This window comes from Tannerella forsythia, from assembly GCF_003860135.1.
Classification (GTDB): domain Bacteria; phylum Bacteroidota; class Bacteroidia; order Bacteroidales; family Tannerellaceae; genus Tannerella; species Tannerella forsythia_A.
In genome coordinates this window covers 1-42483 of the sequence record NZ_RQYN01000027.1, presented here as the reverse complement: position 1 = coordinate 42483, position 42483 = coordinate 1, and the positions used below count along the sequence as shown (strand labels likewise).

Annotated in this window: 34 protein-coding genes and 1 pseudogene; 22 read left to right on the top strand and 13 right to left on the bottom strand. The window is 45.2% G+C overall.

Annotated elements, in window-relative coordinates; all coding sequences use genetic code 11:
* The first annotated feature begins 519 nt into the window (after positions 1-519).
* The 3 genes from EII41_RS08090 to EII41_RS08080 all read left to right on the top strand — a co-directional run bounded on the left by EII41_RS08090 (position 520) and on the right by EII41_RS08080 (position 2514).
* Complete coding sequence (locus EII41_RS08090; RefSeq protein WP_124790173.1) at positions 520-921, top strand: hypothetical protein; 402 nt, start codon at positions 520-522, stop codon at positions 919-921.
* A 39-nt stretch (positions 922-960) separates the two neighbouring features.
* Complete coding sequence (locus tag EII41_RS08085) at positions 961-1290, top strand: hypothetical protein (protein WP_124790172.1); 330 nt, start codon at positions 961-963, stop codon at positions 1288-1290.
* A gap of 276 nt (positions 1291-1566) precedes the next feature.
* Entirely contained in the window at positions 1567-2514 is a 948-nt protein-coding gene (locus EII41_RS08080; RefSeq protein WP_124790171.1) for a fibronectin type III domain-containing protein, read from the top strand.
* 560 nt (positions 2515-3074) lie between these two features.
* Here EII41_RS08080 and EII41_RS08075 read toward each other — a convergent pair.
* Both EII41_RS08075 and EII41_RS08070 read right to left on the bottom strand, forming a co-directional pair.
* Positions 3075-3716: a response regulator gene (locus EII41_RS08075; RefSeq protein WP_221620708.1), complete on the bottom strand. Its 642-nt coding sequence runs from the start codon at positions 3714-3716 to the stop codon at positions 3075-3077.
* 210 nt (positions 3717-3926) lie between these two features.
* On the bottom strand, positions 3927-7088 hold the full coding sequence (locus tag EII41_RS08070; RefSeq protein ID WP_124790170.1) for a two-component regulator propeller domain-containing protein: 3162 nt from the start codon (positions 7086-7088) through the stop codon (positions 3927-3929).
* A 266-nt stretch (positions 7089-7354) separates the two neighbouring features.
* On the opposite strand from EII41_RS08070, the gene EII41_RS08065 reads away from it, so the two are divergent.
* The 9 genes and pseudogenes from EII41_RS08065 (at position 7355) to EII41_RS08025 (ending at position 18527) form a co-directional block, all read left to right on the top strand.
* Positions 7355-7945 (top strand): hypothetical protein, encoded by a 591-nt coding sequence (locus EII41_RS08065; RefSeq protein WP_124790169.1) that lies wholly within the window; start codon positions 7355-7357, stop codon positions 7943-7945.
* Positions 7945-8814, top strand: a complete 870-nt coding sequence (locus EII41_RS08060) for a DUF2764 family protein (RefSeq protein WP_124790168.1) — start codon at positions 7945-7947, stop codon at positions 8812-8814. The genes EII41_RS08065 and EII41_RS08060 overlap by 1 nt, the downstream gene beginning before the upstream one ends.
* 3 nt (positions 8815-8817) lie before the next feature.
* Positions 8818-10575 (top strand): V-type ATP synthase subunit A, encoded by a 1758-nt coding sequence (locus EII41_RS08055; RefSeq protein WP_124790167.1) that lies wholly within the window; start codon positions 8818-8820, stop codon positions 10573-10575.
* 6 nt (positions 10576-10581) lie between these two features.
* Positions 10582-11907, top strand: a complete 1326-nt coding sequence (locus EII41_RS08050; protein ID WP_124790166.1) for a V-type ATP synthase subunit B — start codon at positions 10582-10584, stop codon at positions 11905-11907.
* Between the two features lie 31 nt (positions 11908-11938).
* Positions 11939-12559, top strand: a complete 621-nt coding sequence (locus tag EII41_RS08045; RefSeq protein ID WP_124790165.1) for a V-type ATP synthase subunit D — start codon at positions 11939-11941, stop codon at positions 12557-12559.
* Entirely contained in the window at positions 12556-14439 is a 1884-nt protein-coding gene (locus tag EII41_RS08040) for a V-type ATP synthase subunit I (protein WP_124790164.1), read from the top strand. The genes EII41_RS08045 and EII41_RS08040 overlap by 4 nt, the downstream gene beginning before the upstream one ends.
* A gap of 42 nt (positions 14440-14481) precedes the next feature.
* The gene (locus tag EII41_RS08035) at positions 14482-14943 is read left to right on the top strand and encodes a V-type ATP synthase subunit K (protein ID WP_097530786.1); all 462 of its coding nucleotides are present in this window, start codon (positions 14482-14484) and stop codon (positions 14941-14943) included.
* Positions 14944-16104: 1161 nt separating this feature from the next.
* Positions 16105-17332, top strand: a pseudogene (locus EII41_RS08030) (tyrosine-type recombinase/integrase).
* Between the two features lie 4 nt (positions 17333-17336).
* A complete protein-coding gene (locus EII41_RS08025; RefSeq protein WP_124790163.1) occupies positions 17337-18527 on the top strand; it encodes a site-specific integrase in 1191 nt (396 codons plus the stop codon).
* On the opposite strand, the gene EII41_RS08020 is transcribed toward EII41_RS08025, so the two are convergent.
* The 5 genes from EII41_RS08020 to EII41_RS08000 all read right to left on the bottom strand — a co-directional run bounded on the left by EII41_RS08020 (position 18524) and on the right by EII41_RS08000 (position 22219).
* Positions 18524-19537: a restriction endonuclease subunit S gene (locus EII41_RS08020; RefSeq protein ID WP_124790162.1), complete on the bottom strand. Its 1014-nt coding sequence runs from the start codon at positions 19535-19537 to the stop codon at positions 18524-18526. The two genes, EII41_RS08025 and EII41_RS08020, sit on opposite strands and share 4 nt — an antisense overlap.
* Positions 19527-21290 (bottom strand): class I SAM-dependent DNA methyltransferase, encoded by a 1764-nt coding sequence (locus EII41_RS08015; RefSeq protein ID WP_124790161.1) that lies wholly within the window; start codon positions 21288-21290, stop codon positions 19527-19529. The genes EII41_RS08020 and EII41_RS08015 overlap by 11 nt, the downstream gene beginning before the upstream one ends.
* Positions 21291-21295: 5 nt before the next feature.
* On the bottom strand, positions 21296-21499 hold the full coding sequence (locus EII41_RS08010) for a helix-turn-helix domain-containing protein (RefSeq protein WP_124790160.1): 204 nt from the start codon (positions 21497-21499) through the stop codon (positions 21296-21298).
* Between the two features lie 132 nt (positions 21500-21631).
* Positions 21632-21934 carry a helix-turn-helix domain-containing protein gene (locus EII41_RS08005; RefSeq protein WP_124790159.1) on the bottom strand — a complete coding sequence of 101 codons (303 nt, stop codon included), beginning with the start codon at positions 21932-21934 and terminating at the stop codon, positions 21632-21634.
* Positions 21935-21940: 6 nt separating this feature from the next.
* Positions 21941-22219 carry a helix-turn-helix domain-containing protein gene (locus tag EII41_RS08000; protein WP_124790158.1) on the bottom strand — a complete coding sequence of 93 codons (279 nt, stop codon included), beginning with the start codon at positions 22217-22219 and terminating at the stop codon, positions 21941-21943.
* 444 nt (positions 22220-22663) lie between these two features.
* Between EII41_RS08000 and EII41_RS07995 the strand changes: the two genes are divergently transcribed.
* The 8 genes from EII41_RS07995 (at position 22664) to EII41_RS07960 (ending at position 33056) form a co-directional block, all read left to right on the top strand.
* Positions 22664-23857 carry a VapE domain-containing protein gene (locus tag EII41_RS07995; protein ID WP_124790157.1) on the top strand — a complete coding sequence of 398 codons (1194 nt, stop codon included), beginning with the start codon at positions 22664-22666 and terminating at the stop codon, positions 23855-23857.
* Positions 23858-24228: 371 nt separating this feature from the next.
* Positions 24229-25170, top strand: a complete 942-nt coding sequence (locus EII41_RS07990; protein WP_124790175.1) for a toprim domain-containing protein — start codon at positions 24229-24231, stop codon at positions 25168-25170.
* Positions 25171-25502: 332 nt separating this feature from the next.
* Positions 25503-26759: a MobV family relaxase gene (gene mobV, locus EII41_RS07985; protein WP_124790156.1), complete on the top strand. Its 1257-nt coding sequence runs from the start codon at positions 25503-25505 to the stop codon at positions 26757-26759.
* 812 nt (positions 26760-27571) lie between these two features.
* Positions 27572-28378, top strand: coding sequence for a polysaccharide biosynthesis/export family protein (locus EII41_RS07980; protein WP_124751937.1), 807 nt, complete (start codon positions 27572-27574; stop codon positions 28376-28378).
* Between the two features lie 8 nt (positions 28379-28386).
* On the top strand, positions 28387-29988 hold the full coding sequence (locus EII41_RS07975; RefSeq protein WP_124790155.1) for a GumC family protein: 1602 nt from the start codon (positions 28387-28389) through the stop codon (positions 29986-29988).
* 11 nt (positions 29989-29999) lie between these two features.
* On the top strand, positions 30000-30827 hold the full coding sequence (locus EII41_RS07970) for a glycerophosphodiester phosphodiesterase (protein ID WP_124790154.1): 828 nt from the start codon (positions 30000-30002) through the stop codon (positions 30825-30827).
* Entirely contained in the window at positions 30824-32230 is a 1407-nt protein-coding gene (locus EII41_RS07965) for a lipopolysaccharide biosynthesis protein (RefSeq protein ID WP_124790153.1), read from the top strand. The genes EII41_RS07970 and EII41_RS07965 overlap by 4 nt, the downstream gene beginning before the upstream one ends.
* Complete coding sequence (locus EII41_RS07960; RefSeq protein WP_124790152.1) at positions 32214-33056, top strand: phosphorylcholine transferase LicD; 843 nt, start codon at positions 32214-32216, stop codon at positions 33054-33056. The genes EII41_RS07965 and EII41_RS07960 overlap by 17 nt, the downstream gene beginning before the upstream one ends.
* Here EII41_RS07960 and EII41_RS07955 read toward each other — a convergent pair.
* The 6 genes from EII41_RS07955 to EII41_RS07930 all read right to left on the bottom strand — a co-directional run bounded on the left by EII41_RS07955 (position 33053) and on the right by EII41_RS07930 (position 40084).
* Positions 33053-34105, bottom strand: coding sequence for a glycosyltransferase family 2 protein (locus EII41_RS07955; RefSeq protein WP_124790151.1), 1053 nt, complete (start codon positions 34103-34105; stop codon positions 33053-33055). The genes EII41_RS07960 and EII41_RS07955 overlap by 4 nt on opposite strands.
* A gap of 45 nt (positions 34106-34150) precedes the next feature.
* Positions 34151-35266 carry a glycosyltransferase family 4 protein gene (locus EII41_RS07950; RefSeq protein ID WP_124790150.1) on the bottom strand — a complete coding sequence of 372 codons (1116 nt, stop codon included), beginning with the start codon at positions 35264-35266 and terminating at the stop codon, positions 34151-34153.
* On the bottom strand, positions 35263-36324 hold the full coding sequence (locus tag EII41_RS07945) for a radical SAM protein (RefSeq protein ID WP_124790149.1): 1062 nt from the start codon (positions 36322-36324) through the stop codon (positions 35263-35265). Before EII41_RS07945 ends, EII41_RS07950 begins: the two co-directional genes overlap by 4 nt.
* Entirely contained in the window at positions 36314-37501 is a 1188-nt protein-coding gene (locus tag EII41_RS07940) for a glycosyltransferase (protein WP_124790148.1), read from the bottom strand. Before EII41_RS07940 ends, EII41_RS07945 begins: the two co-directional genes overlap by 11 nt.
* Position 37502: 1 nt before the next feature.
* Positions 37503-38471, bottom strand: coding sequence for an O-antigen ligase domain-containing protein (locus EII41_RS07935; protein WP_124790147.1), 969 nt, complete (start codon positions 38469-38471; stop codon positions 37503-37505).
* Positions 38472-38722: 251 nt separating this feature from the next.
* Positions 38723-40084 (bottom strand): O-antigen ligase family protein, encoded by a 1362-nt coding sequence (locus EII41_RS07930; protein WP_124790146.1) that lies wholly within the window; start codon positions 40082-40084, stop codon positions 38723-38725.
* Between the two features lie 127 nt (positions 40085-40211).
* Here EII41_RS07930 and EII41_RS07925 point away from each other — a divergent pair, with 127 nt between their 5' ends.
* Both EII41_RS07925 and EII41_RS07920 read left to right on the top strand, forming a co-directional pair.
* The gene (locus EII41_RS07925) at positions 40212-41525 is read left to right on the top strand and encodes a UDP-glucose dehydrogenase family protein (protein ID WP_124751926.1); all 1314 of its coding nucleotides are present in this window, start codon (positions 40212-40214) and stop codon (positions 41523-41525) included.
* Positions 41526-41541: 16 nt separating this feature from the next.
* Positions 41542-42273: a copper homeostasis protein CutC gene (locus tag EII41_RS07920; RefSeq protein ID WP_124790174.1), complete on the top strand. Its 732-nt coding sequence runs from the start codon at positions 41542-41544 to the stop codon at positions 42271-42273.
* Positions 42274-42483: the final 210 nt, after the last annotated feature.

Sequence of the window (42483 nt, the reverse complement as noted above, 5' to 3'; positions counted from 1 at the left end):
ATGATAGAAAAATCCCTAAAATTACTTTTTCTAAAACTAAACAATGAAATAGCTATATATATTTAACAATACCAATTGTTGAGATGGTAGTTGTTGGCTGACTGCTGATTAATTCAGGCTTACAGCCCTCAAACCAAGGTGTGTATGATACCTCACCCTTGCGGGATGGGGCTGAAATAGAGCGGGCTTTCAGCCCTTGTATGCCCTTCGGGCGTTGAGGTGATTAGTTGTTGAGTTGTTGAGGCGTTGAGATGTTTAGTTGGCTGACGGCTGAACACTGAGCACTGAATGAAAAACTTGTGAAACTTGTTCATAGACTTGTGAAACTTGTGGTTATGCCCTTTGGGTGTTGAGATGTTTGTTGTTGAATTGTTGAGTTGTTTGGGCTGACTGCTGAAAGCTGACTGCTAAACAACAAACACCTAAACACCTAAACGTCCGAAGGACTGACCGCTGTAAAAGTCAGGAAAAAGAAACATAATATAAACAGATAAAGAAATAATTTAAAAACAGAAAGACATGAAAACGATGAAAAAAATGATGATTCTATGGGCCGTTGTGCTATGTGGTGTGACTTCACTGTCAGCACAGGAACAATACCCCAATGCCGTAGCCGGCCCGGAGGGGATCTATGTGAATTGCGGCAATCGCGTCCCGCGCGACTTTGCTTATCAGGTGTTTCGTCGCGCCAAAGGCAGTAAAACGTGGGAAGAGATGACCACGATGGCATGCGAAAACCATTTCGACGCCTTCTTTAACAAGGTGACGCTGGCCAATGTGCATAACCCGGTGTATCAACTCCCTACCGACAGCACGAAGGGGTTTATCTGGAGACTCGTACAGCGGGCGACGCTCACGGACTCGATCCCGTATTTCGGCTCCTTGCCGATGTATCGCGAGGCGCTGGGCGTTACGTGGTAAGACGGCACGGCCGAGAAAGGGAAAAAGTACGAATATAAGGTGGTCACGCAACAGGCCGGCCGTAAGCCGGAAGAGAAAATAACGGCCGCCATCTCCTATCCGTTGGCTCCGCGAAGCGATTACGGGATCAAGGTGGGCCAACACGAAGTGAGGCAAAACTACATCAACTTGGACTTCGTGATTGGAAACCAACAGGATTTGTATGCCGTAAAATTGTTGCGCGGCTACTATCTGCAGTCGGACCTCGTCCCGCTGTCGATCGATGTGGGTTACCAGAATTATGGCGATACACTCAAAGCCTTCGCGATCGACACGACAGCCATACACCGCGGTATCATCCTTTACTGCCTCCAACCGTATGATATATAAGGCAATCCGGGACGTCCGTCGGACACGATACGGATCACGAACCTGACCGACCTCGACGAAACAAGCTACGCGGGCCTGAAAGCGCGTCCGGATAAAGAGGGCATCCGCCTGACGTGGAATTTCCCGAAACCGGAGTTCCTGCGCAGTATCGACATCTATAAGGCGGTCGGGTATCGCGACAGCATCGACTATCGCTACCTGATCAGCGTCGCGCCCGACGATACGTCTTATCTGGATAAAGACGTCATTTCGGCCGAGATTTATTCGTACAAAATCGTGATCAACAACGCTTACGGCGAAAGTCCGCTCAGCCTGAGCGCGTTGGGCTGGTACTACGGCGACGATCCGGCGACGGCGCCGCACGACTTGCGTGCCGAAGTGCGCATGGGCGTGGTGGAACTCAAATGGACCCGCCCGGACAACGATACGAAGGCTTACTATATCATGCGTGCCGTAGACAGGGATACGACCCTGCGACAGATTGGCGACGCGTTCTTCTCGGACAGTGTACTCGTGACGTATATCGACTCGGTGAACCACGTCAACGGTACGATGCTGACGTATGCCGTACGCTCCGAAAACGCGAGCCGTAACCTCAGCCCGCTCTCGGAACGGGTGTATGTCAACCCGATGTGCGACATCTGCCTGAGTGTCCCGCTGAACCTGACGACCCGGTACTCGGACAGACGGGTATGGGTGTCGTGGGATACGGTCGAGGAGTTCGATCAGAACGTGATGGGCTACCGGCTGGAACGTCGCGTCGCCCCCGCCAACGAGGCGGATACGACGCAACGTTTCGAGACGGTCCATACCGAGAAAGTGTTGATGAACTATTACGAAGACGCCGATGTGAAAGAAGGTGTCACGTACGAGTACCGGCTGTTCTCGCAGGGAGCTCACGGCCTCGAAAGCTCCCCGTCTCCGGTATCGAGCTGTCTTGTGCCGGCCTTCAAGCCGCTTTCCATCTCTTCGCTGCAAGTGCAGAAAACGACGGGAGGCTATCGTCTGGCGTGGGAAGAGACGGAACAGGAGAACATCGAAAGTTATAAGGTCTATCGGGTGCAGGAAAATCAACCTCCTCAACTGTTGACCACGATGAAGAAGAACGAAACGTCGTACTTCGACCCGGTCAAGGAAGATACGGTGATTTATCTCTACACCGTGACCTGTATGGGAACAAACGGTGTCGAAAGCGAAGTCGTCCAATGGATGGGGGCGAATTGATGGGGAAATTGAAGTAGTCAAGGTAGTTAAAGTAGTTAAGGTAGTCAGGGTAGTTAAGGTAGGGGTGGGGCTGTGTGTCCGCCCTTACCATCGCCGACCGAACAACGCCGGCTATCCGACCGCGAATGCTCGTAAAGTGAATAGTGAATAGTGAAAAGTGAAAAACGAAAAGTGAAGCCCTTCGGGCGTTGAGGCGTTTATTTGTTGAATTGTTTAGTTGTTGGCTGAACGCCTCTGTCATTCCGAACATCGTGAGGAATCCCGCCCGGAAAGAGGAAAGGAGAGATTCATCGCTTGACGCTCTGAATGACAGGGTCGGGGAAAAAAGTAGCAAAGTAGTCAGGGTAGTAGTGAAAAGTGAAAAAAGTAGTCAAGTAGCAAAGTAGTCAAGGTAGTCAGGGTAGTAAAGAATGACAACTAACAATTAACATTAAGTTGGTGCAACTTGTGAAAGACTTGTAAAACTTGTGGTATCTGACCGCTGAAAACTTGAACGCTAAACAACTAAACGTCCGAAGGGCTGATCTCGAAAGCCGCATCTCGCTCGGAGAGAGAAGCGGCTATATCAGTCTTTCTTTAATCGCTTTGATGATCGCTTCCGATTTGGAGTTTACTGCCAGTTTGTGATAGATGTTGTGAATATGTGAACAGACCGTGCCGACGGTGATGTTACAGCTTTTCGCAATCATCTTATAGCTATCTCCCGCAATCAGCTGTTTGAGTACGTCGAGTTCACGTTTGGAAAGATCGTAGGTGTCTCTTTCTTTCTTTATGGGATGCGTAAAGAATTCGAGCACTTTGCGGGCAATCTCGCTCGACATGGGCGATCCGCCGTTGGCTAATTCGATGATCGCTTCGATGATTTGTACGGCCGACATTTTCTTGAGCAGATAGCCGGTCGCTCCCGCGCAAAGCGCATCGAAAATTTTTTTCCGATCTTCGAACACCGTGAGCATCATGACATCGATCTCGGGATAGGCGTCCTTTACCAATCGCGTCGCGTCGATGCCTGAAAGATGAGGCATATCGATATCCATGATGATAATGTCAGGACGTTCGTTTTCACAATGTTTGAGGATATTACGGCAGTCGCCCCATGCTCCTACAAACTGCATCATATCAGCACCTTTTATCAGGTATGTAAGACCTTCACGCAATGCGTCGTTGTCTTCGTATACGGCTACTTTGATCTGCTTTTCCATCGTTTTTTGGGATTATGATATACTTCTGCAATATTACATCATTTTATGTCGTTTGTCAATCATATAAATATATGATTTTTGTTTTTTTAACGGTTTGTGTTCAAATGGCGTAAAATCTTTCTGTTCTCTTCTTTATTTTGTTGATTTGTAGATGTGTTCAGTAAGTCTTTATGATGCTTGATTAGTCAGTCGGGATGGGTTGGGAGAGCGTTACGCTATTTTTACCGTGAGTTTGATGCTCGTTCCTTTTCCCGCTTCGGAGCGGATGCTCAATTTTCCTCCGATTTTCTCGGCGCGGAACTTCATATTGGGCAGACCGCCCCGGTAATATTTTTTTGAGGTGTCGAAGCCTTTGCCGTTGTCGCTGATCACTAAGCGGAGGACGGAACGGGATAAGGCAAATTCGATCGAGGCTTCGGTGCATTCGGAGTACTTGATGAGATTGTTTACGGCTTCTTTGGCGATCAGGAAAATATTTCGCCGTTTGTCCATGACGATCGTCTGTGAATACAGGGCTTCGGGCGCCGTAATGCTGAAACGGATGTCTTTCGACTCGAAGAGCGGGATGGCGTATTCACGGAGACGGACGATGAGGTTGCGAAACTCGTCGTTGGCGGGCAGAACCGACCAGATGATATCGTCCATCGACTCAAGCATGTTTTGTGCGTTCGTCCCGATTTCGTGAAGCATGTCTCTGGTATATGAGTAGCTGCCGTCTTCGGGATGTTGTGCCTGTAACAGCGAACTCATGATGGAGATGCTGCTGAGGGTAGAACCTATGTCGTCGTGCAGATCGGAGGCGATTTTGAGCCGGATTCTTCTTTGTTTCTCCAGATGACGAAGACGGTTCAGGTAGAGGGCTGCTATGACAGCCGCTACAGCGAGCAGCAGCATGGTGATAAACCACGATGTTTCCCAAAAAGCCTGACGTATCTCGAAGCGGACTGTTCGGTTGTATCCGAGCCAGTTGCCTTTGTACGCTACGTCGACGATGAAGCGGTACTTTCCGGGAGGCAGATTGGTGTAGCGCGCTTCGAGACTCTTTGTCGGCGGATTCCACTCCGATTCCATCCCCTCGAGGCGGTAGCGGTAGCGTACTTGCTCGTATTCATTGAAGCAGATGGCGGTATAACGGAAGGTCAGATTGTGCTGGTCCTCCATCGACGAAAGTCGTAGCGGCACATCGTCCTCTATTTTCCGGTCGAACGATTCACCGTTGACCAAAACATGCTCGATCAGCAGATTCACGACGTTCGACCGGGCCAGACTCTGCGCCTCCTTCGTCCATCCAAGTCCGACTTGACTGCCGGCAAAGACGTTGCCATAACTGTCGATGCTAATCCGTACGTCGTCTCCGAGGTTTTCGATCAATCCGTTTCGGGCGTCGGTCAACATAAACGATTCGTCGTAGGGATTGAAATAGATCAACCCGTTGTTTACGATCCACAAGTTGCCTTCCCCGTCTTTGGTCATGTAGCGTACGGAGAGGTCTTTCAGCCCGTCGTCGGTTTGGTACGTTTTGAACCGGAATGTTCCTTTCCGTTCTTCTCGGATTCGAACCAAGCCCTGTCCCACGACGGTCATCCACATCGTGCCGGTGGTGTCTGTTACAATCGAGTACGTCTCACCGGGTTTGATGCCGGTCGCATACAGCTTCCGGGGAAGCTCCCGCGAAAACGTTTCGGTCTCCGGGTCGAACGTGCAAAATCCCAGATGGTTTCCGATCCAGATCCGTCCGTATGAGTCTTCGGCGATAGCCCTGTAGTGCGTGCCGTCTATCACCGAAGTCGAATCGCCGGGCACATGAAGGAAGCTGCGGATGTCGTTACGTTGCGCGTTGATACGGGCTACCCCTTTTCTACCGGTCCCGATCCATAGGTTGTGCCGGCTGTCTTCAAAAATCTTGTATATCGTCCTACTGATGGCTTCGGGTTGCTTGCCGTCGGGTAACAGAAAACGTTTCAGCTGCCGACTTTTCTGATCTACATACCACAACCCCCGCCGATACGTCCCGATCCAGATCACTCCGCGATGGTCCTTAAAAATATCGTAGGTACTTAATTCTTCCCGCCGGTCGGTTTCCGTTTGCAGAAAATGCCACGAACGGGTGCGAGCGCTCCAGTCAGCTATCCCATAGCTGTTATGCACCATTCCGAAATAGTAATTTTCGGTTGTTTCGTCATGCTGTACAGGCATGATCCATGTATGGCTGTAAGGTAGGTTTACACTGCGGAAGCGATTTTTTTTGCGATTCTGCCTCCACAAACCATCGTAGTTGGCTAACCACAGTGTACTGTCGCGTTGCATGAATATACTCATGCGGGGGTTATCGAGAGCCTCGCAATTCGATCTGCCTTTAAGCGGTTTCAGTTGTTGTTCTTTTTTGTCGAAAGTGCAAAGCCCTCGATCCCAGTCGCATATCCAGAGCTCGTTTGCGTTCTTCTCCATAAAATCACTTACCGCCCATACGTTCGAGGTGGTTTCGAGGCGGTCGCCCGGTTTGGGATATGCCAGATTTTCCCATCGATCGGTGGTCATGTCGAAACGGGGCATTCCGGATATCCAGCTCAATACCCACAGGTAATTTCCTTCTTTTACGAACTTGTACACTCCCGGTTGCGAGTGCCGGAATGTAGCTTGTGTATTGGGGTGAAATTGGTGAAAAGCGTTTTTCTTTTTGTCGAAACTGACCAATCCGGCAACGGTAGCCAGCATCAGCCGGTTGCTGTCCATCGTATGAGAAATGATATCGTAAACCCGATTGTCAAAGAGAGATTTTTCTTTCGTCACACGGGGAAGATGGTGGTTGACGATGCCCGACAAATCCGGCTTCATACTGTATAATCCTTCCAATCCTCCAATCCAGAGGATTCCGGCATCGTCCCGATAAAAACGACTGACATAGCCGATCGGATTGCCCTCCGTGTCGTTCGGCAGGTTGGTGATGTGATCTGTCCGGACATCGATCAGCGAGACGCCGTGGGTAGTACCTACGCACAGCAACGTGTCGCCCAGCATGTAAAGCGACCAGAGCTCGGTATCGACGATCGATTTGTCATCGCCCGGCGTATGACGGAATATCTTGAAATCGTGTCCGTCGTACCTGAACAGGCCGTGTTTGCCGGCCAGCCAGATAAAACCTTGCTGATCTTCCTGCAGGGCTATCACGTCGCGAATAGGAGTACCGCCGGGTAATTTTATCTCTTCGAAGAAATATTCTTCGGTTTGGGGATTCAGAGGTAAGGAAACAGGTTGGGCAGAAACCGAGGAAACGAAGAATAAAAAAAAGCATAAAACCGTGTACATGCGAAGAGCGAGACGGAAACGGATTCCGTCGATGACAAACGCGCGGATGTGCAGAAGATTTTGCATGTGCTCAATTCTTGGCTCGCCCGAAAAACAGCGCCTTACCCGATAAATGGAGAGGCTGACAGTTTCTCCGGTGTATTTGTATATCCGTGGCAAAGATAGTTTAATTTTCTGTTTTTTTGTTTTGTTTTGCAGGGATTTATTGAGGAGCGCGTATGTATAAATGTACTTTTTTATGTTTTTCTTTCTCGTAAAGTATCAAGGAATTAAAAGAAAAATGCTATTTTTGTACCCCGAACGTACAATTAAATAAATGAATCACAATATCTATGGATGCTAAAATTCAGGAACTGACCGACAAAATTTATCGGGAAGGCGTGGAAAAAGGAAACGAAGAGGCCGGCCGTATCATAGCGGAAGCGAGGGCAGAAGAACAGAACATGCTGCGCAATGCTCGCAAAGAGGCGGAAGAGATCGTAGCCCAAGCCCGTAAAGAGGCGGCCGAATGGAAGAAAAACACAGAATCGGAGCTGAAAATGTTCGCGTCGCAGGCGGTGGAAGCCTTGAAGAGCGAAGTCACGAATCTGATTACCGGTAAAGTGGTTTCCGATAATGTAAAAGCCGCGTCGGCCGATGCGGAATTTATGAAAAAGATGATGCTCGAAATTGCGCGGGAATGGGCTAAGAACGGGGCGATCTCGATTCAAACCTCCGATGCGAAAGAGCTGACGTCGTACTTCCAAGCCAATGCTTCCGACCTGCTGAATAAAGGCGTCACCATCGAAGAAGTGAACGGACGGAAGGCGTCCTTCTCCATCGCACCGGCCGACGGTTCATATAAGATCAGCTTTGGAGAAGAAGAATTTATCGCCTATTTCAAGGAGTTTTTGCGTCCTCAACTCATTGATGTCCTCTTCTGATGAGCCAATACTACTACTTAATCGCCGGGCTGCCCGATATCGCGCTCGATGATGGGAAGCGTACGTATACGGTCGCTGATTTCAAACACGAAGTCATGCCGATATTGTCGGCAGGCGACCAAAAACTGTTTGCTTATTTTTTTCTCCAATACGATAACCGGAATGTGTTGTCGTTTCTTCAGAAAAAAGACATGCCGTGGGACGAACGGGGAAATATCCCGTACGAAGCCATTGAGCAGCTTTATCAGGCCTTGAGAGAAGATGAGGCGCCTCCGCGGCATACCGCCGTTCCTGCATATATCCGGGATTTTATGAAAGAATATCTGGTGGCGATGGAGAAAGGCGAAACGTCCGATGCGCCTTGGGAAGACAGATTGTCGGCACGTTATTACCGGTATGCCATGGAGGTGAAAAACGATTTTATGGCAGCATGGTTCGAGTTGAACCTGAATATCGGCAATATCTTGGCCGCGATCAACTGCCGTAAATACGATCTGGACAGGAAGCGGTTTCTGGTCGGCGACAATGAAGTAGCCGAGGCGCTACGTACCTCCAATGCCCGCGATTTCGGGTTGAGTGAGACGCTCGACTATCTCCCGGAGTTGCTTCGCATAGCCGAAGAAACGGATTTGCTTATGCGTGAAAAAAAGATCGATCTCTTGAAATGGAATTGGCTCGAAGAACATACATTTTTTAAGACGTTCGATTTCGAGAGCGTCTTTGCTTACCTGCTGCGGATCGAGATGATCGAACGCTGGACGGCACTCGATAAGGTGTCGGGCGAGAAGACCTTCCGCCGGATGGTGGGGACTATGAAACAAGAAAGCGCGGGAGTGCTGGACGAATTTAAAAGAAATAATACAAAATAAGATATGACTACGAAAGGTATTGTAAGGGGAATCGTATCGAACTTAGTGACTGTCGAAGTCGAAGGAGCTGTTTCCCAGAATGAGATCTGTTATATCACCGTCGGAGGTGTGAGACTGATGGCCGAGGTAATTAAGGTAATCGGAAAAAATGCGTATGTGCAGGTGTTTGAAAGCACGCGCGGTATGAAGGTCGGCGATGAGGCCGAGTTTATGGGCCACATGCTCGAGGTAACGCTGGGGCCGGGTATGCTCTCGCGTAACTATGACGGATTGCAGAACGACCTCGACAAGATGACCGGGGTGTTCCTCAAACGAGGCGAATATACGTATCCGCTGAATGACGAGCGGCTTTGGGATTTTAAACCGTTGGCGCGTGCGGGCGATACGGTAGAGGCCGGTTCGTGGCTCGGCGAAGTCGATGAGAACTCACAGCCGCACCGCATCATGGTGCCCTTCACCTTCGAAGGAAAATATAAAGTGAAGTCCGTGGTTGCCGAAGGACAATATCCGGTAACGCATACGATCGCTGTGGTGACCGATGAAGCAGGGCAAGATCATGACGTTACGATGATACAGAAATGGCCGGTGAAGAAACCGATCGTGTGCTATAAAGAAAAGCCGCGCCCCTATAAGCTGCTCGAAACGGGTGTGCGTATCATCGATACGGTGAACCCGATCGTCGAGGGGGGGACAGGCTTTATTCCCGGTCCGTTCGGTACGGGAAAAACCGTGTTGCAGCATGCCATATCGAAGCAGGCCGAAGCCGATATCGTGATTATTGCGGCTTGTGGCGAACGGGCCAACGAAGTAGTCGAAATCTTTGTCGAATTCCCGGAGCTGATCGACCCCCATACAGGGCGTAAGCTGATGGAACGTACGATTATTATCGCCAACACGTCGAACATGCCTGTTGCCGCACGTGAAGCCTCTGTTTACACGGCCATGACGATCGCCGAATATTACCGTTGCATGGGGTTGAAAGTCTTGCTTATGGCTGACTCTACGTCACGATGGGCGCAGGCGTTGCGTGAGATGTCGAACCGGTTGGAAGAGCTTCCCGGACCCGATGCTTTCCCGATGGACTTGTCGGCTATCGTAGCCAACTTCTACGCTCGTGCCGGAATGGTGGTGCTGAATAACAACCAAACCGGTTCCGTAACCTTTATCGGAACGGTGTCGCCGGCGGGTGGAAACCTGAAAGAGCCGGTGACGGAAAATACAAAAAAAGTAGCTCGTTGCTTTTACGCCCTCGAGCAGGCGCGTGCCGACCGTAAACGTTATCCCGCCGTCAATCCGATTGACAGTTACTCGAAGTATCTCGAATATCCGGAGTTCGGCGAATATATCTCGAAGCATATCTCGGACGACTGGATCGGCATGGTCAATGAAGTAAAAACGCGTATGTTGCGCGGGAAAGAAATCTCGGAACAGATCGACATCCTCGGTGATGACGGGGTTCCGGTCGATTATCACGTGACCTTCTGGAAATCGGAGCTGATCGACTTCGTCATCCTGCAACAGGATGCTTTCGATGCGATCGACTCCGTCTGTCCGCTCGAACGGCAGGAATACATGCTGAAAAGAGTCATCAACATCTGTCGCACCGACTTTGCATTTGAGGACTTTCTGCATGTCTCCGAATATTTCAAACGGATGATTAACCTCTTTAAGCAGATGAACTATGCGGAATATAAGAGCGATAAGTTCTTCGAGTATGACAGGCAGATAGAGGCATTGGTCGATGAAAAAAATAAAAAATAATCCATTATGGCAACAAAAGCATTTCAAAAGATATTTACGAAAATCACACAGATAACGAAAGCCACCTGCTCTCTGAAAGCCACAGGCGTAGGATATGACGAACTGGCTACGGTCGACGGGAAATTGGCGCAGGTCGTAAAGATTGTCGGCGACGAGGTGACCCTGCAGGTGTTTTCCGGTACCGAGGGAATCCGTACCAATGCCGAAGTCGTATTTATGGGCAAAGCTCCTTCGCTGAAAGTGGGCGATCAGTTGGCCGGACGCTTTTTTAACGCATACGGCGATCCGGTAGACGGTGGTCCCGTTCCCGAAGGTCGTGAAGTAGAAATCGGTGGCCCTTCGGTGAACCCTGTACGACGTAAACAACCGTCGGAACTGATCGCTACGGGTATTGCCGGTATCGACCTGAACAATACGCTCGTGACCGGACAGAAGATTCCGTTCTTCGCCGATCCCGACCAGCCATTTAATCAGGTGATGGCGATGGTTGCCTTGCGTGCCCAGTCCGACAAAATCGTACTGGGAGGCATGGGAATGACGAACGATGATTACCTGTTCTTTAAAAATACGTTTAGCAATGCCGGAGCGCTCGACCGAATCGTCAGCTTCATCAATACAACGGAAGACCCTTCGGTAGAGCGGATTCTGGTGCCCGATATGGCATTGACGGCGGCCGAATATTTCGCGGTCGAAAAGAACGAAAAAGTATTGGTCTTGCTGACCGACATGACGAACTACGCCGATGCGCTTTCCATCGTATCGAACCGCATGGACCAGATTCCGTCGAAAGACTCCATGCCGGGATCGCTCTACTCCGATCTGGCGAAAATTTACGAAAAAGCGGTGCAGTTCCCCGAAGGCGGATCCATTACGATCATTGCCGTGACGACCCTTTCGGGAGGCGATATCACTCATGCTGTGCCCGACAATACAGGGTATATCACGGAAGGACAGCTTTACTTGCGACGTGACAGCGATGTGGGTAAGGTTATCGTCGATCCGTTCCGTTCCCTGTCGCGTCTGAAACAGCTTGTTACGGGTAAAAAGACGCGCGAGGATCATCCGCAGGTGATGAATGCCGCCGTACGTCTCTATGCCGATGCTGCCGATGCTAAAACGAAGATGGAGAACGGATTCGATCTGACCGATTATGACGAACGTGCGCTGGCTTTCGCCAAGGATTATTCGGAGAGGTTGCTGGCCATCGACGTGAATCTCGATACGACCGAAATGTTGGATGTGGCGTGGGCTCTGTTTGCAAAACATTTTAAACAGAACGAGGTCAACATCAAACAGGAACTGGTAGATAAGTATTGGCGCGATGCCCGTTGAGGCCTTGTGCAGGAGATGAACGGAAGATAATATGGCGATTAAATTTCAATATAATAAAACGTCGCTTCACGCGCTCGATAAGCAACTGAAAATGCGCGAGCGTGCGCTCCCTACCATAAAAAGTAAGGAAAGCGCGTTGCGTATGGAGGTGAAGCGGACGAAAGGAGAAGTCACGGCGCTGGAGGACCGGTTGGAAAAGGAAATCCGAACGTATGACTTTATGATGGCGCTTTGGAACGAGTTCAAGCCGGAACTGATTTCGGTGAAGGACGTCAGACTTTCTTCCAAGAAAATAGCCGGTGTGTTGGTGCCGGTGCTGGACGGGATCGAGTTCGAAACGGCGCGGTACAGTCTGTTTAACATGCCGTCGTGGTTTGCCGACGGGATCGAATTGTTGAAGACGCTGGCCACAACCGGTATCGAGGTGGAATTTACGAACCTCAAACTGAGTATGCTCGAACGTGCCCGCCGTAAGACGACGCAGAAACTCAACTTGTTTGAAAAGGTACAGATCCCCGGCTATAAAGATGCCATCCGGAAGATCAAACGGTTTATGGAAGACGAAGAAAGTCTCTCTAAATCATCGCAGAAAATTATGCGAAACAATCAGGAAAAGCGGAATGCGCAGAAAGAAGAGGAGGTAGAAAGATGATCGTAAAAATGAGTAAATACGCCTTTATGGTGTATCATAAGGAATACGACGATTTTCTTGAGCGATTGCGGGGTATGGGCGTGGTGCATATTCAGGGAAAACGTTCGGAGAAAGAGGATGAAGGTTTGCAACAGTTATTGGCCGAACGAAAACGTTTGCAGAACGAACTGCGTTATCTGGCGCGGGTGCAGGAAGACCGGCTCACGAAACTCAAGGATGAGGCCAAGAGCACGAAGAGCAAACTGAAACCGGAGCTGGAGATCGCACCCGAGCGACCCGTAACCGTGGACGAAGGGCGTACGTTGCTGAACCGTATTGAAGACTTGCGCAACCGTATCGAAAAGGTACAAGCTGCTGAACAAGCGGTGGAAAAGGATATGGCAGCCATGTCGGTCTGGGGCGAGTTTGACTATGCTAATCTCGATCGATTACGCGATGCGGGCTATGAGGTGACCTTCTTTTCATGCCCGGCATCTCGCTACGATGATGCTTGGGCGGAGGTTTATAACGCTATTCCGATCAGCGTGGTGCAGTCGGTCGTGTATTTTATCACGATTACGCCTGTGGGAACAACGTTGGAGATCGACGCTGAGCGAGTGAAGATGCCCGAAAAAGGGCTGAAAGATTTGCAGACCGAACTTTTGGCACAACGGCAGGAAAAGGCGGAGCTGAACGAGGAGATGCTCCGGATCGCGACCAACGACTACAAGACGTTGGAGGCATACGACCGTTTGCTGTCGAACGAATATGCATGGGACAATGCCAAGGTGCAGACGAACCGTGAGGCCGACGATCGGCTGATGCTTCTCGAAGGATGGATACCGGCAGCGCAGGAACAGAACCTTGAGGCCGAGCTGAACCGAAATAACTACTATTTCCGGAAATTGGATATCACTCCTGAGGACAATATTCCGATAGATCTGGAAAATAACTGGTTCAGTCGGTTGTTCGAACCGATCAGCCGACTCTATATGCTGCCTAAATACAGTGAGTTGGATTTGACGCCTTTCTTCGCGCCTTTCTTTATGATCTTTTTCGGCCTCTGCTTGGGAGATTCCGGATACGGCTTATTTCTTCTTGTTATAGCAACAGCCGTGAAGATGATAAAAGGGAAAACATTGAAACCTTCCGTGAAGGGAATCTTATCGTTGGTGCAGTTGTTGGGAATGGCTACATTCCTTTGCGGACTGCTGACAGGTACGTTCTTCGGTGCTAATTTGTACGATTGGGGTATTCCTCTTTTCGATACCTTGAAAGAGAAGATTTATTTTGATAATAATAAAATGTTCTCTTTATCCTTGATATTGGGGGTTGTCCAGATTATTTTCGGGATGTGTCTCAAAGCCGTGAACAAAGCCAAGCAGTTTGGTTTTGTGCACAGTCTGTCAACACTTGGGTGGATTATTTTGCTGGTCAGTATAGGATTTGCATTTTTATTGCCGCAGGTTCTGCCGATGTTCGGAACGATTCACTTGATTGTTATCGGTCTGTCGGGGCTCTTGATTTTCTTTGTCAATTCGCCCGGAAAAAATCTTCTGCTTAACGTGGGGCTGGGATTATGGGATACATATAATATGGCCACCGGCTTGCTCGGAGACGTACTTTCATACGTGCGTCTGTTCGCATTAGGACTTTCCGGAGGAATTCTGGCGGGTGTATTCAATAGCTTGGCTGTCGGGATGAGCCCGGATCATGTTGTGTTCGGCCCGATAGTCATGGTGCTGATCTTTGTTATCGGACATGCCATCAATATGTTCATGAACGTATTGGGCGCTCTTGTTCATCCGATGCGTCTTACCTTTGTGGAGTTTTTCAAAAATTCGGGCTATGAAGGAGGCGGATTGGAATATAAGCCATTCAAAAAAATGATACACGAATAAATAAAAACTAATTCTTTAAAATAACTAATTCTTTAAAATGTAATGGAAGCAAATTTATTATTAGCTTATGTAGGCATCGCAGTAATGCTTATCTTGTCGGGAATCGGAAGTGCCTATGGAGTAACCATTGCCGGAAATGCGGCTGTTGGCGCATTGAAAAAAAATGACGGAGCATTCGGTAACTTTATCGTACTCACAGCTCTTCCCGGTACGCAGGGACTGTACGGCTTTGCCGGTTACTTCATGTTCCAAACTATTTTCGGCGTGTTGACACCTCAGATCACGGCCTTTCAGGCTGCTGCCGTTTTTGGTGCCAGTTTGTCGTTGGGATTTGTCGCTTTATTCTCGGCATTGCGTCAGGGAGGCGTATGCGCCAATGGAATTGCTGCAATCGGACAGGGACATAACGTGTTTACGAATACGCTGATCTTGGCCGTATTCCCCGAGTTATATGCTATTGTGGCATTGGCCGGTGTGTATCTGATGGGTAGTGCAATCGTTTAGCATTGGATAGAAAGGAGAGTGTAAGAGAGAAGAGAAAGTATCTTTCCCGATCTGTTCTCTGCTTCTGATATTCTTTAAACCATAATGAATGAGGTGTGTCATGCCATTTTTGATATGGGACACACCTCATTCTGATTTATTTATTTCTTGTGATATGCTCACTTGTTGCCTTTTCTACGTTTGAAAAAAACGATTGCCGTCCGGTAAAAATAAATTGAAAGTTCTACATCCCCTTATCCATCGTTCTTATAAGCATTTTCTTCTTATGGGGGACGGTTTTGAACGGTAATCACGATAAAAACGCTTGTTTTTATGAGTTGAAAATGACTTATGACTGAATCATTCAAAAAAAAATCATCACAGTAACAGTTTCTTTAAAGCAGCCGGAGGAATCTCTCCCCCTCTCTGAGGAGAGGTTTAAGGGGGGGATGAGATGGGGTCTATCCCTTTATTTAATGCAATAACCCTCTCTATGTAGGGGGTAAAACCCCTCTGTGTAGGGGGCAAAACCCCTCTATGTAGGGGGTAGACCCCCTCTATGTAGGGGGTAAAACCCCTCTGTGTAGGGGGCAAAACCCCTCTATGTAAGGGGTAAAACCCCTCTGTGTAGGGGGTAGACCCCCTCTATGTAAGGGGTAAAACCCCTCTGTGTAGGGGGTAAAACCCCTCTGTATGGGGGGCAAACCCCCTCTATGTAGGGGGTAAAACCCCTCTGTATGGGGGGTAGAACCCCTCTATGAAGGGGAGGGGGCCGTAGCTACAAGAGGACGATTCGATCGAATGAGGGAATGAAATCAAGTGTATCCATACCTCCACTTCCCGAACCATTTTTTTCCGGCTATTTATTTTGAGTTTTACCGGGCAACTGCAAGAAAAAGGTGGATTTATGTAGATTGATGGTAAGTGGTTGAGAATATGAGAGAAACACGGATTTTTACCGTGAACTGCTTTGGCATGGAAAGTGCAGAAAAGGTGGATTTGTGCAGAAGATGCGTTACCAAATCGTTATCCAAATACAAGCAGACAACGATAGGTAACAGAAAGCAACAAGCACAATGGTAACGGCATCTATCATTATGGTGTTTATTCACTGAATCACAATGTTTTGCATGACTGAAAACGCTTCAAAACTGGGTAACTTTGCCCATAAAATAGAAGCGTATGCAGAAAGACAAAATGAAGGTGTTGCTCTACCTCAAAAAGAGCGGTTTGGATAAGTCGGGACAAGCTCCAATTATGGGGCGAATAACCTACAATCGCACGATGACTCAGTTTAGCAGTAAGCTGTCTTGTAATCCCAAGTTGTGGAATACTCGAGAGAGCCGACTAAACGGTAAAAGTCGTGAAGCAGTAGCTACCAATGCGAAATTGGAGCAGTTGCTCCTCTCTGTACAGAGAGCGTATCAAACTCTATGTGATAGAGGAGTAGAGTTCTCTGCCAAAGACATCAAAGAGCAGTTTCAAGGCTCAATGCAGGGGCGAACTACATTTTTGCAGCGATACGACCAAATGGTGGAAGACGAGAAGAAACTTGTCGGTGTGGAGATCTCGAAACGCTGGCACTCGGTCTACTATATGATCAAGAAGCACCTGCAAGTCTTTATCCAAGAGCGATACCACACAAACGACATTACTTTTGGGCAATTAACCGAGGACTTCTTGGACGGCTTGCATCAATATTGTAGGTAGGCATCGTCATTCTCAGAGTTACTATCGCAAGATGACTTTGGCTGTAAAGAAGGTATGCCGTTTGGCTTTTCGTGAAGGGCTGATTGACCGCCCCCTCTTTGATCTGGTCAAAGTAGACCGAGGAGAGAGCAAACTGCCGAGAGCATTAGATAGGTCTTCGTTGGAGAAGATCTTGAATGTTCAATTAGAAGATTATGAGGTAGAATTGACTCTTGCTCGCAATCTCTTCCTCTTTACATGCTACACAGGTACAGCCTTCTGTGATATGATGAACCTGAGCAAAGAGCATCTTGTGCAGGATGATGCAGGAGCAATGTGGCTGAAGTTTAGACGACAGAAGACTGATACCCTCTGTCGGGTAAAACTTCTTCCCCAAGCTATTGCTTTGCTCGACACCTATCATTGGGATGAACGAGATAGATTGTTGCCGACAATCACTTATGAGACCTACCGATTTTTGCTCAAAGCCTTACAGCTGAAGGCTGGAATATCTATTCCCTTGACCGCACATGTCGGAAGGCACACCTTTGCTACCTTAATAACCTTAGAGAATGGAGTGCCGATTGAAACCGTGAGTAAAATGCTTGGGCATAGCAAGATTGAGACTACTGAACGATATGCTCATGTAACACCAACGAAAGTATTCGAGGAGTTTGGTCGCTTTCTCTCTTTCACCGCAGATTTAACCCTTAGCCTTTAAGATTATGCGTAGCACATTCAACATCTTATTCTACATCAATCGTAGCAAACTGAGAACAGATGGCACTACCGTTGTCCTTTGCCGTATCACCATAGACGGCTCAAAAGTGGTAATGTCCACAGGAGAAAGTATCTCTCCCAAAGATTGGAGCGTGAAGCGACAGGAAACAAATGATAAGAAACTGAACCAACGCTTGCAATCGTTTCGAGAGAAGATTGAGCAGGGATATAATACATTGCTCTTACAATTTGGTGCGGTGAGTGCAGAGTTGCTTAAGAATCATCTGCAAGGTGTTGGAGCAAATCCGACCACTTTGCTTGCACTTAGTCGAGAGGAATTGTCTATAGTTCAATCTACAAGAACATTAAACACCTACCAAAGTTGCCGCTGCTATCACAGGCAGCTGGAATTGTTTGTGGAGAGTAAGGGAGAAGCAGATATTCCTCTTACGCCCCTTACAATGGAGTTTTTCGATGATTATCGTATCCATCTCAAGCGAAAAGGCTATGCTTTATCGACAACGAAACAAACACTCTTTTGGCTAAGTCGGCTGATGTATAGGGCGGTAAGTCAGCAAACTATTCGCTACAATCCTTTTGAGGATGCAAAGTATGAGCGAGTAGAGCGGAAAATTCGCTGTTTGGGTAAGACAGATGTTGCTCGTATTTTGGCTATGCCCTTTCAAAACAAGGAAGCAGAGTTTGTGCGGAGGATATTCCTTTTCTCTGTATTCACAGGCTTGGCTTTTGCTGATGTGAGCAAGTTGAGATGCTGCGATATTGAGACAAATAGTGCAGGAATACGCTATATTCGTCAGTACAGAAAGAAAACTGATGTAGAGAGTATTACGCCACTGCACCCGATTGCTGAGCAGTTACTCTCACAATTTCCTCCAAAAGAGAAGAAAGAAGATAGTCTGATTTTTGAAACATCGCTCAGTCGAATACAGATAGGTATGCACCTTAAAGCGATTGGCTTAGCTTGTGGCATTCGGCAACCACTTTCATTTCATGTCGGTCGCCATTCCTTCGGCACACTGACATTGGAAGCAGGTGTACCCATTGAGAGCATCGCTAAGATGATGGGGCATGCCTCCATTGCAAGTACACAAATTTATGCTCAGATTACGGATAGCAAGATTTCAAGGGATATGGATAGGCTGATAGAGAAGAATCTAGCTAACATTCGTCTTTAGACTGTATGAAGCAACTTCTGATTATTTTCCATAGTACTCAATGCTATAGAAATATAATCTTTCATATAACTCCAATCAGGAGCCCCTGATGTATCGACTGGGAGCTTCAACTTAGTCCTATTCATAAGGTCTTTGGTCCACTTTTCATCAAACTTAAAACGCTTGCCTACATTTCGAATGAGGGGAATGAGAAATAGTGCGATTTCTTTAGATAAGTGATGAGTTTTCAAGTGCAAGACATTCACATCATCAGATGCCCAAAAAGGTTTGTCTTGATAAAACGCTTCACCTACTGAACCATTATAATTTACAGTAATTGTATTAGCAGGATGCAAATGAGTTGTATTTGCAATATGTGCAGTAACACCATTGTTGATAGCACTTGCTCCAATAAATCTTATATCACCATCTTTCATATTGGCTTTTGTTAGCCGCTTCCCTTTCTCGATATTGAACAAATCTGAAAATAAAAACTCGCTCCATTGTTTGGTTTTTAACTGTTTTTTACAATAGGGGGGTAGCAATAGATCAAGATGCTTGTTCTGTTTTGCTATCACCTGTTTTATGTAATTCTCCATATATGCCCAATCTGGTTGCCCTTGAGTATCAATTGGTAATGGCAAAAGCGTTCGCATATAACTATTAAGACGAAACTGATCTTTATAGCTGTACATTTCTGACAGATACTGTAATACACCAACAATATAAATGAGTTCAAGTTCTGTCCTATGTTGTCCATTTAAAACGAGAACGTTGTCATCAGCATAGAATGAGTAATTGCGATAAAATACATTTCCGAACATATCAATAGTGATATTTCGACCTGAAAACAACTCTCCTCCTTTGGCTATATACGCTGCTATTCCTTGCCTTTCCATTCCTGCGGTAACTAATGGAATCTCTCCATCAATTCTATCACTTTGTTTAAGGCGAGTACCCCTTGTTGGAGTTCCAAATATCTCTTCCATCGGGAACTTAGTCCACTTAGAAACATCGATCTTATTCTTCATTTTTTGTGTGTAGACTTATGTTTACATCATTTCCGTGTTGTGTAATAGAACTTGAATACATCACTTTACTAATGAGATTTTCTTGGAACACCTTGACATCTATACCTTGCTGAAACATGAGGTAATCCATTACGGTTTTATTGAAATCCTCCTCATATATCTCAAACTCTTTCATTGGCATCTGATACGATAGATGCTCATTGGGTTTTATCCACTGAATAGTATCATTTCCCGACTGCTTTTGTATTACTTCTACCCAATAGTCCTCAATCTCTTGCCATCGGTCTTTGACATCTTGACGGCCCTGATTTTTTACTGTTTCAAGCCCATCGTCTTCAATATAGCAAGCAAAAATTTCTCTATTGCCATGAGGTGTGCCAGACTTGAAAATGAATACAGATGTAGTAACCCCCTCCGAGAAAATATTTTCAGGGAGTTTAATAATTTTGAGAAGAGTGTGGTGCTTCAGTATTCGTTTTGCCTTTTGCACTTTCTCCATTTTCTTGTCTGGCATAATAAAAGCACATACAGCATCCTTAGCAACGCTATCCAAAGTGTTCATGACAATATCGATACATCCATATTTGTTCTCAAAAGGAGGGTTCATCAAGACTTTTGTTATTCCTTTTGACTGTATCCACTTCTTTGCTTCGTCTCGCCTTGCGTCTAATTGTTCAAGGTTGGTCTTTCCATCCTTATGAATCAACATATTAGCACAAGCTAATGCGAAAATTTCTCGATCAAACTCAATCCCGTAGAGTTGTTCTTGTTTAATCTGTTTGGCTTTATGAGTACGGTTACCACCAGCTTCGTCAACCATATTACACATAGCCTTTACTAGGAAAGAGCCTGAGCCACATGCCGCATCCAATACAATGTCATCTTTATTTGTCTCAGTCAATCGATACATCAATGATGTGATATGGTCAGGGGTAAAGACTTGTCCTTGTTCGGATTTTCCCTTGTAGCGATTGAACTCGTTAAAGAAGATTGCCATAACATCTTCTCCCTGCCAAAAGTCAGAATTGATATTGTCCGATATTTCTTCAACACAAGCAATAAAATCATCTATCGCCTCTTGATTGTCGGTAATATTCATTCTGATTTCTGAATACACCTCCAGCAATAGATTTAGCTTAGAATTCTGAGCAATAGCTTCTTCGTAAGACTTCGACAAGGTATCAAAAATAGATTGACGGAAGGTATTGTAGCTCATTCCTTTGGTCAGTACTGCTCCATAACGTTTTGCCACCAAGGCACAAGCAGTAAATATCATTCGGTGGTTTAGATTTTTGATACCAAAGCTAAAGTGAAGCGTGTCATTAATCCTCTTAGTTAATCGAAAAATCTTGGACTTGTCAATCAGATTTTCCGCAAACAGATTGAGGTAATACTCTTTATTGTATAATTCGGTTTCGCCTTGTAATTTCTCTCCATTCTTAAAAACCACTATATCTTCGCCGTTGTAGAGAATACCTACCACTTTGGCATATTGAGAAGAGGCTATCTTGCAATTTTTCAGCAATTCCGCTATTTGTTGTTCTTTCAAAGGCGTAACTACACTCTTCACTTCAAGAATGATGGCGGGGAACATTTTTTCATTAGGTAGGTACCAACCATCTGGGCGGTCACTTACTCCTTTGAAGCCAAGCTGATTAAATGTGGTTAGCTGACCGACACCAGCTTTTGCTGTTTCGGTATCCTCTAACCCTAATTTATGCTTAGCTAAATCTCTAACCTTGTCCTCTGTCATAAACTCTAAAACACTAAATCCTTTGGAGAAACTCCGAGCAAATCCGCAATTTTGAAAATGGTTTTAAGATTGGGCTGTTTGCGATTACAGGCATAAGCATTTGTAATGCTAAAAGACACCCCAAGTTGCTCCGCAAGCCATACTTGCGTATACCCCTTAGCTTTTAACTGCTCTTTGATGAGATTGCCACGTCCTTTATCTTGTGCCATATTGTATCTCGACTTTACTCAATTCACCTGCAAATATATGAACTTATAGTGAGAGAAACGAAGAAAATCAGAACTTTTGCATATAATCCAAGATGTATGTTGTAGCCAGCAGTAAAGAAAAGACTTGCACCGTTACCGATGCAGGTCTCTGTTAATATAGTTCTCTTGTAGTATCCTATTAAGATCGGAGAGACGGTAGAGGATCTTGCCAGCGATTTGGGTATATGGCAGTATCCCTTTGTCCCGATAGTCCTGTAAGGTGCGTGGAGAGAGAAAAAGCCTTTCGCAAACCTCTCGCCCTGTGAGGTAGAGTTCGCCATCAAATAAAGGGCGATGTGTCTGAGCCGTGGTTCGCACACGCTTTGCAAGGTTTCTAATGCCCGAGATGAGTTGCTTCATCTCTGGTGTTTCTTTGTTGATCGTTTCAAACTCCATAGTCGTTTAGCTTTTATGAGGGTTAGACTTCGAGAGGAGAGCTTCCACATCCTCACGTTTGTAGTAGCACTTATGCCCGATCTGAATAAAGGGCAATACCGCAGTGTCTCTGTAATGTTGCAGTGTCCGCTTGCTGATATTCAGTATTCGGCACACATCCCCATTGTGCAATAGGTCGGGCAGCTCGGAAGGTGGTGCGAAGTGCTCGTTGAAGCAGTCTGTCAGCTCCACGATACTCTCTTTCAGTTCCTCCCAAGCGGAGGTGTCAATGGCTGTAAATCTCATCTTTCGTTGTTGTTTTATTTGCGTTATTATTACTTTCTGACGCAAATGTAAGCAGGAGTTTTCGACTTTTTTAAGGCTCGGGATAAGCAGGGAAGTATCGGGAAAACAAAGGAAATCTGCACCCTCAATTTCCTTTGTTTTTCGTTATCAACTCCTCTTGCTCTATCTCAAAAACTGTTTGTGTTTCTCGTAAGGAGCAAACCCTTGCAGTTGAAAGCAAGCCAAACATTTTTATACCGTGCAATCCGCACACCCATTTTGCCTCTTTCCCTCCATTTTGGAGCGATAAGGGGCTTTTTCGTTGTGCTGTAGCAGAGAAAAACAATGTACTCCGATGCAGAAACACCGCAAATGTTGGCTCACCACAAAAGCCTGTCTAACTTGGTTTTAGCAATCAAAAACATGCTAAATATCAAAGTGAAGTAATAGAAAGCAATTCGCACAATGAAAAGAGAAAACAATGACAACACCTCAAAGAACATACTAATAGAGGAGTTCCTCTCGGAGCGATATGAGTTTCGATATAACACCATATTACACCGAGCAGAGTATCGCCCCCGAGGAGCGGAGGACTATGTGGCAATAGACCGCTATTGCATCAATACACTTAAACGAGCCTTGGACAAGGAAGCCGATATACAGACCTCGCCCGAGAACCTATACAGTATTATAGAAAGCGACTTCTCTCCACGGATCAATCCTGTACAAGCCTATTTCCATAGTTTGCCAGCGATGGATGCAGTGGAGCAAGAAGCAATAACTGCCCTTGCTAATTGTGTAATCGTAGCCAATCCCGAGAAATGGAGAGAATACCTTACCAAATGGTTGGTGGCGGTAGTCGCCAATGCTATGGACGACAAGCAGTGTCGCAATCACACCTGCCTTGTGCTGACAGGTGAACAGGGAAAATTCAAGACCACATTCCTTGACCTCCTCTGCCCGCCAGCCCTATCCGACTACCGCTATACGGGAAAGATATACCCACAGGAGAAAGATGTGTTGAGCCTTATCGGTCAAAACCTCATCATCAACATTGACGACCAACTCAAAGCCCTCAACAAGCGAGATGAGAACGAACTGAAGAACCTCATTACCTGTCCACAGGTGAAGTATCGTATGCCTTACGAGAAGCATATCGAGGAGCGACCACACTTGGCGAACTTCGTGGCTTCGGTCAATGGCAACGATTTTCTCACAGACCCGACTGGAAGCAGACGTTTCCTGCCTTTTGAGGTCTTGGCGATAGATATAGACCGAGCCAAGGAAATTCCAATGGATGCCGTGTATAGTGAAGCCAAGGCACTACTAAAAAGCGGATTTCGCTATTGGTTCAATGATGAGGAGATTATTGAACTACACCACAACAGCGAAGCCTTTCAAGTCTATACGGCAGAGATGGAACTGTTGCTTCGCTATTTCACCTTTCCCTCAGAAGCTGAGAAAGCCACCAAGCGTTTTTATATGACCAATTCGGAGATAGTTGGCTACCTCTCGATCTACACCCGACAGCAGCTCTCTCCCAAACGGATGGGTGAAGCCCTGCGAAAGGCAGGCTATACGAGAGAGTGTCGCAGGGTAAACGGCAATCCCGTATATGTGTATGCCGTCCGCAAGATTTACCCCGAGCAACCGCCATAGCACTCTGTTGTTATCCCTCTCCTTTGCAATTCTTCTTTCTCTTTTCTTTCCTATTCTCCTTACTACATTACTACAAAGGATGATAATACGGTGAAAGAGAAAGGATTGCAGGAGGTGTTCATATTGCGACACAGCTTACTACTATCTTGCTACGCTTCTACGGCAGAAGGAATGGCTATACGGTGTAGAAGGAATAAGTAGAAAGATAAAATGGAGGGAAGTGTTACACTTTTCTCTTTCACTGTCAATTACTTATTCGAGTGTCGAAGGGTGGTAAGATAAAAAGAGGAAAACTCTAAAAAGAGAAAACAGAACAAACAATGAAATAACGAACAATGAATATGAATAACCCAAACCCAACAATAACAGCAATGAACAACGAATATTACGACTTACAAAGTATTAAGGGAATATCCATAGCGGATTACCTTCATGCTCGGGGCATACAGCCCGTCAAGCAATACGGAAGTTATGCCCTTTACAATGCACCCTATCGGGAAGACTATAACGCCAGCTTGAAAGTGGACTTTGCACGGAATCTCTGGTATGATTTCGGCTTGGGCAAAGGTGGCAGCATCATAGACCTTGTGATGTTGTTGCAAAGGTGCAATGCTCACGAAGCAATGAGCCATTTGGCAGAGAACGCTCTTTCCTTTCATCGTGCAACTCCTTCAAAGGAAGAAATATCAAAACAATCCCCAAGCACAAGGCGCATTCTAGGCATCAGTGAGGAACTGCCCCCACACCTACAACGCTATTTGCAGGAGGAGCGCAAGATTGACTTTTCGCTTGCCAAGCACTATCTGCGTTCCGTGTGCTACGAGGTGGACGGAAGGACTTACACCGCCATAGGATTTCCCAATCGGACAGGAGGATATGAACTCAGGGACGACAGACATTTCAAAGGGACAATCGCTCCGAAAGATATTTCCGTTATCGGTTGTGTGGATGCGACAAAAGACATCGCACACAACATTTTTGAGGGCTTTATTGATTTTCTGTCCTTTTTCACGATGAAAGGAAAAGAAACCATCTCACCCTCCATCGTGCTGAACTCGGTCAGCAATCTTTCACGAGCTATTGCCTATCTTCACGAGAACGGCATTGACTCCGTTCGAGCTTTCCTTGACAACGACCAAGCAGGACGACAAGCCCTCCAGTCTTTACAATCGGCTGGTATCAAAGTAGAGGATACGAGCCGACATTATGGCAGATATAAAGACCTGAACGAGTATCACGTTTCTCGCCAGAAAGTGATGGAACAAAAACAGAAGGAACCGCAATCGGTCGTCAAGCGTGGATTTCGCAGATAAGGCAAAAGAGTGCAATTAAAACCAAGTATCAACCGGGTATCCTTAGGCACTAAAAGAGAGCAAGAGGCAGACAGATAGCTTTGTTTCAAGAGCAATGGCAGTTTTCCCAACTGCAAGTTTCCTAAAAAGAAACTTAGCAACAAAGCTTCTGTGCATTCAGAGAATGCAAACACCTCAAAGGGGAGTTTTGGATTAGGCGGAGCGGCATTTAGAAGAAATGCCATAGCTCATTAGGGCATTTTCTTCACGCTCCACTCCGTTACCGCTAAAAAAGCCCTCTTGAGCCAAGGGACTTCGCCTCTTTGGATACCCCTTAAACCAATTTTCAAACAATGGGCTATGCCGTATTACATATAGACAAGGCGAGAAGCAACGACTCGGGAAATACCGCTCATATAGCGCGGACATATACCCCGAGTAACGTTGATCCTTCTCGCACACACCTGAACAGGGAATTGGTGCAATTCCCAGCAAATGTAACCAACCGTAGCGAAGCGATAGAGCATCGCATCGCCACAGCCGGTATCTACCGAAAGGTAGCAAAGAACCAAGTCAAAGCCCTGCGCTTTATTCTGTCGAGTTCTCCTGAGGACATGGCTCGTATAGAGCAGGAAGGACGCCTGTACGAGTGGTGTGATGAATCGATGGATTGGCTTCGCTCCACTTTCGGGGCGGACAACGTGGTCGCTGCCACGCTGCACGCAGATGAGGAAACGCCCCATATTCACGCCACGGTCGTCCCCATTGTTACGGGTGAAAGACGGAAAGCCAAGGAGGAAGCCGAGAACGGCAAGCGGAAGTATAAGACGAAGAAGAACAAGGTACGGCTTTGTGCCGATGATGTGCTTACGCCCAAGAAGCTGGAGCAGTATCAGACGGACTATGCCAAGCGAGTGCAGCGTTTCGGGTTGGAACGGGGCGTACACGGCTCGGAAGCCAAGCACCGCACCACGATGGAGTATTACAAGGAAATTCTCAAATCTACGAAAGAGAAGGAAGCTCAAAAGGCGGAACTCACAGCCAAGATAAAGGAGCTGGAGAAGCAGGCAGGCAAGCTCCGAATGAAAGGTACGCTGTACTCCCTCTTTGGCAACTCCGAACTCGACAAGGCAGAGAAGCGTATTGCAGACTTGGAACAGGAAGCCGAACGGCAACAGTATCTTTCGGAAAAGGAGAAAAACGAAATCCGAAAGGAAGTCGTTCTCTTGCAGGACACGGTCAAGGGAAAGGACAGAACTATTGCCGAATTGAAAGAAACCGTGCAGATTTACGAGGAAGAGCGGAATTGGATAAAACGTTTCTTCAGTGGCTTCTACCAGCTTTTGAATATCCGTCTGATGCTCAGAAAGATGAACTTCTCTGATGATAGGATAGCGGAGATGTATCGCACGGAAGCTCCCCAACGAGGAACGGCTAAAGCCTATTCGGGATTATACAAGAGAGAGTTTACGGAAGAGGACAGCGAAATCTGTATCATCAAGGATGAGAAGAAACGACCGCTCCTCACCATCAACGGGCTTCCCATTACCAATTGGTACGAGCAGAAATGGAAACAGCTTATTAATCGTAATCGCTCGCAACGGTTATAATTCAGAAATAATGACTATCTAATAGATACTATAGAAAACCGAAGAACTAGTGTACATTGGCATGCTTCTTGTATATTGCTAACATAGGGGGACTCACCCTTTAATTGAGAGACCAAAGTAAGACTGGTCAGGTGTCTTACCATTATTAACTAAAAATCATTTTTACAATGAGAAAACCGATAGGAACTACTGCAAGGACAGGCGAAAATTGTCCTGAAAGTGGAATTTGGAAAGTTGTGGGCTATCCATCAACAACGGCTCCAATAGCCAAGGGAAATAGGATGCCTCCTTATAATCAGAAAGCGGTTACTTGGCAACTTGTACAATACGCCTGATTATGCAAAAAAGACCTGATAGAGTGACAATCTGTCAGGTCTTTCTCCGTATAACATAAAATGGGATTGAAATAGATCATATCAGCCAAATTGATTGTTGCTTATACAGTATGGAATAAACAAGCAAGACAAAAATATCTAACAAATCCAATATATTCCCCGAAGAAAGGGTTATCTTTGCAAGTGAAATCGTGAGCGTTCTTTGGCTATTCAAAATATTGTGTATCAGTGTACTTCGCTCATTTCTAAATCGTTACCTGTCTATCTATACTAAAACGGTAACGCTCTATTATCCAACGAGATAGTTCGCTAACGAAAAATATATGTGGACAACAATAGAAAAAATATCGGATTAGGGCAATTTTATGGCTCTATATGAGTTCTAATACCAAAAGAAAACGAATGAATAAAGTGTCAAAAACATCTTATGAATGAACTTTATGTTGTATCTTTGCCTCTTTCTTAAGAAGAACAGCTATGAATTATAAACTTTTATCGATTTTGAGCCTGTTGGTGCTGCTGGGGGCATGTAGTACGCCTCGGAATGTCGCATACTTTCAGGGAATAGATGAATTAACGGCTAAGCAGCGGGAGTTAATGACGCAAACGTATAATCCGAAAATCTGTGCGGATGACTTGCTGACCATCAATGTGTCGTCAAAAGACCCTTCGGTCGCCGCTCCTTATAACCCGCCCGCATACAGTTATTATACGCAGGGAGAACAACAGGTAAATGCTGCCACCGTACAAAACGTCTATACGTATTTAGTCGATAAGGAAGGATATATCGTCTTTCCGGAGTTAGGGCGTGTCCATCTGGCCGGTTTGACACTGAACGAAGCAAACGAAAAGTTGCAGGAGATGATCCGGGAAAGTTTGCCGGAAGTGCTCGTTAATGTGCAGATTGTTAATTTTAAGGTGGCTATTATGGGAGAAGTCAGCCGGACTAACGTCTATACGATCAAGAATAACCGGGTATCGATTTTAGACTTGATTGCCATGGCCGGCGATTTAACGATTAACGCTCAACGTGAAAATATCCTTCTGATTCGGGATAATAACGGTGAGAAAGAGATTATACGTCTGGATATTACCGATCCGAATATATTTGCTTCGCCTTATTTCTACCTGCAACAGAATGATGTTGTTTACGTAGAGCCGAATAAGGCAAAGAAACGGAATGCCAATTTTAGCTCGGCACAGCAATATACGTTGACGATGTTTTCTACCATCCTTACCGCCGTGTCGGTTATTACCACCATTGTAGTTGCTCTTAGAAAATAAACGAATTTATGGAAAATAACGATGAAGTAATCGGACTGAAAGGAATTGTTGTACGTTATCTCCGTCATTGGAAATTATTCCTGATCGTCTTTATTCTTTCTTTTATCCCTGCGATCCTGTATTTAATCTTTTATCCGCGTACGTATGAGTTCAAGACCCGCATTCAAATACAGGAAGACCAATCTTTGGGCGGAGCGAGTCTGGCTATGGGAGAAGCGGCCGGACTCATGAAATCGTTCGGTATCGGTGGGGGATCGGCCGGGAGTATCAGCATCGATGATGAAATGTCGATCCTCTCGTCTAATCAGCTCTTCTGTAAGATGATTCTGGACATGGGTCTATATGTGGAATATACGAAACCGTATTCTTTTTATAAGATGTACGGTGACGCACCGCTTGTACTTATCCCCGACTCAGCCACGCTGGCCACTCTGGACGATGAGTATCTTTTTTCCGTATCGGTCAAGCCCGGTAAAATTAAGGTAAAAGCCGCGAGCAACACGGATAGCCGGAAGTTGACGTTCACATCACTACCTGCCGAAATAACGATCGGAAGAAGCCGTTTTGTGCTTGATTACAATGATAGCGCGAAAGAAAAAAATGAGTCTTTCGGTTTGAAAATACGTTGTGTGCCTCCCGGCTGGCTGGCCGAAGAAATGATTGACGGATTCCTTGTGGAAGATTATTCGAAGACTTCGAACATTATCGAAATTACCTGTCAGGATCATGAGAAAGAACGTGGAAAAGACATGTTGAGTACACTGATCCGTGAATACAATCAGGACGCCAGATCATTCAAGCAAACGGAAAACATGAAACTTCTGACGTTTATCGACGGTCGGATTCATAATATCATGGCTGAACTGCAACAGGTCGAAGCTAATATCGAAGGGTATAAGACGAAAAACAGAATGACGCTTCTGGAGTCTGACGTGATGTTTTATGCCGAACAGATGAAGGAATTACAGGTAAAAATCATTGAAGTGGAGGCTGAGTCGCAAGTCATAAAGATGATGGACGATTATATCAAAAATCCGAATAATAAGTATAATGTGATTCCTTCACTGTTGTCTGCCGATGGTGAGAAAGGAGGGGCTATAGCCGTATATAATGAAGCCATTGTAGAACGCAATCGTCTGTTGAAGAATTCGAATGAAAAGAACCCCGCTTTTCGAAGCGTGAGTGATCAGGTAGATAAGCTGCGTGAAGGTGTGTATCAAATGATCGACAACTCGAAAAAAGGCTATCAGATCGTTTTACAGGATTTGAAAGGTAAAGAGAAACAATTGCTTGATAAAATGCGCAGTATACCGGCCTTGGAGCGTGAATATGTAGATTTTAAACGTCAACAGGAAATCCTTCAGGGGGTATATCTGATTCTTTTGCAGAAGCGCGAAGAGATAGAATTGACTATCGGACAACAAACAGAACGTGCCCGGGTAGTGGATAAGGCTTATATGTTGCAGAGGTCGGTAGGCCCCCGCAAGTTGTATGCTGCCATCGCGATGCTCGTCTTGACCTTGATCATCCCTGTAGTATGGATAGAGTGTCGCGACATATATGCTTCCATAAAGGAAGAATATCAGCGTGGTGACAAGAGGGATAAATGATGGTGTGAGCAATGAAGCAAAGAGGTGGGCTCGTAGGGCTTTTATTTGCAGCCTTTCTCCTGAATAGTTGTCATACGACGTATGTCGATATTGAGCAATCGATGGCGCATATTGCCGTGATTTCTCATGCCGGAGGGCCGTATGGTCCACCGAATAGCCTGAAAGCTATTGAGGGTTCGATGGAGGCTGGGGTCGATGCGATAGAAATAGATGTCCGCATGTCGAAAGATGGATTCTTAGTCCTTTTTCATGATGAATCAATCAACCGTTTGACGAATGGTTCGGGTAAGATCAGAGAGATGACGTTAGAGGAGATTCAACGACACTCTTTGAAGAATGTAGATCGTTCTTTGTCAGTGGAAAAGATTCCAACGTTGGAGGCTGTGATTGATCGTGTGAATAAGAGAGTGCCTCTAATCTTGGAGGTTAAAGATTATGACAATGAACGGTTGCCGTATACATTAGTGAATTTTATCCGAGAAAAGGACTTGTATAAACATGTAGTGGTTATCTCATTCGGCTACAACTGTCTTAAAGCGATTCATGAGATTGACTCGACTATTACTTGCCAATATCTGTTGAACAGGAGAGAGCAGTTGAATGATTTGCTGGAAAATAAATTTATTTCGACCATTTTGATCGACTATAATTCGTTTGATGCCGAAATGGTTCGTAAGATACATCAAAAAAGAAAGAAGATTATCACATATACGTTGAACTCACAGAAAACCATTCCGGCTTGCTTATATTCTATTGTGGACGGTATTATTACGGATGATCCCGAACTATGGATGGGCATCCGAATGAGAAATATGTTGTATTATAAGACCTCGGAATGAGTTTGTTAAGAGACTTTTTCAAATCATCAAGTCTTTATTTTTTAGGCAATGTGTTAACAAAGCTGGTCGGTTTCCTTATGTTACCGATCTTTACCGAGTACCTTAGTCCTAACGAATACGGATATTATGATGTGGCGAATACGTATCTCAATTTGGTTATTTCGTTCTTATTTCTCGATATCTACGTGGGTATTATGCGCTTTATCTACGATCAGAAGGAAAAGGAAACTGCCTATAGACCTATATTTAACGGTTTTCTGATTTTTATGGTATCGTTGCTTTTATACACTTTAATTTCTTGGGGGATATGGTTCTTTAATGATATTCCGTATTTTATGTATATCTACGGTTATGGCGTCTGTATGGTATTTAGTAATCTATATGGCTATCTGGCACGTGCTTTTAAGAAGAATCTACTATTTGCCGTGTCTGGTATCGTAGCCACCTTGATTACAGCAATCATTAATTTTATAGGGCTAAAATATTTTCACGCAAATATAGAGATATTGTATATCGCCTCGATGTTAGGGCTGCTTTCTCAGATTATCCTGATAGAGTATTATGTGCCGATACTTCGAAAACTGTCGTTTTCTCTCTATGACCGAAAATTATTCTTCAATCTGTATAAATTTTCGTTGCCGTTATGTCTGAATTCTCTGGCTTTCTGGCTCCTTACCGGATATGGCAACGTGATGATTTCACGATTGCTGGGGTTGGAGCAGAATGGAATTTATTCGATAGCGATCAAATTTGCACTTGTCATTAATTTGGTTGCCATGTGTTTTAATATGGCATGGCAGGAAGTTTCGTTCGAAAGAGGAAATGATGACCGTACTTCTTTGGGCATTTTTTACAGCAAAACGATTAACCTGCTGATTTCTTTTTTATGTATCGGAACACTCTGCCTGATCCATTTTTCTCATATCGTGTTTCCATATATGGTCGATACTCAGTATGCCGATGCTTTTTCGATTATCCCGTTGGCGATCCTTTCGGCTGGCATTGCTGTGGTGAGTAGCTTTATGGGACAAATCTATGCCGCGCTGAAAAAAACGAATGTGATTATGTATTCGACTGTTACGGCAGCCATTGTAAATATGATCTGTATGCCTCTATTTATCTCTCAATGGAGAATTAATGGAGCTGTCTTATCGTTGATATGTAGCTATCTTGTGAATGTGATTATGAGGATTTTATGGATGCGAAGTATGGTACATATACGTCTCAATTATATGTTTCTTCTTATCTTTGCTGTTGCATTAGTCGTTTCGGGATATATCTATTATGAGGGAAAAATGATGATCAACGCCTTGGGGATTATTCTCTTTTTCTGTTTGGGAGTGATCTATCAACGAGATTTTCTGTATACGCTGTATCGCAAGATATATGGCCACACCAAATGAAGAAAAGAACATGGATATTTCAGAGATAAACGCCGAAGGAACGCAGCTTCGAAAGCATCAGCTTAAAATGTTGGAGATGCTGAAATATGTGGATGGACTATGCCGGAAGCATGATATTCCCTATTATTTATCGGGAGGAACTTTGTTGGGAGCCGTGAGGCATCAGGGCTTTATTCCCTGGGATGATGATTTGGATATCATCTTGATGAAAAAAGATTTTCGACGCTTATTAAAAGTATTACGCAATGAGCCATCTGCTGACTATGTGCTCCAATGTCATCAGACTGATCCGTATTATGTATCATCCTATGCTAAATTGCGCATGAAAAAAACTTTTATACATGAAAGAGGTGGTGCGAATGAATCTTATTATCGGTATAGAGGCATATACATAGATATTTTTTATTTGGAACCAGCTCATCCGTTTTTTATTTGGTTGTCAAGTCATTTTCAGAATTTATTGGTGGCTCTTGCCAAGTGGGCTCCGGCTGTGAGAATAAAACGGATGACCGTTCATCTCATTTACTTTTTGTTATATCGAATTCTTTTCCCCATTTTTGCTTTTTTCTCTTATTTGTTCGATAAGGAGAGTCTCGGTTATCCTTTAGGGTTCTTTTTCTATACTCAATTTAAACGTAAGTGGTATGCAGATTCACAGAATTTATCTTTTGAACAAAATTTATTTTCTTGCCCGATAAATCCGGATGCCGTATTGCGTGCACAATATGGAGAATATGAGATTCTTCCTGATATAGATACCATAGAACCTCATATTATATCGATCTCGTTTGATGCAGAAGAGCCTTCCTCTTCACCAACGATTTAGCCCCAGCTTAATTTTTTTAAGTGTAATTTGGTCGATAAATAAATGAATCGAGTCGATTTTATCTTTAGGAAGAAGTTGAATATCTTTTGATTGAGTGTTAGCCCGGCATTTTTCTTTAAAGCATATCTGATTAAGGGATCATTAGTTATTTTTGCGAATTCTATGGACATCTCTTTCCGTGGTAAATGAGACTGAGCGACGATTTGCTTGCAAAACACTCTGGCGCATGACAGCAGGTTGTTGTTTAAACCGATCTCTCCCCTTTGATAGTGATCTTCTGTCAAGATACTTATTTTCTTTAATGCCGCTTTATAAAAGACTTTGAAATGCTCAAAACGATCTTTTCGATAAGTGGTTGTTAATGAGTTGTCATTCTCACAATAAAAATATAACGCTCGAGGTACGAAGCTAATACGTTTGCAAACAAGTAAAAAGTCAATATTGAAGATTACGTCTTCAGAAATGTATTGACGTTCGGAATAGAATCGAAGTTTTTTTTCTCTTAGTACGGAGGAAGAATAAATGGAAGTCCAAGAGGAATTCGGGAAGCTTTCATATCGAAGCGTAGAAGTCGGAGCACCCAATGTGAGTAATAAGAAGTCCGTTATTTCTTCAGGTGAAGCGATACCTTTTGTCTTCAGGAGAGGATGGATAATATCGTTCGTCATCCCATTGCTCTTCACCCGCTTATATCCGCAGAAACAAATATCGGATGATTGCTTTTTCGCTTCTGTGTATAATGCTTCGAACATCAAGATATCTACATAGTCGTCTGAATCAACAAATGCAAGATATTCTCCTTGAGCAATATCGATGCCGCTGTTTCGTGCGAAACCAAGTCCTTCATTCTGCTTGTGAACTACCTTGATACGTTTGTCTTTCCTGGCATATTCGTCACACATCGACGGAGCATGATCTGGTGAACCGTCGTCAACGAGAATAATCTCAATATTTTCTAATGTTTGTTCTAAGAGCGATTGGATACATCGGTCTAAGTATTGCTCTGTCTTATAGACAGGAACGATGATGCTTACAGAAGGGGTATTCATGGCTGTTTACTTATTTGTTTATATTTGTCTTTAAGAGGCTTATTTCTACACTGAGGACTGATTTCTAATGAGCTTTACATAAACCTCAAACGTCTGCCGGGCAATATGCTCCCAATTATAAGAGGTTAGGTCATAGGTATGAGGGATATGATTATATAATTTCTTCTCAATCGCTTCACTGAGTGTGGGGATGCAATTTTCACTATAATGAAAGTAGCAATCGGCAGGAAGACCGACAGCCTTATTAGCCGGTATATCGCTTACTAACACCGGGATCTGATAACTCATGGCCTCTAATAGTGTAAAAGGCAGTCCTTCGTGCGATGATGGAAGTACAAATAAGGCGGCATGCGCATACAATTGTTGTAAAGGAGCGCCTTTAATCATGCCTGTCAGAATGACATGATGTTTCTTTGCTATGGCCTTCAGAGATTTTGAATAATGGTTTTCGTGATCGGCATCTCCAGCAATCACTAACTGATAATCTGAAGAATATTTCGTTTTTGCATATGCCATAATGAGTTTGTCAAAGTTCTTTTCTTCCACAAAACGCCCGACCGCTAAAAGGTATTTCTGGGGTCTTAAACCCAATTGACGAATGTAATCGGTTTCATTGATAGGAGTGGATGGTGCGTTAACTCCATTGTATATGAGATGGGTGTTCTCTCTATGATACTTCGTTTTGAGGAGGTTTTGAATGACTGTTGAAATGACAATTACTTCATCAGCCCATCGGGCGACACAGAACTCTCCAAACCGTAAAACGAATTTGGCCAATCGTCCCCATTTTCGACGGTCATAGTCCGGACCGTGATGGGTCGCAACGACCTTGAGCCCGAGTAGTTTGGCAAAAGGAATCGCAATTGAGGGCCCAATCGCTTGAAAATGGATGATATCGGCTTTGGTCCGAAAGGCATACCAGACGCTTCTGAACGTATGAACAGCAGCCTCCAACCCTTGTCTTTTAGGCGTATTCAAATCTTTGAATCTTACGCCTTCATAAATAGTAAGGGGAGAAGCCTCTCTAACGAAAGGCTTCCGTCTCGTAACCGTCATGTCACATCCCAGTTGAACCAATCGGGGACATAACTCCTCGCAATGGGTTTCGACTCCTCCCTGTATGCGGGGAAAACCTCTCAGCCCGGTGACAACAATCTTCATGATCTCAGATCGCCTTGTGTAGGATCTTGTCCCACATCATACCATTTACGTTCCAGACAAAGGGGTTGGTTAAGAAGACTTCGTACTTTATTCTTCAGCATCCATTTAAGCGGATGACGAATGTACTTTTTCATAACAGGGGAAGCTGTGCCAACCATCCAACAATTTTTCGGGCAGCTGCGTACTTGGGCTCTTACTTTCTCTGCTTGTTCGCTCTCCCAAATCTCTTTGAAGGAAGAAGCTTGCCGGATATTTCCCATACTCTCCATCCAATACCGTTTTTCTAAGCCGTTGCATGGATAGACTTCGCCGTACGGGTCTACAAAGAAGTTGACCAAGCCGGCCTCACAAGGCAACATTCTTCGGTTTCCTTCAATATAGTTTATCAACCCGTTATTGAAAAAGGCGCGTGCCCATGATTTCGGATGATTTTCTTTTAACTGCATGGCAATCAGTTTTTCGAAGTCGGAAATTACTTTGTCCTTATTCGTGATCTGGTTATCGTATTTATGAAAATAGTAAGAGTTGTGAAACGCTGCCGTAGCAAATTCCATGCCCAGACTTTTGGACAGGCGATAGAGAGAAAGCATATCGGCCGAATTGTTGTTGCTGACGGTGCAGCCGAAGCCGATGTCTTTTACTCCCATCTCTTTTAATAAAAGTAATGTACGCAATCCGCGGTCAAATCCTCCGGATTTTCCACGCAATTCGTCATTTTTCTGAGATAGTCCTTCAATACTGATCCGGATTCCGATACGTGGATATTTTTTAGCCAGATCGATAATTCGATCTTCAAACCAGCCGGATGTTGAGATAACAACTCGCGGCGACTTCGTGAATAAAACCTTGACAATCGCTTCGAGATCTTGTCTGACAAACGGCTCTCCTCCAGTGATGTTTACAAATTTTACATGGGGGAGAATCTCTAATTCTTCCGGTTGAATCTCTTTTTTTGCTTCAGTCGGATTGTTCCAAATGTCGCACATCTTACACCGCATCGGACAGCGATACGTCGTAATAATGCACATATCTGTGGGGGGATGTATCTTAGTAGCCATAAATTTTCATTAGTTTTACATAAAACGTCTCAGAGGAAAATTTATTTTGTGCGTCATTTGCTATTTTTTCAAAGGGATAACCTTCAGTATAATACCCGAAACAGTCGATGATCTTGGCACGCAATTCTTTGGTGTCTCCGGGAGTAAATAAATCTCCATTCATTCCGACCTTAATCAACTCCGGTATGCCGCCTATCGCAGCACCTAAAACAGGTGTTCCCAAACAAAGCGATTCAATCGCTCCATACGGATTATTCTCGTAACAAAGCGATGGAATGACCGAGAAACGAGCTTGTTGTATGATGAGGAGTAGTTCTTCTTGAGGTAGATGCCCTAAAAACTCGATATGATCCGAAGTGTATGTTTTTCGGAAATTCTCCAATAATGGTCCTCCCCCGATCACTTTCAACGGATAAGGCAGATCTTTTGCTGCTTCGAGCAACGTACTGACTCCTTTTTCCGTAGAGAGGCGGCCTGCATAGCAGTAGTATCCCTTTTTCTCGTAACAAGGAGGTACTTGTTTGTACATGAAATTATGCAGGACTTCAATTTGTTTGTCCTGATAACCGGCGCTAACCATTTTACTCTTTAAAAAAGAGCTGGGACTGATGAATTGATCGGTGATGCGTTCCAGCTTGGTACGATTCCAATATACCGCCTCTATCCATGCCAATAAGCTGGCTACGCGACTGTTTTTCATGCATCGAAGTTTAAAGACATGGGTTTTGTTTTTGAAGCAAAGTTCGCATGGCTTGTCATCTCGTAAGCATAGATAAGTAGGACAAATTAATTTATAATCGTGCATTGTCCAGACCACACGAATGCCTCTCCGATGAGCTACTTGCGCAATTACGGGAGATAAGTATGAATGAATATTATGCAGGTGTACGACATCAGCTTGGAAGTCGGAGAGGAGACAATTGAATTTTTTGATAACTTCGGTATCTGAGAAGACACGTTTGATGGCCTTTAACTTATTTGCAACGCCTGCTTTAGAGAAGTTGACTTCTTTCGGGAAATATTCTTCCCACGATGTCGGGAGGTTTTCGGCATAACGCATACTGAATAGGGCCACTTCGTGCCCGTGTTTCTTTAATAACTCTTCTGTAGTCAGCACGGCTGTGCAGTCTCCCCCCCTGAAATAGTAGAATTTATTCACTAAAAGTATCCGTGCCATATTATTTTATTTCTTCAAGGCTCGACATGTTCAATTTATACTTGATATCTGAAAAGATCAATCCCAACAGCATCATCATAAAAAAACCTCTATTGTGAGTCAAAGTGGCATCCGAAATTGATTCAATTAAAAAGAATGCGATAATAATAATGCCAATCACAGCTTCTTTTTGACATCCTTTACGAAAGGAAATAATGGCTTTGTGAGTTAAATAATACCAGAACAGAAAGAAAAGAAACAGTCCGACAAGGCCAAACTGAGCTAATGCCGGGTAATACGTGTCTGCGATAAAACTCGGACTGGATTCTGTTAACCCATGCATACGTTCCATGTTATATTTGGTATAAATCGGAGAGTAATACTCTCCTGAAGCGTATGTCCCGTAAGAGGCAAAGCCTGATCCGAACGGTATATAGTCTGTGAAGATACGCACTGAAAAATAATAAAGCGCCATGCGGGCATATAAATCTTCTACTCCTCGTCCTCCGCCGAAACCACCGGTAATGAAATACAGTTCAATTTTATCTTTGGCTACGACAGCCGTTGCTACGATTGCAAAAAGTAAAAAGAAGGTATTCTTGGCATTAAACTTCATTTCGAACGACTTGTTGATGTAAAGCATCATCAGCGTACAGAGCGCCAGAAAGCCGAAGAGCTTCGAACGTCCGGAAAATAAGCCGATCGATAAAAGTAAAATAAAAATGAGTTTGTCTCTTCTGGTATACTCGCTGAAATAGAGATAACATAAAGAAAGGACTGAGGCTGCGGTTGCATATCGAGATTCGTGCGATAGAAGCATACGCATAAAGTCTTTTATAAACAAATCCCCTATTCCGATCAATAGCAGGTAAAGGCTGAATAAAATCGCTAATTGCCGTATGATTTTTTTCTGATTCTCATTCAGGACAGGTCGCATGGAATACACACAGAAAAAAGCCAGATAAGGCTTGATCTGTATAACGAAATCCATCAGGATTGCTCGAGGATTATTGGAGCCAATATATAGAGAGTAGACCAGATAGAACAGAAATATCCCCAAGATAAGCAGGAACATTTTATCAAACTCCCAATTTTTGGATCGAAGGACATTTATTCCGAATAAAATAAATAAAAAAAGTGCACAGATTTCATCAATATAGCTAAACCCGGCCATATTGAAAAGGTCGTAGAAGATCACGCCTAAGACGAGCGTGAACATCGTTAGCCTGAAGAAGTTTTTATTTATAAAGTCTTGTTGCATACGGTAATTTTCAATGTCGTTTTATCAGGATATTTTACGGATGATGCTGTTTCCGTCTCTATGTGGTCTTCCCAGAGAGGTTCTTCGGAGAGGTACTCTTCGGGGAGACTCTGTATTCTTTTTGCATGGCATTCATTCTGCCTTAGATTGCCTGTCAAGAGGCCGAAAAACATCATCATGAAATATCCTTTATGGCTGGTGAATAATGAGTCTGAAATGTTCCCGATAAATAGAACGCAAGCCAGAATCAGCACGATTACGAAGTGCTGTAGGTTTCTTTGCTGTTTGTATTTCCATAAAGAGATACAAACAATATATACCCAGAAAAGCAGGTGCAAAACGATGCCTGTAAGGCCGAACTGTACGAGCGACGGGTAATACATATCACAAACGGAGTGCCGGGCTTGCGGAGCAAGTCCCGATACGGTATGAAGCCCGTATTCGGTATAGAGGGGAGAATAATACAATCCGGAAGCATACGTCGCGAAGCTTGCCAATCCGCTACCGAATACGGGAAAGTCTCGCCATACCTTCAAAGAGGTCTGGTATAAGATTGCTTGTGGAGACAAGGCCGAGAGACTGCCGCCTTGTGCGTCTGACAGTGAAAGGTTGTTTGTGAGCTGTATATAGAAGATATACGTCGCGATCAATACGATAACGCCTGTTGCAATTCCGCTTCTGATCCATGAGTTTAGAATACTTCGGCGATTGAAGTAGAGAACGATTCCGCATATCAGGAGGAAAAGACCGATGAAAAGCGGCGAGGCTAGCATGCACGCCGATATCATCAGCAGGAATCTCCGGCGTGCCGTTGTTGAGAAGTCGCTGCAATATAGGTATACGAGCGACAGCGAGGTGATGATGGTTACGAAATTTTCAGGCCGATTCATGATTGACCGGTAAATATCGGGCAGGTATAATCCATAGGCTCCGATAGGGAGGAAAAGCAGCCATAGCAGAAAGCATAACCGTGCCATTTGTCGTTTCTGGGTATCTGAGATGGATGGAGCCATTTGGGAAACGATGAAGAATGTGATGTAAGGCCTGAGCTGTATCAGAAAGTCGAGCAAAATGGCCTGCGGTTTGTTGTGTGAGAGATAGAAGGAGTAGCCCAGATAAAGCACAAAGATGGTCAGTGTGATGATGGCCGCGGGATGGAAATCTCGCCGTTTCGTAAAGTAAAGAAAGAGGCCGTAGATGATTAGTAGCAGCATGTTGGACAGATGGTCCGTGAATCTCAGTTCTGCCGTATGATACAGCGAAACTCCGAAAAACAACGTAAACGCAAACAAGTAGAAAAAATAATGATGCGTGATATTTCGTATAATACGTTCAACCTCCATGCCGAGCCTTTCATTGGGTCGCAAAAATACGATGTTTTTTTCTAAATACTGAGAAAACAGCATGGAAAAAGGCGGCAATCCTGAAAAAAAGCACTACTTTTACGCCCGTTTAAAAAATGAAAAAAGCATGAAGATAGCAATCGTTGGGACGGGATATGTCGGTCTGGTGACGGGTACTTGTTTTGCAGAGATGGGCATGGAAGTGTATTGTGTGGACATTGATCACCGTAAGATTGACAACCTGAAAAACGGAATCATCCCGATTTATGAACCCGGGCTGGAGGAGCTGGTAGTTCGCAATCATGAAGTCGGACGCTTACATTTTACGACCGAGCTGAAAAATGTACTCGACGAAGTGGAGATCGTGTTCAGTGCTGTCGGTACACCTCCTGATGAGGACGGGAGCGCCGACCTGAAGTACGTGCTGGATGTGGCCCGAACCATCGGGCAGACCATGACGAAATATCTGCTGGTGGTAACGAAAAGCACCGTACCCGTCGGGACGGCACAGAAGATCAAGCAAACGATTCTCGACGAACAGGCCAAGCGTGGCGTGTCGATCGACTTTGATATAGCTTCCAATCCTGAATTTCTGAAAGAGGGGGCGGCAGTCAAAGACTTTATGCACCCTGACCGTGTTGTTGTAGGGGTAGAGTCGGACCGCGCGAAAAAACTCATGGAAAAGCTGTATCATCCTTTTATGTTGAACAACTTCCGCATCATTTACATGGATGTCCCTTCGGCCGAAATGACGAAATACGCAGCCAATGCGATGTTAGCCACACGCATCAGCTTTATGAACGATATTGCCAACCTTTGTGAAATCATTGGTGCCGACGTGAACATGGTACGTAAAGGCATCGGTGCCGATACGCGTATCGGCAGCAGTTTCCTCTATGCCGGCTGTGGTTATGGCGGATCGTGCTTTCCTAAGGATGTAAAGGCCTTGATCCATACGGCTGAAGAACATCGTTATCCGATGCGCATCTTGCAGGCCGTCGAGGCAGTGAACGAACATCAGAAAACAATTTTATTTCGTAAGCTCGAACAGCATTATCAGGGCGATTTGGCCGGGAGGAATGTCGCCATGTGGGGATTGGCGTTTAAACCTGAAACGGACGACATGCGTGAGGCTCCTTCGCTTGTACTGATCGATCTGTTGCTCAACGCCGGATGCCGTGTGACGGCTTACGACCCGGTCGCTATCCCGGAGGCTAAACGCCGTATCGGTGACCGGATTCATTATGCGAAAGATATTTATGAGGCCGTGACCGATGCCGATGTGCTGATGATTGTGACGGAATGGAAAGAGTTTCGTTTGCCTTCGTGGCCTAAAATCAAACAACAGATGAAGACGCCGTTGATCTTAGACGGACGCAATATTTACAATATTCATGAAATCGAAGAGGCAGGGTTTACGTACCACTGCATCGGTCGATAAAATCGAGCACAAGAGCATGGGACGAATCATTGAAATATGCGCGAATTCGGCGCAGAGCTGTGTCGAAGCTGAAGCCGGAGGCGCACGGCGTGTGGAGTTGTGCGCCGCTATCCCTGAAGGCGGTACGACCCCTAGCTATGGAGAGATACGGGCAGCGCAGGCACTGACTTCACAGATCGATATCAACGTGATTATTCGGCCGCGTGGAGGGGATTTCCTCTATACTCCGGCCGAGGTGCAGGCCATGCTTTATGACATTGAGATGGCCAAACAGTTGAACGTTCACGGTGTTGTGTTTGGTTGTCTGACGCAAGATGGTGACATCGATATTGCCTTGATGCAACGTCTGATAGAGGCTGCTAAACCGCTTTCCGTCACGTGTCATCGGGCGTTCGACGTGTGTCGTGAACCGTTTGTGGCGCTTGAGCAGCTCATCGAGTTAGGATGTGATCGCATCCTGACATCCGGTCAACAGCCTGATGCCGTGAGCGGCATCCCGATGCTCCGCGAACTGGTGCAACGTGCTGCCGGTCGCATCATCATCATGCCCGGCTGTGGGGTGCGTGAGCATAACATTGCCCGGATCGAAGCCGAAACGGGAGCGACGGAGTTTCATACCTCGGCACGCAGCACCGTGTACAGCTCCATGAAGTATCGTAAAGAAAGGGTGCCCATGGGCAGCACCGCTGTCACATCCGAATTTGAAACGGTGCAGACCGATCGCCGCAAAGTGGCATTGTATATCTGACTTTGTTTGTGCGTATGCTTTTGCCGGGATGGGTAAACCAATTCGGCTTTTGGGATGACAACAACTCTGAAGCACTCGTAAACCTGTTTTTGCCCCGGAAACTGAGTATCCGGCATTCAAACAGCTGTTTTTACTCTGGAAACTGAGTATCCGGCGTTCAAACAGCTGTTTTTGCTCTGGAAACTGAGTATCCGGCATTCAAACAGCTGT

Excerpts from the sequence above, each read along its gene's own strand:
- mobV (WP_124790156.1), top strand. The coding sequence starts at position 25,503 with ATGGGCTATGCCGTATTACATATAGACAAGGCGAGAAGCAACGACTCG.
- EII41_RS08065 (WP_124790169.1), top strand. The coding sequence starts at position 7,355 with ATGGATGCTAAAATTCAGGAACTGACCGACAAAATTTATCGGGAAGGC.
- EII41_RS07940 (WP_124790148.1), bottom strand. The coding sequence starts at position 37,501 with ATGGCACGGATACTTTTAGTGAATAAATTCTACTATTTCAGGGGGGGA.
- EII41_RS08010 (WP_124790160.1), bottom strand. The coding sequence starts at position 21,499 with ATGGCACAAGATAAAGGACGTGGCAATCTCATCAAAGAGCAGTTAAAA.
- EII41_RS07950 (WP_124790150.1), bottom strand. The coding sequence starts at position 35,266 with ATGAAGATTGTTGTCACCGGGCTGAGAGGTTTTCCCCGCATACAGGGA.
- EII41_RS08055 (WP_124790167.1), top strand. The coding sequence starts at position 8,818 with ATGACTACGAAAGGTATTGTAAGGGGAATCGTATCGAACTTAGTGACT.
- EII41_RS07960 (WP_124790152.1), top strand. The coding sequence starts at position 32,214 with ATGGCCACACCAAATGAAGAAAAGAACATGGATATTTCAGAGATAAAC.
- EII41_RS07925 (WP_124751926.1), top strand. The coding sequence starts at position 40,212 with ATGAAGATAGCAATCGTTGGGACGGGATATGTCGGTCTGGTGACGGGT.
- EII41_RS07955 (WP_124790151.1), bottom strand. The coding sequence starts at position 34,105 with ATGAATACCCCTTCTGTAAGCATCATCGTTCCTGTCTATAAGACAGAG.
- EII41_RS08040 (WP_124790164.1), top strand. The coding sequence starts at position 12,556 with ATGATCGTAAAAATGAGTAAATACGCCTTTATGGTGTATCATAAGGAA.
- EII41_RS08060 (WP_124790168.1), top strand. The coding sequence starts at position 7,945 with ATGAGCCAATACTACTACTTAATCGCCGGGCTGCCCGATATCGCGCTC.
- EII41_RS07980 (WP_124751937.1), top strand. The coding sequence starts at position 27,572 with ATGAATTATAAACTTTTATCGATTTTGAGCCTGTTGGTGCTGCTGGGG.
- EII41_RS08050 (WP_124790166.1), top strand. The coding sequence starts at position 10,582 with ATGGCAACAAAAGCATTTCAAAAGATATTTACGAAAATCACACAGATA.
- EII41_RS08000 (WP_124790158.1), bottom strand. The coding sequence starts at position 22,219 with ATGAGATTTACAGCCATTGACACCTCCGCTTGGGAGGAACTGAAAGAG.
- EII41_RS08020 (WP_124790162.1), bottom strand. The coding sequence starts at position 19,537 with ATGAAGAATAAGATCGATGTTTCTAAGTGGACTAAGTTCCCGATGGAA.
- EII41_RS07990 (WP_124790175.1), top strand. The coding sequence starts at position 24,229 with ATGAACAACGAATATTACGACTTACAAAGTATTAAGGGAATATCCATA.
- EII41_RS07935 (WP_124790147.1), bottom strand. The coding sequence starts at position 38,471 with ATGGATTTCGTTATACAGATCAAGCCTTATCTGGCTTTTTTCTGTGTG.
- EII41_RS08005 (WP_124790159.1), bottom strand. The coding sequence starts at position 21,934 with ATGGAGTTTGAAACGATCAACAAAGAAACACCAGAGATGAAGCAACTC.
- EII41_RS07995 (WP_124790157.1), top strand. The coding sequence starts at position 22,664 with ATGAAAAGAGAAAACAATGACAACACCTCAAAGAACATACTAATAGAG.
- EII41_RS08045 (WP_124790165.1), top strand. The coding sequence starts at position 11,939 with ATGGCGATTAAATTTCAATATAATAAAACGTCGCTTCACGCGCTCGAT.
- EII41_RS07970 (WP_124790154.1), top strand. The coding sequence starts at position 30,000 with ATGAAGCAAAGAGGTGGGCTCGTAGGGCTTTTATTTGCAGCCTTTCTC.
- EII41_RS08025 (WP_124790163.1), top strand. The coding sequence starts at position 17,337 with ATGCGTAGCACATTCAACATCTTATTCTACATCAATCGTAGCAAACTG.
- EII41_RS07975 (WP_124790155.1), top strand. The coding sequence starts at position 28,387 with ATGGAAAATAACGATGAAGTAATCGGACTGAAAGGAATTGTTGTACGT.
- EII41_RS07965 (WP_124790153.1), top strand. The coding sequence starts at position 30,824 with ATGAGTTTGTTAAGAGACTTTTTCAAATCATCAAGTCTTTATTTTTTA.
- EII41_RS08070 (WP_124790170.1), bottom strand. The coding sequence starts at position 7,088 with ATGCAAAATCTTCTGCACATCCGCGCGTTTGTCATCGACGGAATCCGT.
- EII41_RS07945 (WP_124790149.1), bottom strand. The coding sequence starts at position 36,324 with ATGGCTACTAAGATACATCCCCCCACAGATATGTGCATTATTACGACG.
- EII41_RS08035 (WP_097530786.1), top strand. The coding sequence starts at position 14,482 with ATGGAAGCAAATTTATTATTAGCTTATGTAGGCATCGCAGTAATGCTT.
- EII41_RS07930 (WP_124790146.1), bottom strand. The coding sequence starts at position 40,084 with ATGGAGGTTGAACGTATTATACGAAATATCACGCATCATTATTTTTTC.
- EII41_RS08075 (WP_221620708.1), bottom strand. The coding sequence starts at position 3,716 with ATGGAAAAGCAGATCAAAGTAGCCGTATACGAAGACAACGACGCATTG.
- EII41_RS08090 (WP_124790173.1), top strand. The coding sequence starts at position 520 with ATGAAAACGATGAAAAAAATGATGATTCTATGGGCCGTTGTGCTATGT.
- EII41_RS08015 (WP_124790161.1), bottom strand. The coding sequence starts at position 21,290 with ATGACAGAGGACAAGGTTAGAGATTTAGCTAAGCATAAATTAGGGTTA.
- EII41_RS07920 (WP_124790174.1), top strand. The coding sequence starts at position 41,542 with ATGGGACGAATCATTGAAATATGCGCGAATTCGGCGCAGAGCTGTGTC.